General features: G+C 72.5%; 50 protein-coding genes and 6 pseudogenes (1 of these 56 cut by a window edge). 23 read left to right on the top strand and 33 right to left on the bottom strand.

Annotation, left to right across the window (positions count from 1 at the left end):
- A protein-coding gene (locus ABZX30_RS10665) for an LCP family protein (protein ID WP_355931435.1) crosses the window boundary here: on the top strand, positions 1-1,026 show its 3' portion. 498 nt of this gene lie to the left of the window's left edge; 1,026 of the gene's 1,524 nt are visible here — the last part of the coding sequence; its start codon lies beyond the left edge, outside the window; the stop codon is at positions 1,024-1,026.
- Between the two features lie 32 nt (positions 1,027-1,058).
- Here ABZX30_RS10665 and ABZX30_RS10660 read toward each other — a convergent pair whose 3' ends face one another.
- The gene (locus tag ABZX30_RS10660; protein WP_355931432.1) at positions 1,059-1,766 is read right to left on the bottom strand and encodes a histidine phosphatase family protein; all 708 of its coding nucleotides are present in this window, start codon (positions 1,764-1,766) and stop codon (positions 1,059-1,061) included.
- 222 nt (positions 1,767-1,988) lie between these two features.
- Here ABZX30_RS10660 and ABZX30_RS10655 point away from each other — a divergent pair, with 222 nt between their 5' ends.
- The 4 genes from ABZX30_RS10655 to ABZX30_RS10640 all read left to right on the top strand — a co-directional run bounded on the left by ABZX30_RS10655 (position 1,989) and on the right by ABZX30_RS10640 (position 4,916).
- Entirely contained in the window at positions 1,989-2,654 is a 666-nt protein-coding gene (locus ABZX30_RS10655; protein WP_355931429.1) for a response regulator transcription factor, read from the top strand.
- Positions 2,651-3,757 (top strand): histidine kinase, encoded by a 1,107-nt coding sequence (locus ABZX30_RS10650; protein WP_355931426.1) that lies wholly within the window; start codon positions 2,651-2,653, stop codon positions 3,755-3,757. Before ABZX30_RS10655 ends, ABZX30_RS10650 begins: the two co-directional genes overlap by 4 nt.
- A 113-nt stretch (positions 3,758-3,870) precedes the next feature.
- The gene (locus ABZX30_RS10645) at positions 3,871-4,236 is read left to right on the top strand and encodes a transglycosylase family protein (RefSeq protein ID WP_355931424.1); all 366 of its coding nucleotides are present in this window, start codon (positions 3,871-3,873) and stop codon (positions 4,234-4,236) included.
- Between the two features lie 185 nt (positions 4,237-4,421).
- Entirely contained in the window at positions 4,422-4,916 is a 495-nt protein-coding gene (locus ABZX30_RS10640; protein WP_355931421.1) for a lamin tail domain-containing protein, read from the top strand.
- A 139-nt stretch (positions 4,917-5,055) separates the two neighbouring features.
- Here ABZX30_RS10640 and ABZX30_RS10635 read toward each other — a convergent pair whose 3' ends face one another.
- Complete coding sequence (locus ABZX30_RS10635; RefSeq protein WP_355931418.1) at positions 5,056-7,578, bottom strand: SpoIIE family protein phosphatase; 2,523 nt, start codon at positions 7,576-7,578, stop codon at positions 5,056-5,058.
- A gap of 131 nt (positions 7,579-7,709) precedes the next feature.
- Positions 7,710-9,026, bottom strand: a complete 1,317-nt coding sequence (locus tag ABZX30_RS10630; protein ID WP_355931416.1) for a phosphoribosyltransferase family protein — start codon at positions 9,024-9,026, stop codon at positions 7,710-7,712.
- A gap of 125 nt (positions 9,027-9,151) precedes the next feature.
- Here ABZX30_RS10630 and ABZX30_RS10625 point away from each other — a divergent pair, with 125 nt between their 5' ends.
- On the top strand, positions 9,152-10,288 hold the full coding sequence (locus tag ABZX30_RS10625; protein ID WP_355931414.1) for a CapA family protein: 1,137 nt from the start codon (positions 9,152-9,154) through the stop codon (positions 10,286-10,288).
- Here ABZX30_RS10625 and ABZX30_RS10620 read toward each other — a convergent pair.
- Entirely contained in the window at positions 10,254-10,412 is a 159-nt protein-coding gene (locus ABZX30_RS10620; protein ID WP_355931411.1) for a BBE domain-containing protein, read from the bottom strand. The two genes, ABZX30_RS10625 and ABZX30_RS10620, sit on opposite strands and share 35 nt — an antisense overlap.
- Positions 10,413-10,524: 112 nt before the next feature.
- On the opposite strand from ABZX30_RS10620, the gene ABZX30_RS10615 reads away from it, so the two are divergent.
- Positions 10,525-11,763, top strand: a complete 1,239-nt coding sequence (locus ABZX30_RS10615; RefSeq protein WP_355931408.1) for an FAD-dependent oxidoreductase — start codon at positions 10,525-10,527, stop codon at positions 11,761-11,763.
- A gap of 34 nt (positions 11,764-11,797) precedes the next feature.
- On the opposite strand, the gene ABZX30_RS10610 is transcribed toward ABZX30_RS10615, so the two are convergent.
- The gene (locus ABZX30_RS10610) at positions 11,798-12,301 is read right to left on the bottom strand and encodes a hypothetical protein (protein WP_355931405.1); all 504 of its coding nucleotides are present in this window, start codon (positions 12,299-12,301) and stop codon (positions 11,798-11,800) included.
- Positions 12,302-12,452: 151 nt separating this feature from the next.
- On the opposite strand from ABZX30_RS10610, the gene ABZX30_RS10605 reads away from it, so the two are divergent.
- Positions 12,453-12,944, top strand: a complete 492-nt coding sequence (locus tag ABZX30_RS10605; RefSeq protein ID WP_355931402.1) for a peptidylprolyl isomerase — start codon at positions 12,453-12,455, stop codon at positions 12,942-12,944.
- Between the two features lie 97 nt (positions 12,945-13,041).
- Here the strand turns inward: ABZX30_RS10605 and ABZX30_RS10600 are convergent, their stop codons facing one another.
- A complete protein-coding gene (locus ABZX30_RS10600; protein ID WP_355931399.1) occupies positions 13,042-13,215 on the bottom strand; it encodes a hypothetical protein in 174 nt (57 codons plus the stop codon).
- Between the two features lie 190 nt (positions 13,216-13,405).
- Positions 13,406-13,789 (bottom strand): annotated as a pseudogene (locus tag ABZX30_RS10595) (AAA family ATPase); the annotation flags it as partial.
- Positions 13,790-13,891: 102 nt separating this feature from the next.
- Between ABZX30_RS10595 and ABZX30_RS10590 the strand changes: the two are divergent.
- A complete protein-coding gene (locus ABZX30_RS10590; RefSeq protein WP_355931596.1) occupies positions 13,892-14,017 on the top strand; it encodes a hypothetical protein in 126 nt (41 codons plus the stop codon).
- 29 nt (positions 14,018-14,046) lie between these two features.
- Here the strand turns inward: ABZX30_RS10590 and ABZX30_RS10585 are convergent, their stop codons facing one another.
- The 3 genes from ABZX30_RS10585 to ABZX30_RS10575 all read right to left on the bottom strand — a co-directional run bounded on the left by ABZX30_RS10585 (position 14,047) and on the right by ABZX30_RS10575 (position 15,890).
- The gene (locus ABZX30_RS10585; RefSeq protein ID WP_355931397.1) at positions 14,047-14,826 is read right to left on the bottom strand and encodes an SDR family oxidoreductase; all 780 of its coding nucleotides are present in this window, start codon (positions 14,824-14,826) and stop codon (positions 14,047-14,049) included.
- 253 nt (positions 14,827-15,079) lie between these two features.
- Positions 15,080-15,562 carry a DUF4396 domain-containing protein gene (locus ABZX30_RS10580; protein ID WP_355931396.1) on the bottom strand — a complete coding sequence of 161 codons (483 nt, stop codon included), beginning with the start codon at positions 15,560-15,562 and terminating at the stop codon, positions 15,080-15,082.
- A gap of 130 nt (positions 15,563-15,692) precedes the next feature.
- Positions 15,693-15,890 carry a hypothetical protein gene (locus ABZX30_RS10575; RefSeq protein ID WP_355931394.1) on the bottom strand — a complete coding sequence of 66 codons (198 nt, stop codon included), beginning with the start codon at positions 15,888-15,890 and terminating at the stop codon, positions 15,693-15,695.
- Between the two features lie 568 nt (positions 15,891-16,458).
- On the opposite strand from ABZX30_RS10575, the gene ABZX30_RS10570 reads away from it, so the two are divergent.
- Together ABZX30_RS10570 and ABZX30_RS10565 are read left to right on the top strand one after the other, a co-directional pair.
- Complete coding sequence (locus tag ABZX30_RS10570; protein ID WP_355931392.1) at positions 16,459-17,520, top strand: hypothetical protein; 1,062 nt, start codon at positions 16,459-16,461, stop codon at positions 17,518-17,520.
- Positions 17,521-17,759: 239 nt separating this feature from the next.
- Positions 17,760-18,785 (top strand): annotated as a pseudogene (locus tag ABZX30_RS10565) (M23 family metallopeptidase); the annotation flags it as partial.
- Positions 18,786-18,858: 73 nt separating this feature from the next.
- On the opposite strand, the gene ABZX30_RS10560 reads toward ABZX30_RS10565, so the two are convergent.
- Both ABZX30_RS10560 and ABZX30_RS10555 read right to left on the bottom strand, forming a co-directional pair.
- The gene (locus ABZX30_RS10560; RefSeq protein ID WP_355931389.1) at positions 18,859-19,884 is read right to left on the bottom strand and encodes a LacI family DNA-binding transcriptional regulator; all 1,026 of its coding nucleotides are present in this window, start codon (positions 19,882-19,884) and stop codon (positions 18,859-18,861) included.
- A 28-nt stretch (positions 19,885-19,912) separates the two neighbouring features.
- On the bottom strand, positions 19,913-22,852 hold the full coding sequence (locus tag ABZX30_RS10555) for an aminotransferase (RefSeq protein WP_355931386.1): 2,940 nt from the start codon (positions 22,850-22,852) through the stop codon (positions 19,913-19,915).
- A gap of 546 nt (positions 22,853-23,398) precedes the next feature.
- Between ABZX30_RS10555 and ABZX30_RS10550 the strand changes: the two genes are divergently transcribed.
- Positions 23,399-23,686 (top strand): metal-sensitive transcriptional regulator, encoded by a 288-nt coding sequence (locus ABZX30_RS10550; protein ID WP_355931383.1) that lies wholly within the window; start codon positions 23,399-23,401, stop codon positions 23,684-23,686.
- A 75-nt stretch (positions 23,687-23,761) separates the two neighbouring features.
- On the opposite strand, the gene ABZX30_RS10545 is transcribed toward ABZX30_RS10550, so the two are convergent.
- Complete coding sequence (locus ABZX30_RS10545) at positions 23,762-24,907, bottom strand: glutathione-independent formaldehyde dehydrogenase (RefSeq protein ID WP_355931380.1); 1,146 nt, start codon at positions 24,905-24,907, stop codon at positions 23,762-23,764.
- A 207-nt stretch (positions 24,908-25,114) separates the two neighbouring features.
- On the opposite strand from ABZX30_RS10545, the gene ABZX30_RS10540 reads away from it, so the two are divergent.
- Complete coding sequence (locus tag ABZX30_RS10540; protein ID WP_355931378.1) at positions 25,115-25,303, top strand: hypothetical protein; 189 nt, start codon at positions 25,115-25,117, stop codon at positions 25,301-25,303.
- Positions 25,304-25,322: 19 nt separating this feature from the next.
- On the opposite strand, the gene lexA is transcribed toward ABZX30_RS10540, so the two are convergent.
- From lexA to ABZX30_RS10515, 5 genes are all read right to left on the bottom strand, one after another.
- Positions 25,323-25,994, bottom strand: a complete 672-nt coding sequence (gene lexA, locus ABZX30_RS10535; protein WP_355931376.1) for a transcriptional repressor LexA — start codon at positions 25,992-25,994, stop codon at positions 25,323-25,325.
- Between the two features lie 106 nt (positions 25,995-26,100).
- Entirely contained in the window at positions 26,101-27,252 is a 1,152-nt protein-coding gene (locus tag ABZX30_RS10530; protein ID WP_355931373.1) for an XdhC/CoxI family protein, read from the bottom strand.
- Positions 27,245-29,380 carry a xanthine dehydrogenase family protein molybdopterin-binding subunit gene (locus ABZX30_RS10525; RefSeq protein ID WP_355931371.1) on the bottom strand — a complete coding sequence of 712 codons (2,136 nt, stop codon included), beginning with the start codon at positions 29,378-29,380 and terminating at the stop codon, positions 27,245-27,247. Before ABZX30_RS10525 ends, ABZX30_RS10530 begins: the two co-directional genes overlap by 8 nt.
- Positions 29,377-30,369, bottom strand: coding sequence for a xanthine dehydrogenase family protein subunit M (locus tag ABZX30_RS10520; protein ID WP_355931369.1), 993 nt, complete (start codon positions 30,367-30,369; stop codon positions 29,377-29,379). Before ABZX30_RS10520 ends, ABZX30_RS10525 begins: the two co-directional genes overlap by 4 nt.
- Entirely contained in the window at positions 30,366-30,923 is a 558-nt protein-coding gene (locus tag ABZX30_RS10515; protein ID WP_355931367.1) for a 2Fe-2S iron-sulfur cluster-binding protein, read from the bottom strand. Before ABZX30_RS10515 ends, ABZX30_RS10520 begins: the two co-directional genes overlap by 4 nt.
- Positions 30,924-31,147: 224 nt before the next feature.
- Between ABZX30_RS10515 and ABZX30_RS10510 the strand changes: the two genes are divergently transcribed.
- On the top strand, positions 31,148-31,783 hold the full coding sequence (locus ABZX30_RS10510) for a TetR/AcrR family transcriptional regulator (RefSeq protein ID WP_355931366.1): 636 nt from the start codon (positions 31,148-31,150) through the stop codon (positions 31,781-31,783).
- Positions 31,784-31,850: 67 nt separating this feature from the next.
- On the opposite strand, the gene ABZX30_RS10505 is transcribed toward ABZX30_RS10510, so the two are convergent.
- Genes ABZX30_RS10505 through ABZX30_RS10495 form a run of 3 tightly spaced genes read right to left on the bottom strand, consistent with a single transcriptional unit; the run spans position 31,851 to position 33,116 of the window.
- Positions 31,851-32,603 (bottom strand): DUF2071 domain-containing protein, encoded by a 753-nt coding sequence (locus tag ABZX30_RS10505; RefSeq protein WP_355931365.1) that lies wholly within the window; start codon positions 32,601-32,603, stop codon positions 31,851-31,853.
- A gap of 35 nt (positions 32,604-32,638) precedes the next feature.
- Positions 32,639-32,866: a hypothetical protein gene (locus ABZX30_RS10500; RefSeq protein WP_355931363.1), complete on the bottom strand. Its 228-nt coding sequence runs from the start codon at positions 32,864-32,866 to the stop codon at positions 32,639-32,641.
- Positions 32,853-33,116, bottom strand: coding sequence for a DUF6400 family protein (locus ABZX30_RS10495; protein WP_355931361.1), 264 nt, complete (start codon positions 33,114-33,116; stop codon positions 32,853-32,855). The genes ABZX30_RS10500 and ABZX30_RS10495 overlap by 14 nt, the downstream gene beginning before the upstream one ends.
- A 361-nt stretch (positions 33,117-33,477) precedes the next feature.
- On the opposite strand from ABZX30_RS10495, the gene ABZX30_RS10490 reads away from it, so the two are divergent.
- From ABZX30_RS10490 to ABZX30_RS10480, 3 genes are all read left to right on the top strand, one after another.
- Positions 33,478-34,647, top strand: a complete 1,170-nt coding sequence (locus ABZX30_RS10490; protein WP_355931359.1) for a PP2C family protein-serine/threonine phosphatase — start codon at positions 33,478-33,480, stop codon at positions 34,645-34,647.
- A 56-nt stretch (positions 34,648-34,703) separates the two neighbouring features.
- Positions 34,704-35,555: a PaaX family transcriptional regulator C-terminal domain-containing protein gene (locus ABZX30_RS10485; RefSeq protein WP_355931358.1), complete on the top strand. Its 852-nt coding sequence runs from the start codon at positions 34,704-34,706 to the stop codon at positions 35,553-35,555.
- 190 nt (positions 35,556-35,745) lie between these two features.
- The gene (locus tag ABZX30_RS10480) at positions 35,746-37,350 is read left to right on the top strand and encodes an MFS transporter (RefSeq protein WP_355931355.1); all 1,605 of its coding nucleotides are present in this window, start codon (positions 35,746-35,748) and stop codon (positions 37,348-37,350) included.
- A gap of 102 nt (positions 37,351-37,452) precedes the next feature.
- Here the strand turns inward: ABZX30_RS10480 and ABZX30_RS10475 are convergent, their stop codons facing one another.
- The gene (locus ABZX30_RS10475) at positions 37,453-38,250 is read right to left on the bottom strand and encodes an SAM-dependent methyltransferase (protein ID WP_355931352.1); all 798 of its coding nucleotides are present in this window, start codon (positions 38,248-38,250) and stop codon (positions 37,453-37,455) included.
- Positions 38,251-38,483: 233 nt separating this feature from the next.
- On the opposite strand from ABZX30_RS10475, the gene ABZX30_RS10470 reads away from it, so the two are divergent.
- Positions 38,484-39,254, top strand: a complete 771-nt coding sequence (locus tag ABZX30_RS10470; protein WP_355931349.1) for a polysaccharide deacetylase family protein — start codon at positions 38,484-38,486, stop codon at positions 39,252-39,254.
- 10 nt (positions 39,255-39,264) lie between these two features.
- Here the strand turns inward: ABZX30_RS10470 and ABZX30_RS10465 are convergent, their stop codons facing one another.
- The 3 genes from ABZX30_RS10465 to ABZX30_RS10455 form a co-directional block, all read right to left on the bottom strand.
- Positions 39,265-39,435, bottom strand: coding sequence for a hypothetical protein (locus ABZX30_RS10465; protein WP_011113206.1), 171 nt, complete (start codon positions 39,433-39,435; stop codon positions 39,265-39,267).
- Positions 39,436-39,586: 151 nt separating this feature from the next.
- Complete coding sequence (locus ABZX30_RS10460) at positions 39,587-40,432, bottom strand: SGNH/GDSL hydrolase family protein (RefSeq protein WP_355931346.1); 846 nt, start codon at positions 40,430-40,432, stop codon at positions 39,587-39,589.
- Between the two features lie 326 nt (positions 40,433-40,758).
- The gene (locus ABZX30_RS10455) at positions 40,759-41,607 is read right to left on the bottom strand and encodes an RNA polymerase sigma factor SigF (RefSeq protein ID WP_355931344.1); all 849 of its coding nucleotides are present in this window, start codon (positions 41,605-41,607) and stop codon (positions 40,759-40,761) included.
- Positions 41,608-41,835: 228 nt separating this feature from the next.
- Between ABZX30_RS10455 and ABZX30_RS10450 the strand changes: the two genes are divergently transcribed.
- Entirely contained in the window at positions 41,836-42,606 is a 771-nt protein-coding gene (locus ABZX30_RS10450; RefSeq protein WP_355931341.1) for a hypothetical protein, read from the top strand.
- A 241-nt stretch (positions 42,607-42,847) separates the two neighbouring features.
- On the opposite strand, the gene ABZX30_RS10445 is transcribed toward ABZX30_RS10450, so the two are convergent.
- The gene (locus ABZX30_RS10445; protein ID WP_355931338.1) at positions 42,848-43,774 is read right to left on the bottom strand and encodes a hypothetical protein; all 927 of its coding nucleotides are present in this window, start codon (positions 43,772-43,774) and stop codon (positions 42,848-42,850) included.
- A 198-nt stretch (positions 43,775-43,972) separates the two neighbouring features.
- On the opposite strand from ABZX30_RS10445, the gene ABZX30_RS10440 reads away from it, so the two are divergent.
- The 3 genes and pseudogenes from ABZX30_RS10440 to ABZX30_RS10430 all read left to right on the top strand — a co-directional run.
- Complete coding sequence (locus ABZX30_RS10440) at positions 43,973-45,265, top strand: right-handed parallel beta-helix repeat-containing protein (RefSeq protein WP_355931582.1); 1,293 nt, start codon at positions 43,973-43,975, stop codon at positions 45,263-45,265.
- A gap of 115 nt (positions 45,266-45,380) precedes the next feature.
- Positions 45,381-45,578 (top strand): hypothetical protein, encoded by a 198-nt coding sequence (locus tag ABZX30_RS10435; RefSeq protein ID WP_355931593.1) that lies wholly within the window; start codon positions 45,381-45,383, stop codon positions 45,576-45,578.
- Positions 45,575-45,721 (top strand): annotated as a pseudogene (locus tag ABZX30_RS10430) (cyclase family protein); the annotation flags it as partial. The gene ABZX30_RS10435 and the pseudogene ABZX30_RS10430, both read left to right, overlap by 4 nt.
- Before the next feature lie 28 nt (positions 45,722-45,749).
- Here ABZX30_RS10430 and ABZX30_RS10425 read toward each other — a convergent pair.
- From ABZX30_RS10425 to ABZX30_RS10410, 4 genes and pseudogenes are all read right to left on the bottom strand, one after another.
- Positions 45,750-46,469: a hypothetical protein gene (locus ABZX30_RS10425; RefSeq protein WP_355931336.1), complete on the bottom strand. Its 720-nt coding sequence runs from the start codon at positions 46,467-46,469 to the stop codon at positions 45,750-45,752.
- A 106-nt stretch (positions 46,470-46,575) separates the two neighbouring features.
- Positions 46,576-46,707, bottom strand: a pseudogene (locus ABZX30_RS10420) (SDR family oxidoreductase); the annotation flags it as partial.
- 99 nt (positions 46,708-46,806) lie between these two features.
- The gene (locus ABZX30_RS10415; protein ID WP_355931333.1) at positions 46,807-48,195 is read right to left on the bottom strand and encodes a protein kinase; all 1,389 of its coding nucleotides are present in this window, start codon (positions 48,193-48,195) and stop codon (positions 46,807-46,809) included.
- A 170-nt stretch (positions 48,196-48,365) separates the two neighbouring features.
- Positions 48,366-48,806 (bottom strand): annotated as a pseudogene (locus ABZX30_RS10410) (cytochrome c oxidase assembly protein); the annotation flags it as partial.
- 246 nt (positions 48,807-49,052) lie between these two features.
- On the opposite strand from ABZX30_RS10410, the gene ABZX30_RS10405 reads away from it, so the two are divergent.
- A complete protein-coding gene (locus ABZX30_RS10405; RefSeq protein ID WP_355931330.1) occupies positions 49,053-50,171 on the top strand; it encodes an AI-2E family transporter in 1,119 nt (372 codons plus the stop codon).
- Between the two features lie 233 nt (positions 50,172-50,404).
- On the opposite strand, the gene ABZX30_RS10400 is transcribed toward ABZX30_RS10405, so the two are convergent.
- From ABZX30_RS10400 to ABZX30_RS10390, 3 genes and pseudogenes are all read right to left on the bottom strand, one after another.
- Positions 50,405-52,471, bottom strand: a complete 2,067-nt coding sequence (locus ABZX30_RS10400; protein ID WP_355931328.1) for a SpoIIE family protein phosphatase — start codon at positions 52,469-52,471, stop codon at positions 50,405-50,407.
- A 38-nt stretch (positions 52,472-52,509) separates the two neighbouring features.
- Positions 52,510-54,954, bottom strand: coding sequence for a SpoIIE family protein phosphatase (locus ABZX30_RS10395; RefSeq protein WP_355931325.1), 2,445 nt, complete (start codon positions 54,952-54,954; stop codon positions 52,510-52,512).
- A gap of 127 nt (positions 54,955-55,081) precedes the next feature.
- Positions 55,082-55,630 (bottom strand): annotated as a pseudogene (locus ABZX30_RS10390) (carbamate kinase); the annotation flags it as partial.

The raw sequence follows: 55,630 nt of genomic DNA, 5'->3' as shown, positions 1-55,630 counted from the left end.
GTGGTGAAGATGTCCGACGCGGTCGGCGGGGTCTCCGTGTGCGTCGACGCCGACGTCTACGACACCTACTCGCACCTGAAGCTCTCCCATGGCACCCACACGCTCAAGGGGGTCGCGGCGCTGGAGTTCGTCCGTTCCCGGCACGGCTTCGGCGACGGCAGCGACCTGGGGCGCACCGTCTCCCAGCACATCTTCCTGAGCGCGATGATCCGCAAGTTCAAGAGCGCGGGCACCCTCACCGACCCGGCCGCCGTCTACGGCCTCGCCGACGCCGCGACCAAGGCACTGACCGTCGACGACGGCCTGGGCACCGTCCGGAAACTGGTCTCGCTGGCCGCCGACGTGAACAAGGTCCCCACCCAGCGGATGACCTTCACCACCATGCAGACCGCCCCCGACCCGGCCGACAACGACCGCGTGGTGACCGGCCCCGGCGCCGGCGCCCTCTTCGCCGCCATCGCCGACGACCAGTCCCTGACCACCGGCTCGGGCGGGAAATCCGCCGCGGCCGCCGCGACCGCGAAGGCCACCGCGCCGGCCGTGTCCGCCTCCCGGATCTCCGTGACCGTCGAGAACGGCACCACCCTCACCGGCCGCGCGTCGGCCGTCGCCACCGCACTCACCGGCCAGGGCTTCAGCCCCGGCACCACCACCGCCAACGCCCCGAGCCCCTCCGCCACCACCACCCTCACCTACGGCACCGGCCAGAAAGCCCAGGCCAAGACCGTGGCCAAGGCACTCGGGCTGCCCTCCTCGCACCTGAAGCAGGGCACCGGCACCGGCCTGACCCTCGTCATCGGCAACGACTGGCCCAGCGGCACCCGGTTCCCCGGCGGCTCCGCCGCCTCCTCCCCCACTCCCGCCGACACCAGGACCGCCGTCTCCAACGCCCACGCCCAGACCGCCGACCAGGCCAAGACCTGCGCCAAGGTCAGCACCTACAAGACCGTCTCCCTGGGCGGTGTCCCCATGACCCCGACCCAGGCCTACGCCGCGGCGGCCGGCAAGCCCGACTCCGACGACTGAGGGCGACCGGCCTCGCCCCCGGCCGGCACGGGTCAACGCCTGGCGGGCGGCACACTGACCAGCCACCGTTGGGCAGCGTCACGCCCGGTCCGCGCACGCCGCGGACCCTGACGGCCGACCGTGTGCCGGGGCCGGTCGGCCTGGTGACAGGCCATGGCGTGCCGGACGGCCTCACCCGGGAAGGAGCCGTCGAGCGGCCGCACGCTCCAGACGTCGGCGCTCCGGACGAGGGAGACGATGTACAGGGGCGGTACCTCGATCCACCAGAAGGCTCGTGCCGGTACGGACAGGGCGTGGACCAGCAGGGCCTTGACGACGGCCGGCTCGGCGACGGCCACGGCGCCGCCCGTCTGGTGGGGCAGGCTGTCGAGCCAGTGCGCGGCCCGGTGGCAGAGCTGGGTCACGGATTCGCCGCCGTGCGGCGCGGCATCCGGGTCCGTGAGCCAGGCGCTGAGCCCGTGCGGGTCCGCGGCGGCGACTTCGGCCCTCGTGCGGCCACGCCACGTCCCGTGGTCGATGTCGCGCAGCGCCGGATCCGCCGTGGTCCGAAGTCCGAGGGCCGCCGCGGTCAGCGCGCAGCAGCTGGAGGGCGACCGCACGGCCGGCGGGCGGAACGGCGTCACCGCGGGGACGGCACCCGCGTCATGCAGGTGGCGGTCACGGAGGGCACCGTGTCCGAACATCGTGTCCGTGCTCACGTCACGGGTGTGCCCGCATACGAGCGTCAGGCGGATCGTCATGCGACTGCCCTCCTCCATGCCCCACCGTCTGTTCCGTGGGTTCTCCTGTGCTCCAGGGTTCGCCGCTTGCGTGCCCACCACCATCCGGCAGAGGGCCGGAACCGCCCCCGCCGACCGGCGGGCGGCACCCCCGCCACCTGGGCCGTCCGTGCGCGGCAGACTGCGGCGCCGTAGCCGGCGTGGTACGAATCGGAGAGTGATCCGATGATGAGTGGAGCACGTGTGATCCGGGTTCTGGTGGTCGACGACGAGGCCCTGCTTCGCACGGGCTTCCAGCACATCCTGGACGCCTCGGACGACATCGAGGTCGTGGCGGCGGTCTCCGGTGGCGAGGCGGTCCGCACGGCGCGGGCGACGGCTCCCGACGTCGTGCTGCTCGACATCCGCATGCCGGACGTCGACGGGCTCACCGTCCTGGCCGGTCTGCTCCGGCTGCCGCAGCCCCCGGTGGTGGCCATGCTCACGACCTTCGACATGGACGAGTACGTCGTCACGGCGCTGCGGTCGGGCGCGGCGGGCTTCCTGCTCAAGGACACCGATCCCGAGGAGCTGCCGTTCCTCGTGCGCGCGCTGGCCGACGGTGGCTGCGTACTGTCGTCCAAGGTCACGCGGACGGTCGTGGACCGGTACCTCCAGGCCGGCTGCCCGGAACAGACCGCCCGCCGCCTGGACCGGCTGACCGACCGCGAGCGTGCCGTGCTCGTCCTCATCGCCGAGGGGCTGTCCAACACCGACATCGCCGGCCGTATGCACCTGAGCACGGGCACGGTCAAGGACCACGTGAGTGCCGTGCTCGGCAAGCTGGAGGTCAACAGCCGCGTCCAGGCCGCTCTGCTCGCCGAACGCGCCGGGCTCCTCACACCGCCTCAGGACCTGGAACCGGGATGATGTCCCGTCGGCACACCGACGCGCTGTGTGACGCCGCCCTGATCGGGGCGGCACTGCTCGACGTGTGGGCCAACGTCGACCGCGGCGATTCGCTGCGCATGGCCGTCGGCCTGCTCGCCGCCTGCATGCTCGTGCTGCGCCGACGCCTGCCGCGGCTCACCTTCCTGCTCACCCTGCCCGCCGTCCTGCTCTCGGACGCGGTCTTCGCCACCCTCGCGGCCCTGTACACACTCGCCACGCTCACTCGGAGCCGGTCCTGGCTGGCCGTGTGTGCCCTGGCGCTGACGCTCGGCGACATGACGTCGACCTCGCCTTCCCTGCGGCTCGATCTGTGGAACGCCTCGGCCCTGATCACCCTGGGCTACACCGCGGCCACGGCGGTGGCTCCCGTCTTCCTCGGCCAGCTCGTGCAGGCCCGGCGTGATCTGTCGCTGCGGCTCGCCGAGATCTCCCGGGCGCGTGACCACGAGCGGCGGCTGACCGAGCAGGCCGTCATGGCCAAGGAACGCGCGCAGTTGGCGCGGGAGATGCACGACGTCGTCTCCCACCAGGTCAGTCTGATCGCGGTGCGGGCCGGAGCGCTCCAGGTCGGCACGCGGGACGCCGACACCAAGGAGGCCGCGGCCACCATCCGGCGGCTGAGCGTGCAGACACTGGACGAGCTGCGGCACATGGTCAACGTCCTGCGCGACTCGCACGGCCGCCCCGCCGAACTGACCCCGCAACCGTCGCTGAGCGACCTGCGGCGGCTGGTCGACGCCAGTGGCATCGACACCGACCTGAAAGCGGAACTGCCCGACGGCCTCCCTCCGGCGATCCAGCGCGCTGTCTACCGCACCGTCCAGGAGGCGCTGACCAACGTCCGCAAACACGCGCCCGGCGCCGACGCGACCGTACACGCCTCCTACGACGGTGACACCGTCACCGTCACCGTCAGCAACACCGCACCGGTCCGGCCCCCCGTCCCCCTGCCCAGCGCGCACTATGGTCTGGTGGGCCTGCGACAGCGCGCCGCCCTGCTCGGCGGCACCGTCACCAGCGGCCCCACCTGCGACGGCGGTTACCAGCTCCGCCTGGAACTGCCTGCCGGACAGACGCCGTGACACCGCTAGCGTCCCGGCCGGGATCGCGCAGGCCGGCCGCCCCGCCCGCCGACATCGCCTGAAAGGGCGCCAATTCCAGCAAATCCACGATCTTGCTACTACTGTCATTTGACATGATTTCAGGCTATGAGATTGACCGGGTCGAACACAGTCGGCCGAAGAAGGGGCACCGCCTGACGCTCGGGCTGTTCCCGCTGGTCGCGGCCCTGCTGACGACGGTGACACCGTCGCACGCCGCGTCGGCAACACCCCGGGGCGCCGACTGGGATGCCATCGCGCGATGCGAATCGAGCGGGCGATGGCATGCGAACACCGGCAACGGCCACTACGGCGGCCTCCAGTTCAAGCAGTCGAGCTGGGTCGCCGCCGGCGGACTCAGGTACGCCCCCCGAGCAGACCTGGCGACGAAGAAGCAGCAGATCGCGGTGGCGCGGCGGCTCGCCGCCCTGCAGGGCATGAACGCCTGGGCGTGCGCGTGAAGCCGCGCCGGGCGGGGGCGGGGGCGGGGGCACGACCGATACCCGGTCCCCTGCGCGGCCGAGTCATCGCCTGACGCCCCGGAAGACGACCGGCCTTCACTGCACCTTCACCAACTCGTCACGTATGACTCCCCCGTTGTGTAAGCTCCAGGCGCTCCATTCGTAGCACCGAGGGGGGATTCCTCATGCGTACCCGTTACACCGTGGCCACCGTGGCCACCGCCGCCATGACCGCCGTACTCGCCGCCGCGCCCGCGCAGGCCACCGAGTACACCTCCGCGCTGAAGATCAAGGGCGTGCAGTACGACGCCCCCGGCCCGGACTCCAACCGGTGTTCCGGCGGCAACACCAAGGACGAGTACCTGACGATCAAGAACTACTCGCACAGCACGACGGTCAACCTCAAGGGCTACGTCGTCAAGGACGCCACCGGCAACCGCTTCACCTTCCCCGCCAACCACTACTTGCAGCCCGGTGACTACGTGAAGCTGCGCGGCGGCCACGGCACCGACTCCGACGCCCACAACGTGGTCTACCGCCAGAACTGCAACTTCATATGGAACAACGACAAGGACACCATCTACCTCTTCAAGCCCTCCGGAGCCCACGCCGACACCCACGCGTACACCCGGGCGGGCTCCGACCCGGACGGCAACGGCTACATCACCTACCACGGCTGACCGCGGACCGGCGTCGGGCATCCGGGTGGGCACCCCGAAGATCCAGGTTGTCGAGAGCGCCAGGCTCAGCCTGGCGCTCGTCCGCGCGTCCCGTGCCGTGCCGTGCACACCGTGTCCGGGCACCGTGCCGGACGTCCCCTCACCGTGACCGGTCAGGCGCAGCGACATGCGCCGGGCCGACCGTGTTCCGGTGCGGCCGGGGCAGAGCGAGCAGGAGGAGCGTCACGTCGTCGTCGTGGGCGGCGGGGTCCGGGATGAGGGTTTCGACGAGCCGCCCTGCGGCCTTGTCGAGGATCTCCGGGTCGTCGGCGGCACCCTTGAGGCAGACCTCGACGGTGTGGGTGAGGGCGTCGATCTGGGCGTCGATGTCGGTGCCGGGCCTTTCGACCAGCCCGTCGGTGTAGAGCACGAGCGCGCTGCCCGGCGGCAGCCGGTGGGTCGTCTCCTGGAACGGCACCGCGTCACCGGACGAGTCGTTGACGCCCAGCGGCACACTCACCGGTGTCCGCAGTCGTCGGGCCGGGCCGTCCGGGGGCAGGGCGATGACCGGAGGGTGTCCGGCCGAGCACAGACTGACCTCACCGGCTGCCTGGTCGACGACGAGGTAGGCGCAGGTGACGAGCTGGTCCGCCAGGTCGCCGACGAACGCGTCCAGCCCCGCCATGAGCCGGCCGGGCGATATGCCGGTGCGGGCCAGCGCGTGGGAGGCCGCGCGCAGCTGGCCCATGACGGCTGCCGCCTCCAGGCCCCGGCCCATGACGTCGCCGATGACGACACCGGTGCGGTCCTGGCCCAGCGCAATGATGTCGAACCAGTCCCCGCCGACTCCGGGGTCCTGCATGGACGCCAGATACCGGTGGGCGCTGGGCAGGTGCGGCAGGCAGGGCGGCTCGCCCATCAGACTGTGCTGCAGGGTGTAGGCGGTGCGCCGGTGCTGCTCGTAGCGTTCGGCGCGTTCGGCCTCGGCCTGTCTGCGCTCGGTGATGTCCCGTACGGTCAGGAACACCAGCGTCTCCTGTGCGGCCCGGAGGCTGCTGACGCTCACCTCCACGGGAAACTCGCTGCCGTCGCAGCGCAGCCCGTACAGGTCCCCGTCCATGATCGTCGGGCTCGGGTCCCGCAGCCGCAGGTAGGCGCGCAGCAGCGCGCTGTGCCGGCGGCGCCGCGGCCGGGGCACCAGGTCGACGATCCGGGTGCCGGTGAGTTCGCCCGGCTCCCGGCCGAACAGGCGCTTCGTCTGCGCGTTGGCCATGACGATCGTGCCGTCGCCGTCCGCGATCAGGGTGGCGTCGGGGGCGGACTCCAGCAGTGCGTGAAAGCGCCGGCCGGCCCGCTGCACCTCGCGCTGGGCCGCGACGCGTTCGGTGATGTCGTGGGCCACCCCGCACAGGGCGTAGGCGAGACCGGAGCGGTCTTTGAGAGGGAAGAGGGTGGTGAGGAACTCCCTCGGGCCGTCCGGCAGGACGAGGCGTTCCTCCCGCTGCACCGCAGTGCCCTGTGCCAGCACGGCGAGGTCCGCGGCACGCACCTGCCGGGCGAGCTCGGCCGGCATGACGTCCTGGTCCCGGTGGCCCAGCACCCGCGAGCGGGCCAGGCGCCGGCTCTCCTCGAACCTCGCGTTGACCGCCAGATAGCGTCCGTCGAGGTCCTTGATGAAGACCACCGCGGGGGTGTGGTCCATGAACGCCTGCAGCAGTTCGCTCTGCCGCACCTGCCACTGGGCACGGGCGTGCGCGATCTCGATACGGCGGCCCACGGTCAGGGCGGCGAAGATGATCGCGGTGAACACGACGGCGTGGCCGCACACCAGCAGCGCCATGCCCAGCCGTTGCCCGTACAGCCCGGCGTCCTCCCCCGCCAGCACGAGCCAGCCCAGCACCAGCGGCGCGACCAGGGCGGTGGCGAAGAGCCGGCGGCCCAGCGCACCCGTGGTGCCCGCGTTCATCAGCAGTCCCGCGGCGCCTTCCTCGGGCCGGGCCAGGAAGGCGGCCGTGCCCAGCAGCACCAGGGCCAGTGCCGTGTTCAGGGCCATGGCCGTGTAGCCGCCGAACCGTTCCAGTTCGGGCACGGCGTAGGCGGATCCGTAGAACCGCACCATGCCCAGGCTGAGGATGGCGAGGCCGGGGATCTGGCTCGTCCAGGCGGGCAGGCGCGGTGTGCTCGCACACCATGACGCCACACTCGCCAGTGCCAGCGCCCCGGCCGTGTTCGGGGCCATACGCCCGGGCGACCCGGTCGCCACCCGCGCGGTGTCGTCGTGGAAGAGGAGCTGGTCGATGCCGAGGTCCGCCCCGGTCAGGTACTCCACGACGGTGAGCGAGGCGATCAGAAGAGCCAGGAGGGCTGCCGCGCGGGCCACGGCGATCGTCCGCCGGGTCGCGGGTCTGCGGACCACCAGGAACAGGGAGAGACCCAGCGCCACGAGAGCCACGGCGGTGTTCGGCTTCATGGTGACGTTCAGTCCGGGCAGCCCGCTCTTCAGCCCGTCGATGTCGAGGAGCCAGCCGGACAGGACCAGCAGCCCGAGCACCGCGGTGAGCAGGGACGCGCCCTGAGCAGTGGCGCGAGCGGCGGTCAGGGCGGGCTGGTGGAACGGCAGGCGCTCGACCTGCGCCGCTCCCACCACGCAGGGCAGCTCGGACGTCGGCTGCTCTTTCGTCACCAAGTTCTCATCCTCGTGGACGAACTACTTTCTCGGCACTATTCAGCCTATATACGGCATATGGATGCGCAGGCCATCAGGACGGCATCGACGGGACGTCCGTGCCGTCGCGCTCTCGCGGGATGGTGCGGCTACACCGGACTGGCGTGGGCGGCCGGGGCCAGATGGTCGGTGAACCAGTCGCGGGCCAGGTCGGTGACCGCTTCCAGTGTGCCGGGCTCCTCGAAGAGATGGGTGGCACCGGGGACCACCGCGAGCCGGTTCTCGCAGCGCAACCGGGCCTGCGCCTCGCGGTTGAGGCCGAGCACCGTGTGGTCGTGACCGCCGACGATCAGCAGGGTCGGCGCCGTCACCTCGGGCAGACGCGTCCCGGCCAGATCGGGCCGGCCGCCGCGGGAGACGACCGCCGCGACCCGGGTGCCCAGTTCCGCGGCGGCGCACAGGGCGGCGGCCGCGCCGGTACTGGCGCCGAAGTATCCGATCGCGAGCCCCTCGCTCTCGGGCTGTTCGCGCAGCCAGGCGGTGGCGTCCACCAGGCGCCCGGCCAGCAGACCGGTGTCGAACACGTTGGCCCGGTCGCTCTCCTCGTCCCGGGTGAGCAGGTCGAAGAGCAGGGTGCCGAGGCCGGCCCGGTTGAGCCCGGCGGCGACGAACCGGTTGCGCGGGCTGTGGCGGCTGCTGCCGCTGCCGTGCGCGAACACCACGAGCCCGGTCGCGCCGTCGGGCACGGCCAGCTGTCCGCGCAGCGTGAGGGCACCGGCAGCCACGCCGACCTCCCGGTCCGGTGGCACGGTGCCCGCGGTGGTTCCGTGCGCCCGGTTCGCCTGTTCCAGGAGGGTGACGACCTCGTCGTCGCCGAGCTGGGAGAAGTCCTCGTAGAACTGGCCGATCGCGTAGAAGTGCCTGGGCGTCTCCAGGCAGATCAGTTCGTCCGCCTCCCCGCCCAGCCGCTCGGTCCAGTCGCGCGGTGCCACGGGCACGGCCAGCACGATCCGGGCCGCTCCCCGTGCGCGGCAGATCCGGCAGGCCGCCCGTGCGGTCGACCCGGTGGCGACGCCGTCGTCGACCACCACCGCCGTCCGCCCCGCCAGCCCGACCGGTCCCCGCTCGCCCCGGTAGCGCAGGGCGCGCCGTTCCAGCACCTCGCGCTCGCGGTCCTCGACCTCTGCCAGTTCCTCGCGCGTGACCCGCGCGCCCCGCAGCACCTCGTCGTTGATGACGCGGACACCGTCCTCACCGATCGCCCCCATGCCCAGCTCCGGCTGGTACGGCACCCCCAGTTTCCGTACCAGGCACACATCCAGCGGGGCGTTCAGTTCCCGGGCGACCTGTGCCGCCACCGGAACCCCTCCTCGGGGAAGCCCCAGCACCACCACGTTCCTGTCCTTGAGGTACGCCAGCCGGGAGGCCAGCCGTTGCCCTGCGTCGAGTCGATCCGTGAAGAACATGACCGGCCTCCTCGTCCGAGGCTCCGGGCCGGGCGGTCACGGCCCTGTCTCCATCTTCCCGCCATGGGGAGACCGCGACATCTTCCCGCCGCGAGGAAGCCGCGACGACCGCTTAGCCTGGAGGCATGCGCGGGGGTCCGGTCACCCTCTTCCTCTGCGGTGACGTGATGCTGGGCCGGGGTGTCGATCAGATCCTTCCGCACCCCGGGGACCCGGTGCTGCGGGAGACGTACATCCGTGACGCCCGTTGCTATGTCGAGCTCGCCGAGGCGGTGAACGGGGCGATTCCCCGGCCGGCCGGTTTCTCCTGGCCCTGGGGCGACGCGCTGCGGATCCTGGACGAAGCCGCGCCCGACGCCCGGATCGTCAACCTGGAGACCAGCGTCACGCGGGCCGGCCGGTTCGCGCCCGGCAAGGCGGTCCACTACCGGATGAACCCCGCCAACCTGCCCTGCCTGAGCGCCGCCCGCCCCGACGTCTGCGTCCTGGCCAACAACCATGTGCTGGACTTCGGGACCGGCGGGCTCGACGAGACCCTCGGCGCCCTGGCCGGCGCGAGACTGAGGACGGCGGGCGCGGGCCGGGACGCGGCCGAGGCGAACCGGCCGGCGGTCGTCCCGGTCGACGGCGGGGGCCGGGTGCTGGTCTTCGCGTGCGGGACGGCGTCCAGCGGCATCCCGCACGGGTGGGCCGCCACCGGCGTGCGTGGCGGCGTCGCCTTCCTGGCCATGGCGTCCCACGACACCGCCGCCGGGATCACCAGCCGTGTGCGGCAGGTGAAGCGACCCGGCGACATCGCGGTCGTCTCGGTCCACTGGGGGGCGAACTGGGGCTACGGCGTCTCCCGTGACGAGATCGGCTTCGCCCATGCCCTCATCGACGGCGGGGCCGACCTCGTGCACGGACACTCCTCGCACCATCCGCGCCCCATGGAGATGTACCGGGGCAAGCTGATCCTGTACGGCTGCGGCGACTTCGTCGACGACTACGAGGGCATCGGCGGGTACGAGCAGTACCGGGACGATCTGCGGCTGCTGTACCTCGTCACGGTGGATCCGGACACCGGCGCGTCGACCGCCGTGCGGATGGTGCCGCTCCAGGCGCGGCGGATGCGGCTGGAGCACGCCCGTCGCGCCGACGCGGAGTGGCTGCGCACCGAACTGGACCGGGTTGGGGGCGCGTTCGGGTCGCACCTCGCCCTCGAGCCGGACGGCACCCTCTTCCTCGTCATGCCGCCGCCGAGGGCCGGATGTTCTGGTTGAGCCGGAACAGGTTCGTGGGGTCGTAGGTCGCCAGGCCCCGGCGGCGACCGGGCGGTCCGCGACCGCGACGGCGAAACCGCCGAGAAGCCGGATGCGCACTTCGTCGGCCATGGGCTGCCCTCACGAGCAGGCTACCGCCCGACCGGGTGCGGGGCGTGGCCGCCCGGCGCGGGCGGTATCATATTCATCGGGCGATGAATTGAGTGATCGAGTCTCTCCCGAAGGGCAGGGCTGCCATGGAACGGACCACGTGCTGCGTAGTGGGGGGCGGTCCCGCGGGCATGGTGCTCGCACTGCTGCTGGCCCGGGCCGGCATCGACGTGACGGTGCTGGAGAAGCACGGCGACTTCCTGCGTGACTTCCGTGGCGACACCGTGCACCCCTCCACACTGGCGCTGCTGGACGACCTGGGTCTGGCCGAGCGTTTCGGCCGCCTGCCGCAACGCCGGGTACGCACCGTCCAGCTGCCCGTCGGGGCCGGCCGGTCGAACGTCACGGTCGCGGACCTCTCGGTGCTGCGCGGCCCGTACGACTACGTGGCCATGGTGCCGCAATGGGATCTGCTGGACCTCCTCGCGGACGAGGCCGGGCGCGAGCCGTCCTTCCGGCTGCGGATGAGCACGGAGGCGACCTCGTTCCTGCTCGACGGCGGGCGGGTGACCGGGGTGCGCTACCGCACCTGCGACGGCAGTACCGGTGAGCTGCGGGCCCTGCTCACCGTCGCCTGCGACGGTCGCGGATCGCTGGCGCGTTCGCTGCCGGAACTGGGACAGCGCCGCTTCGGCTGTCCGATGGACGCCTGGTGGTTCCGGCTGCCGCGACACGAACAGGACCCGCGGGGGCTCGTCGGCGGGGCCGGTGACCGCTTCCTGACCGCGATGATCGACCGCGGGGACTACTGGCAGTGCGCCGCGCTCATCCCCAAGGGCACCGACGGCCGGCGCCGCGCCGCCGGCCTCGACCGCTTCCGCGCCGACTACGCCGCCGCCGTTCCCTGGATCGCGGACCGGACGGACCACCTGCGCTCGTGGGACGAGGTCAGGCTCCTCGACGTGCGCCTGGACCGGTTGCGCCGCTGGCACCGCCCCGGACTGCTGTGCATCGGCGACGCCGCGCACGCGATGTCCCCGGTCTTCGGCATCGGCATCAATCTCGCCGTGGAGGACGCCGTGGCCGCCGCCCGTTACCTGGTCGAGCCGCTGCGGCGCACAAGGGTGGGACTGCGCGACGTACGACGTGTGCAACGCCGCCGCCGTCCCACCACGGTCATCACGCAGGCGTTGCAGCGGGTGGCGCACGCCCGTGTCATCGCTCCCGTCCTGCGGGGACAGCCGCCCCTGGGCGGTGCCGACCGGGCGCGGCACATGGCTCGCCTGCTCGCCGGGTCGCGGCCGGTACGCCGCCTTCCCGCGTACTTCATCGGCTACGGCGCGCTCCGGGAGCGTCCACCGGCCGCGGCGGTCCGCAGGCGGTAGGCCGGGCCCGTCCAGGCGTGGCCGGCCCGAGCGCCTATCCCGCCGAGTCTCCCGTTCCGGGGTGGACGGCGGAGAGGAGCCTGCCGATGGCCTCCCGGGAGCGGCGCGGGTCCCCTTCGTCCAGTGCCGCCAGGGCGGCGGCAGCGGCCACGCGTACGGGGGTGGACAGTGCGGCCTCGGCCGCGAGCCGGTATGCGGCGCTGCGGCGAGCCAGCCGCTCCTTAGCGGTCACTCCCCCGACGCTCATGGGGAAGACGGCGGCTTCGTACTGGGCGACCACGACGAGGAGGCCGTGGGACAGCCCCTCGGCGTAGCCGCGGGCCATCGCCTCCTGCTCGGCCACGGCGAAGCCGGCCATGACGCGCCGCCGCACGAGAACGGAGCCGCCCGTGCAGACGACGCCGGACGACAGGCCGGCGACGACCGACGCCGTCCAGCCGCCGAGGAGCGCACCCAGCACACCGCCCGCCACGACGACCAGGCAGGTGATACCGCTCCAGAGCAGTACGAGGGCGCGTGCGGGTGTCAGGGCCGTCATGCCGTGCAGTGTGCCAGGACCTTCAGGGCCGCGGTGAGACGGGTCAGCCCGGGCCGGGGCCGCCCCCGCCGGACCGACCGCGACGGCACGGAAGCCCTTTGGGCATGCCCTCCGGGAACGCCGGGCACTGCTTGACGATAGGTTGATCGCCATGAGCGAGAACGTCTACTTCGACATCACCATCAACGACGAGCCGGCCGGCCGGATCGTCTTCAGGCTCTTCGACGACGTCGTACCCAAGACCGCCAGGAACTTCCGCGAGCTGGCCACCGGCCAGCACGGCTTCGGCTACGCCGGTTCCTCGTTCCACCGGATCATCCCGCAGTTCATGCTGCAGGGCGGCGACTTCACCCGGGGCAACGGCACCGGCGGCCGCAGCATCTACGGCGAGAAGTTCCAGGACGAGAACTTCACCCTCAAGCACGACCGCCCCTACCTGCTGAGCATGGCGAACGCCGGCCCGCACACCAACGGGTCGCAGTTCTTCATCACGACCATCGTCACCGACTGGCTCGACGGCAAGCACGTCGTGTTCGGTGAGGTCGTCGAGGGCCAGGACCTCGTCAAGAAGATCGAGGCCCTCGGCAGCGGCAGCGGCTCGCCGAAGGGCAAGGTCACGATCGCCGCGAGCGGGACGGTGTAGCCGAGGCCACCGAGGTGGCGGGCCGGTTCCCGCCCGGTCCTCCGGGTCCGGCGGACCGGCCCGGCGCGGATCGCCGGCGCGGCGCTCCGCCCGACCGTCACCGGGTCCTGATGTCGTCCCGTTCGCCCTCCGCCTGGGACGGTTCGGTCCTGGGGACGTCCGGGTGCTGCTCCACGGCCGCGCGTTCGGCCGGTTCGTCCCGCTCGCCCTCGGCCTGGGAAGGTGTGCGCGAGTACAGCCAGGAGTCGTAGTCCGAAGCCTCGGTCTTCATGGCGGGCCTCCCTCTTCCGCTCCCTCCCATGCTCCTCCTCGGCCGCGGCAGGGGCGAGAGCAACGGCGAGCGCACCACCGCGGGCGGCGGCGGGCACGTCCTGGACCACCCGGCCGCCGCCGTCGCCGGCCGCCGCGCTCGCCGGCACCGGCCCGTCGTACTGTCCGGGACCGTGGCCACGCCGACCGGGTCAGGAACGCGTGAGGACCACGAGTCGCCGGGTCGCCCGGGTCATCGCGACATAGCGGTCGACCGCTCCTACTACGCCGTCGCCGAACTGCTCCGGGTCGACGAGGACGACCAGGTCGAACTCGAGGCCCTTCGACAGTTCCGGGGTCAGCGACCGGACGCGGGACGTCGCCCGGAACGTGGGGTCGCCGATGACGCAGGCGATCCCCTCGGCGTGTTCGGCGAGCCAGGTGCCGAGGACGCAGTCCAGGGCGGATACGGACCCGTGCACGACCTGCCACGATTCGGTGAACCCGTGCCTGACCCGGGCGCGGTCCCCGACGATCGTGAAGCTCCGGGACGGGCAGCGCAGGAGCAGCATCTGCCACTCCGCGTCGGTCAGTTCCGCACCGCCCACCTCCTGTACGCCGACCCGCGCCTCGGGCAGCGCCGGGGCGGCGTCCTGTTCGCCGGCCCGCACCGGCCCTACCTGAACTACGTCTGCGACGTGCTGCCCAGCCTCGGCGAGGAGGGCGTGCAGACCTGCGTCCCGCGGGACCTCGTCGCCGAGGGAGCCGGAACGTCCGGCCGCCCCTCGACGCGGAGCATCACGTACTTGGAGAACTCCGTGTGAGTACGGTGAAGAGGACCTTCACCGCAGGCTCAGTGAACGGAGAACCCGCCGTCGACGAAGATCGCCTGGCCGGTGACGTAGGCGGAGGCGCGGCTCGACAGGAACACCGCCGCCCCCGCGAAGTCCTCGGCCAGGCCGTTGCGTCCGACCAGGGTGCGGGCGGCGAGCGCCGCCACCTTCTCGGGATCGGCGGACAGACGTGCGTTGAGCGGCGTCATCACGAAGCCCGGCACGAGCGTGTTGCAGGTGACCCCGTACGGCGACCACGCCTCGGCCTGCGAGCGGGCCAGCGACTCCAGCGCGCCCTTGGAGACGCCGTAGGCGCCGCTCCGGACGAACGCCCGGTGCGCCTGCTGGGAGGTGATGTGGATGATCCGGCCGTAGCCGCGTTCGGCCATACCGGGCCCGAACCGCTGTCCCAGCAGGTAAGGCGCCTCCAGGTTCACCGCCATGGTGGTGTCCCACACGTCCTCGCTCAACTCGCCCATGGGGGGCCGCAGGTTGATACCGGCGGAGTTGACGAGGATGTCCGGCTCCCCGAATGCCCCGGCGGCCTCGTCGGCGGCCGAGCGCACGCCGTCGCGCGTGCTCAGGTCGGCGCCCACCCAGGCGGCCCGGCAGCCTTCTGCCGTCAACTCGTCGACGACGGTGGTCAGTTCCGCCTCCTTGCGGGCCACGACGACGACGCTCGCTCCGGCACGCGCCAGGGCGTTGGCGATGGCTCGGCCGATGCCGGAGCTGCCGCCGGTCACCACGGCGACCCGGCCGTCGAGGGAGAACAGCCCGGAGAGGTACGTCATCGAGGTCATACCCGCACCCTAATCGCCGGCCCGCGGATCACTCGGCCGCAGGGCGTCAGGTGCCGCAGGTGCGGGAAGAGGCTCTCCCCCGGCTCTCGGGGACGCTCATCGCTTGGCGCGGAGGCAGGCCGCTCCCCCGCCACCGGCGCAGGTCCGGGCCCGCGGACTCCGCCCGTCGCGCGACCGGGCCGGCGCTCGGCATCGCGCCGCGCCGGAACGGCGGAGCGAGGGCCCCGGTCCGGTGACCCCCGCTCCCCCGGTGTCAGTGGTAGGCATGCACGACGGCGTGGCCCCTGCCGCGGCCGATCATCCACCGGTTGACCGGTGTGGTCAGCACGAACGCAAGCACCAGCGAGAGGACGAGCGAGACCCAGAAGAGGACATCGGTGAACCCGGCGTCCATGGCTCCGGGCACACCGACCATGACGGTGTTGTCGATGAGTTCCATCACGGCGATGGACACCGTGTCCGCGGCGAGCGCGACCTTCAGCGCCCGCCGCACGGGCAGCCCGGCACGCAGCACACCGCGCATGGTCAGCGCGTAACCGAAGACGAAGGCCAGGGCGACGGAGATGACGACGGTGGCCGCGTTGTGCAGTCCGGCGGCGGTTCCGACGACCATGCCGAGGACTTCGCCGACGGCACACCCGGTGAGGCAGTGCACCGTGGCCTGCGCGGCCGTCCGCCAGGAGCTGCGTGAGAGGTGGTCACGGTGGTGCTCGTGGTCGTGTGCGCTGTGGTCCATCGGGTACTCCTCACGTCGGCTGTGCTCTCCATCCGTGCAACGCGATACCCCCATGGGGTATTCCCGAGCGCACAACACCACGGGTCCCGGATCGAATGATCCGGGACCCGTGGACGCGTGGCCGCCGCCGTCAGAGCGTGGCGGCGCTGACGCCCGCTCCCGCCGTCAGACCCTCGGGCGAGGCGACGGCGACGAGGTCGGCGCAGAGGTCCGCGATCGGCGTCTCGATGTGGAGACCCCCGGAACCGCCGACCGCGAGGCCGCCGGAGACGCGGTCCAGGTCGTCGTCGGACATCTGGGCCGTCTCCACCCGGGAGGCAAGGTTCATGACGCACTGTTCCCTTCGCATAGGCACTTTTCCATGGCGGAGTTCACCCGACCGGCCTCCGAGAGCGGAAGGCGTCCGGCGGGAGCCGATATCGGCGACCCGCGCCACGCGAAGGATCAAAGCACGCCGGCCCTGGGGTAGCCAGCCGCCCGTGACGGGAACGGACCCCGTCGCGAAAGCAACCTTCACCGGAGTGACGACCCGGTGACCGAGGACGCCGACTCCTTCACAGAGCCTGCCGCGCCGGAGCACGCGCGGCCGTTGCCCTCGGACCGCCGCGAGTACTCGGGCGCGCGGATTCCCGGCCCGCGGACACCGCCGGGCACCCCGCTCGGGGCCGTGCGGTACCCGCCGTCGAACGGTGTGCAGATTCGACGGATTTCCCGCACCCAAGCGCTTCCGCCTCACTCGGACGGACCAGTGCGGCACCCTCCGGCCCCGGCCCGGCAGGCGATCATGGCCCGGCTGCCGCAGGATGGTGCCGGTTGCCCGCCCATGGGGCCGACGGGTGGCAGCCCTCTTTCCCCTGTGCGGCGGACCGTCGCCTCGTTCCCTGAGGGAGCTTCGTATGGCAGTGATGACGGAGGAGCTCGTCCCGGCGCTGGAGGATGCGCACCAGGCGCATGCCGCGGTCCTCGACCGGCTCCGGGCGGACGCGACGGTCACGCCGGCCGGCCCGCACCGGCAGATGCTCGAACGCCAGGCCGCCGAGGTCCAGATCGGTGTGCACCGCATTCGGCGTCAGGTGCGCGATCTGCAACCGCGGGGGCTGGTGGGCACCGCGGTGAGCGTGACGCGGTACGTCTCGCACGGCGTGGTGCGCACGGCGATGCTGCCGCTGAACCTCGGGGCTTCGGCGGTCAAGGGCATGCTGCCCGGCAGGCACCCGGCCGACGCGCGACAGTTGCTGAGGAACACGGAGAACGCGTACTCCACTGCCGCGCGGGCGCTGGCGACGTGCCGGGCCGGAGAGGTGCTCGCCGAGCAGGTGGCCGACGAGAGAACCGCCGGTCTGCTCGCCTCGCTGCGCCGGCAGGACGAGGATCTGCTGCTGGAACTGGAGCAGAGCCTCGCCGAACACGCCCGCGCCGTGGCGGAATCCGCCGTGCTCGGGCCGGACGGGAGCCGCGACGGCGGTCTGGCCGACGCGGCGGTCCGGACGGTGCGGGCCGCCGTCGTCCAGGCCGGCGACGTGATCCAAAGCGGCGTCCGGAAGGCCAAGGAGGCTGCCGAGGGTGCCGTGCGGCAGGGATCCCGGCCCGCCCCCAGTCCCAGTCCGGAGGAGGTCCTGGGCGCGGTGCGGAGCGAGGAGGACCTGCCCATCCACGGGTTCAGCCAGCTCAGCACGGACCAGATCCATCAGCGGCTCGGCACGCTGTCCCAGTCGGACCTGACGGTGATCGAGGCCTACGAGCGTACGCACGCCCGCCGGAAGGGAGTCCTGGACGCCGTCGAGCAACTGCGCGGCGAGCAGCCGTGGGCCGGCTATGACTCCATGGAACCGGACGAGATCACCGTGCGGCTGAGGGACGTCCCGGTCGACCACGTACGTCAGGTACAGGAGTACGAACAGCGCCACCGTCGGCGCCGGGAGGTCGTGTCCGCCGCCGAGGACCGCCTGCGCGGCTGACGCCGGCGTCGCGCGGGCGTGGCGGGCCGGTGCCGCCCGACCTGGTGGAAGGGGGACGCGGCCGCCCTTGAGGTGGCGGGCAGCCCTCGCGGGGCACCTCACCGGTCGCGTCCGGTCTGCCCCTTCGGGCACACCGCTCTGCCTCGATGCCCGGTGACGCCCGTACCTGAGCCGGATAGCGTGCGTCGGTGCGCAACAGGCCCCGCCCGCAGGTCCCTCCGGAGGGCACACCACGACCCCGCCGCCGGGGTCCCGGTCCGTTCACGCTGATGGTGTTACCGGTGCTGGTCGCGGTCCCGGGGGTCGCCGGCTTCCTCATTCTGACCGGCGGTCTCGCCCCCGACCCCGCCGCGGCCTCCGGGCCGGCCGGCGCGAGCGGTGTGAACGCGTCGTACGGGCCCTGGCTGCGCAAGGCCGCCGGCGCCTGTACGGTCCTCACTCCGTCGGTCCTCGCCGCTCAGATCGACCAGCTCTCCGGCTGGCGCAACCACCCCGACGAGCAGGGCAAGGCGGGTGTCGCCGATTTCACGGAAACCGGCTGGCGGCGGTGGGGCAAGGACGAGGACGGCAACGGGCGTTCCTCGCCCCTGGACGAGGCGGACGCCATCATGGCCCTGGGCAGGCAGGACTGTTCCCTCGCCGCGAAGGTGACCGAGCTGCGGACGGAGGGGACCGTCTCGGGGGACCTCGTCGACCTGACCCTGGCCGCGTACGCGGTGGGAGAGGAGGCGGTGGCGACGGCGGGGCGCGTGCCCGCGGCGGCACGCACCTACCTCGGCGAGGTGAAGACCCGCTTCGCCCGTTACGAGGGTTTCGACCACGAGGACACGGGTGACGGCGCCGGGCGGCCGGCGAGCGCCGTTCTCAGCGCGCCCGTGAGCACGCTCACGGTCACCTCACCCTTCGGTTCCCGCAAGCACCCGCTGACCGGGGTGACCAAACTCCACACCGGCGTCGACTTCGGTGCGCCGCAGGGAGCCCAGGTGTCGGCCGCACGACAGGGGCGGGTCGTCTTCGCCGCACTCACCAAGGCGTACGGCAACCGGATCGTCATCGACCACGGCACCGTCGGCGGCAAGCGCCTGCAGACCACGTACAGTCACCTCTCGGCCCTCCAGGTCACCGCGGGCCAGACCGTGCGGACCGGCACTCCGATCGGACGGGTGGGATCCACGGGTCTGTCCACCGGCCCGCACCTGCACTTCGAGGTCGTCTACGGCGGCTACTACGCCGATCCGGAGCCGTGGCTCGCCCCGGGCCACTGAGGCGCGGGCACCAGGCGGCGCCGGGGGGCCGCCTGACCGCGGGCCCGCGGGGTCCTCGGGACGGCGGCGGTGCTCAGGGGGTGGCCGGTGGGCCGGTCCGCCGGGTCGACGCGCGGACGTTCAGTACGACGGGCAGGGCGCGCACCGTTCCCCGGGGGGCTCCGCCCGACAGGAGTTCGCACAGCAGACGGGCGCTCTCGGTCCCCATCTCCCGTGGCCGGAGGTCGATCGCCGTGATCGGCGGTTCCGCCGTGCGCATCGCCGAGCCGTCCACGCACGACGCGAGCAGCAGGTCCGCGCCGACCGTGCGGCCTGCCGCCCGGAGTTCGGGCAGGCAGGCCTCGGCGGCGCCGTCGGGGGCGCAGACGAGGGCGTCGATCCCGGGTTCCCCGGCGAGCAGGTCCCGTACGACGTGCCGGATCTGGTCCCGGCCGGCTTCGTAGGGCGCTCTGCGCACGATCGCCGGCAGACCGCCGGCGGCGCACCAGCGGGCGTGGGCCCGCTGGAGGGTGAGGGACCAGTCGGAGGTGGCGCCGGGAGCGATGAGTGCCGGACGGCGGGCCCCGCTGTCGTAGAGGTGGTCCAGCAGTTCCGTCATCGACGCCTCGTGGTCGGTCCAGACGACTCCGGCCGGCTCCTCGTCCCCGACGTACCGCTCGGCGGTGACGACCGGCAGCCCGGAGTCCATCAGCCGCCGTACGACCGGGTCCTCGGGCGCCGGGTCGCACAGCACCAGCCCGTCGACCTGGGGCACCGCGCCGCCCGTCGGCAGGTTCCCGGCGGACAGCAGGGTGACGTTCAGACCGGCTCGGGCGGCCTGCTCCACCACGCCGAAGACGAACGACATGTAGTACTCGGCGCTGGTCAGGAACTCGGGGAAGTACAGCGCGAGGGCGTCCGTGACCGAGGTGCGCAAGGTGCGGGCGCTGCGGTTGGGCGCGTAGCCCAGTTGCCGGGCCGCCTCCCGGACCGCCGCCCGGGTGGGTTCCGCCACCCGGCCGTGGCCGCGCAGCGCGTCCGAGGCCGTCGTCTTGGAGACGGCGGCCGCGCGCGCCACGTCCGCGATGGTGGGCGGCGGGGTACCGGGGCGGTAGGGCATGCGCATGATGCTAGGGCCTGGTCGCGGATCACCAGCCGTGGGTCAGCACGTCGTCCAGCGCCTCGACGAACACGTCCGCGCTGCGCCGGGTCAGGCACATCGGCGGCTTGATCTTCAGTACGCACTGGCGGTCCGAGGTGGGCTGGACGATCACGCCCAGTTCCCGCAGCCGGTCGCAGATCGCGGCCGTCTCCTCGGTGGCGGGTTCCAGGCTCTCCCGGTCCCGTACGAACTCGACGCCCAGGTAGAGCCCGGAGCCGTGCACCGCGCCGATCAGCGGATGCCGCTCGGCCAGTGCCTCGAGCCGGGCCTTCAGGTACCCGCCGACCTCGCGGGCATTGGCCTGGAGATCCTCGTCGCGCAGCACGTCGAGCACGGTCAGGCCGACCACCGAACTGACCGGGCTGCCTCCCGCGGAGGAGAAGAAGTAGCCCTGCGTGCGGTAGGCGTCGGCGATCTCACGGCGGGTGATCACCGCGCCGAGCGGATGCCCGTTGCCCATCGCCTTGGCCACGGTGACGACGTCGGGCACCACGCCCTGCTGCTCGAACCCCCAGAAGTGCGAGCCGAGCCTGCCGTAGCCGACCTGCACCTCGTCGGCGATGCACAGTCCGCCGGCGGCGCGTACGGCCTCGTACACCGTGCGCAGGTAGTCGTCCGGCAGGGGCAGGCCGCCCGCGTTCCCGTAGTAGGGCTCGCAGATGAAGGCGGCCGGCGGGTGTCCCTCGTCGGCCAGTTCGCGGATCCGCGCGGCCGCTTCGGGTCCGTACCGCCGGGCCTGCTCCGCGCGGTGGCGGCCCCGGTAGGAGTTGGGGGCGGCGACCGTGTGCACCCACGGCGGGCGCGAGGTGAGGGCGCCCGGGTTGTCGGCGATCGAGGTGGAGACGGCGTCGGAGGCGTACGTCCAGCCGTGGTAGGCCTCTTCGACCGCGACCACGTCCTGCCGTTCGGTCGTCGCCCAGGCCAGCCGGAGGGCGAGGTCCACGGCCTCGGAGCCGCTGTTGACGAGGAACACGGTGTCGAGCTCGTCGGGGAGCAGGGCGGTGAGCCGTTCGGACAGCTCCACCACCGAGGCGTAGTGGAAGCGGGAGTTGGTGTTCAGCCGCTGCCACTGCCGGTGCACGGCGTCGCTCAGGGCGGGGTGTCCGTGGCCGAGGACGGTGACGTTGTTGAGCATGTCGAGGTAGGCGCGGCCGTGCAGGTCCACGAGGTGGTGCCGCCAGCCGCGTTCGATCCGGGGCGGGGTCTCGTAGTAGTGCTCCTGGACGGTGGCGAAGGAGCGGTCGCGTCGCCGGAGCAGCCCGGCCTCCCCCTCGTCGTCCGGCCCGGGGGCGGCCGGGGCCGGCACGCCCAGCAGCGGGGCCGGGTCGGGGCACACCGCCAGCCATCCGGCGGCGAGGCCGGGCGTCGCGAACCGGGGCGGCCGGACCCCGGCGTCGGGGGCCAGCCGCGACAACTGGACGGTGAGCACGTGACGGCCGTCGTGAGCGGCCACCGTGCCGAGCGGGTGTCCGGCGGGGACCGGGCCCGGGCCGGCGTCGGCGCGGACGCCGTCGAGCAGCAGGTCGAGCCCGTCCGCGCGCAGGGTCACCCCGGCCTCGCCGTGCCGGACGATCGTGCCCGCCCAGGGCGCCCGGATCTCCAGGGGGCCGGTGAGGTGGAGGTCGACGGCGAGGGCGCAGGTCGCGGCGGCCCGAGTGGTGTCGGGTGTGCTCCGCGTCAGCCGGAACTCGCCGTGCCGGGTGCGGACGGCGTCCCGGCCGGCGGCGAGCGCGGTCTCGGCGCCGGGGTCCAGCCAGCGTCCGGTGTGCAGTTCGTCGCTGAGCACACCGAGGTCGAGTACGGGCACCTCCTCGGGGAGCGCGGGCAGCAGCCGGTGCCGCGCGGCGGGTAGGGGCATCGTCGCCGGGCGGCCGAGCGCGTCCCGTATCCGCGCCGTCATCACCTCGACGGGTACCGACACCGCCGCCTCGAACATCGCCCACTCGCGGTCCAGCGCGTCCGAGACGTAGCCGTTGCCGGGGTCCTGCAGGTGGTCGTACCGTCCGCTCACCACCAGGACGGAGGCCCGCAGGACGATCAGCGGCCACAGGGCGTCGGCCTCGTCGTCGGTGAGGGGCCGCACGGCGTGGAAGGCACGGACGGCGGGCAGGACCGAGGCCGGCCCCGACCCGTGGTGGTGCAGGACGGAGGTGCAGGCGACCGCCAGTTCGGCCACCGTCCAGCCGGGCCCGAGATCCCCGAAGTCGATCACTCCGGCCGGCCTGCGACGGCCTTCGGGCGTGGTCTCGCAGACGACGTTGTTGTCGGTGACGTCACCGTGGATCGTCTGCACCCGCAGGCGGTCCGCGTACGGCTCGACCCGGGCGGCGGCGGCCCGGGCGGTACGCAGGACCCGCTGGGCACGGTCCTGGTCGGGCAGGCGCGGAGCCAGCGTCTCGAGCACGGTCGCCGCGTCGCGCAGATCCCATGGCCGGGGCCGCTCCCGCTCCACGCCCCGGAAGCCGTCCAGTCCCGCCGCGATGCGTCCGGCGAGCTCACCCAGCCGGGCGACGACGGACGGCGCCAGGTAGCGGCTGTCCATGATCGGCTCGCCCGGCACGTAGTCCAGCAGGCGGCAGGCGAGTTCCGTTCCTCCCACGGCGACGGTCTGCACGATGTCGCCGTCGAGCCCCGGATGGACCCGGGGCAGCGGCAGTTCCGGAGCGGTGGCCGCCAGGTGACGCAGCGCGTCGCACTGGGCGCGCAGTGCCTCCCGGTCCTCGGCGGGGTTCGCGATCTTCAGGACGTAGTCCCCGGTCCTCGTACGCACCCGGTAGTTGCGGTCCTGCTGGCTGCCGAGGTCGCTCAGGGTCCCCGTCACCGCGTACCGCTCGGCGAGGACGGCCGACAGCTCCTCCTCGTCGAGGTGGGGCATGGCCGGTACCAGCCAGTCGGCAGACCGCCGGTCGGCGGACCGGTTCCCCATGAGGTGCTCCACTTCTGGCGTGCCGGAACGTTCCGGCAACCGTAGGTTCGGCGGTTGACGGATGTCAACGCCCACCGTGGCGCCGCCCGGGCCCACAGGGATCACACACCATGGGCGGCGCGATGGACGCGAACATGGCCACCCCCTACTTTCTGATCGCTCCGCCGAACCACGTTCGGCATACCGACCAATGGAGTACGCCATGCCCCGCTCCCTCCCCAGCCGTCGGCTCGTCCTGCGCACGGCCGCCGCCGCTCCCCTGGCCATGACCGGCGCACCGGCCCTGGGCGCCGGCACCGCACGCGCCGCCGACTCGGCGTACGTTGGCCGACGCGGTCCACGATGTATGGTCCTCGGGCCGCGGGGCCGGCACCACGGCCGAACCGGCCGAATCGGCGGCGCGTGCGCTCACCGGCCGTGGCGCCTCCGGCACCGCTCGCCGGGGGCACGGCGGGAGTGATCCTCCGGTGCACTGGTCCCGGATGGTCGACGCCGGCGCGAAACGGGACGTACAGTACCCCCAGGGGTATACTTCGAGGAGTGGTCGTGGAGCTGGATCTCGCCGGAGCCGAACTCAAGTCCGTGCTGAACCGGCTGCGCCGTGCGCAGGGTCAGATCGCGGGCGTGATCCGGATGATCGAGGAGGGCCGCGACTGCGAGGACGTGATCACACAACTGGCGGCCGCGTCCCGCGCCCTCGACCGGGCCGGCTTCGCGATCATCGCGACCGGCCTGCAGCAGTGCATGGCCGACATCGAGTCCGGCCGCAAGAACGGCGAGGACGCCGAGCAGATGCGCGCCCGCATGGAGAAGCTGTTCCTGTCGCTGGCCTGAAACCCGCCGGCCTGAGACCCGCGGTACCCCGGGGCACCTGCCACGCCGGCACCGGTACCCCAGGGACGGTGGTTTCTACGCCTGCGGGTGCAGGACGACCTTGGTGTACCCCTCGACCCGCTTGTCGAACTTGTCGTACGCCGTCGGGGCCTGGTCGAGCGGCAGCTCGTGCGACACGACGAAGCTCGGACGCGCGCGGTCCTCGATGATCATGTCGCGCAGCTGGCGGTTGTAGCGCTTGACGTTGCACTGTCCGGTGCCCATGCGCAGCCCCTTCTCGAAGAAGCGCCCGATGGACACCATCAGCATGCCCTGCTTGGCCTGCTCGTCGGGTCCGCCGGGGTCACGCGGGACGTACAGGCCGGGCACGCCGAGCGCACCCGTCGGCCGGACCGTCTCGACGAGCGAGTTCAGTACGGTCGCGGGTTCCTCGTGGTCCGCGCCCTGCTCCGTGGCCTGGGCCTGGTAGCCGACGGCGTCGATGCCCTTGTCCGTGCCCTGGCCCTGCATCTGCTCCTTGATCTGCTGTGCCGGATTGCCCTCGGTGAAGTTGATCGGTACGGCGCCGATCTCCTCGGCCTTCTGCAGCCGCTCCGCCACCCGGTCGACCACGAACACCTTGCTCGCGCCGCGCAGCATCGCGGAGTAGGCGGCCATGAGTCCGACCGGGCCACCGCCGTACACCGCGACGCTGTCGCCCGGGCGGACGTCGGCCAGCTCGTTGCCGTGGTAGCCGGTGGGGAAGATATCGGCGAGAAGAACGAAGTCGGTCTCCTTCTCACTGCCCTCGGGGAGCTTCAGGCAGTTGAAATCGGCGTACGGCACCCGTACGAACTCGGCCTGGCCTCCGACGTAGGGGCCCATGGCGACGTAGCCGTAGGCACCGCCGGCGAAACCCGGGTTCACCGTCAGGCAGAACCCCGTGAACCCGGCCGTGCAGTTCTTGCAGAAACCGCAGGCCACGTTGAAGGGCATGACCACCCGGTCGCCGCGGTTGAGCGCGGTGACCCCCTCGCCGGTCTCCTCGACGACCCCGAGGTTCTCATGACCGAAGACGATCCCCGGCTCCGCGGCGGTGCGGCCCTCATACATGTGCAGGTCCGAACCGCAGATCGCGGTCGACGTGACCCGTACGATCGCGTCGTTCGGGTGCTGGATCCGGGGATCCTCGACTTGCTCGACCGCCACCTCGAACGGTCCCTTGTACACGACAGCCCTCATCCTCAAGCACCTCCACTGGACGTAAGGCGGTGCGGTCACAGTGAGGAAGACGATGCCGGGAGCCCACTGCCCCTTCAGCAACAGGCCCGCGAAATCAATCGGTCTTCTGTGCTGTGGCTCATATCCCAGCCTGGTGCATGATGAGACGATTTGCACCCAGAGGACGGAGAGTCCGGTCTCTGCGCCGGTCCGGAAGGATGGATCACTTTGTCGCGACGTCTCGGAAAACTGCTCGTAGCCGTCGCCGGCCTGTCCGGCACCACCTACCCGGTGGGAACCCGAGTGGCCATACGGGGCACCGGAGGCTCGGTCGACGGTTTCGTCGACGGGGACTGGCTGCCGCTCGCCTGGTGGGAGTTCGCCGACATCCAGCCGGACGACGGGCCCGGCCGGTGAGCCGGCCGCCACACCCCGCTCACAGCGCGCGCATCACGCTCACGACCTTGCCGAGGATCTGCGCCTGGTCACCGGCGATCGGCTGGTAGGCGGGGTTGCGGGGCATGAGCCAGACCCGCCCCTCCTGGCGGCGCAGCACCTTGACCGTGGCCTCGTCCTCGAGGAGCGCGGCGACGATGTCGCCGTGGTCGGCGCTGTCCTGGCGGCGCACGGTGACGATGTCCCCGTCACAGATCGCCGCGTCGATCATGCTGTCACCGGACACCCTCAGCGCGAAGAACTCGCCTTCGCCGACCAGCTGGCGCGGCAGCGTGTAGACGTCCTCGACCATCTCCTCGGCGAGCAGCGGCGCGCCGGCGGCGATCCTGCCGACCAGCGGCACCTCCACGGGCGGCTCGGCCGGAGCGTTCACCTCCGGGGCCGAGGGGGCCTGGACCCGGTAGGCACGCGGGCGGTGCGGGTCGCGGTACAGCACCCCCTTGCGCTCCAGCGTCATCAGCTGGTGCGCGACGGAGGACGTGCTGGCGAGACGGACGGCCTCGCCGATCTCGCGCATCGACGGCGGATACCCCTGCCGCTGGACGGTGTCGGCGATGAAACGGACGATGTCCTGCTGACGGCGGGTGAGCTCGCCCTCGGCGGACCGGGTGCCCGGCGGCCGCCCCCGGCGCGCGGGCTGGCTGTTCTCCATACCGGACACCTCCGTACAAGATCTCTCAGAGCGCGACCTTAACCCGCCGTCCGCCATGAATGGAACACCGTTTCGACGGCACGCCGGGTCGGCGCACTCTTCGTGCTCAGGCGTGCGCGAACGGTGTGTACGGCGCCCCGCTTTCCCGGTCACGGTGGATCGGCGCCCCGGATCCGGTCAGCGGGACCCCCGTTCCTCCCCGCCGGGCCGCGACGATCTCCGCCACGATGGACAGGGCGGTCTCCTCCGGTGTGCGGGCGCCGAGGTCCAGGCCGATCGGGGACCGCAGCCGGGCCAGCTGCCGCTCGCTCACGCCGACCTCGCGCAGGCGGCGGTTGCGTTCCTCGTGGGTGCGGCGCGAGCCCATCGCGCCGACGAACGCGACCGGCATCCCCAGCGCCGCCTTCAGCAGGGGCACGTCGAACTTCGCGTCGTGGGTGAGCACGCACAGCACCGTACGGCCGTCGGTCGTGGTCCGCCCCAGGTAGCGGTGCGGCCAGTCGGTGACGATCTCGTCGGCCTCGGGGAAGCGGGCCCGCGTGGCGAAGACGGGCCGGGCGTCGCAGACGGTCACGTGGTAGCCGAGGAACTTCCCCGCGCGCACCAGAGCCGCGGCGAAGTCGATGGCCCCGAAGACGATCATCCGGGGCGGCGGCACCTTCGATTCGACGAGCAGCGTGAGCCCGCCGGGACAGTACGAACCGTCCGCCGCGAGCTCGACCGTGCCGGTGCGCCCGGTCTCCAGCATGGCCTGCGCCGCCGCCCGCGCCGTCCGGTCCAGGTTGTCGTGGCCGCCGAGACCGCCCTCGTGCGTGCCGTCGGGCCGTACCAGCAGGGCCCTGCCCAGAAGCTCGCGCGGGCCGCGGGCGACCCGCGCGAGGGCGGTCGGCTCGCCGCGTACGGCGGCTGCCAGCGCCGGCCCGAGCGCCGCCGGGGCGGGCGAGCCCGCCCCGACCGGCGTGACCAGGACGTCGATGGTCCCGCCGCAGGTCAGCCCCACGGCGAAGGCGTCCTCGTCGCTGTAGCCGAACCGTTCGGTGACGCTCTCCCCGGTGCGCAGGGACTCGAGGCACAGGTCGTACACCGCGCCTTCCACGCAGCCGCCGGACACGGAGCCGACGACGGTGCCCGCGCCGTCCACGGCGAGCGCGGCGCCGGGGCCGCGAGGCGCGCTGCCGCCGACGGCCACCACGGTGGCGACGGCGAACTCGCGGCCCTCGGCGGCCCACCGGTTCAGCTCCTCGGCGATGTCAAGCATCCACCGCTCCCCCGGCGGCCGTCAGCACACGGCTGGGACGGATGGGCAGACTGCGGTGCCGCACCCCGGTCGCGTGCCAGACCGCGTTGGCGACGGCCGCGGCGGCGCCCACGATGCCGATCTCCCCGATGCCCTTGATGCCGACCGGGTCGTCCGGGTCGGGGTCCGGCACCCAGTCCGCCTCGATGAGCGGTACGTCGGCGTTCGTGGCCACGTGATAGCCGGCCAGGTCGGGTCCCACATGGCCGCCCGAGGCCCGGTCGCGGACCGCCTCCTCGTGCAGGGCCATGGAGATGCCCCAGACCATGCCGCCGAGGAACTGGCCGCGCGCGGTGAGCGGGTTGACGATCCGGCCCGCCGCGAAGATGCCGAGCATGCGCCGGACGCGCACCTCGCCGGTGGCGGTGTCGACGGCCACCTCGGCGAACTGCGCTCCGAAGGAGTGGCGTTCCTTCTGTGCGAGGGCCGCGACGGCGGCGGTGGTGTCGGACCGCACCGTGATGCCCTCCGGCGGGATGTCGCCGGCCAGGGCGAGCCGCTCGCGCAGTTCGCCGGCCGCCGCCGTGACGGCCCAGGCCCAGGAACGGGTGCCCATGGAACCTCCGGCGATCATCGCGGGCCCGAAGGCGCTGTCCCCGATGCGCACCCGGACCCGGTCCGTCGGCACCCCCAGTGCGTCGGCGGCGACCAGGGTGAGCGCGGTACGGGCGCCGGTGCCGATGTCGGCCGCGGCGATCCGCACGGTGAAGGTGCCGTCGGCCAGGGCGGTCACGGTCGCCGTGGAGGGTGCCGCCCCGGCCGGGAAGGACGCCGCGGCCGTGCCGGTGCCAAGGAGCCAGCGGCCGTCGCGGCGCAGACCGGGACGGGGGTCCCGGTCCGCCCAGCCGAACCTGCGGGCGCCCTCGAGGAGGCAGGCGCGCAGATTGCGGCCGGCGAAAGGGAGGCCGGAGACCGGTCCCCTCTCGGGTTCGTTGCGCAGGCGCAGCTCGATCGGGTCGATGCCGCACTTCTCGGCGAGTTCGTCGAGCGCCGCCTCCAGGGCGAACGACCCCGGCGCCTCGCCGGGCGCGCGCATCCAGGTCGGCGTGGGCATGTCGAGCGGTACGACGCGGTTGGCCGTGTGATGGGCGTCGGCGTCGTACATCACCCGGGCCACCCCGGCGCTCGGCTCGACGAAGTCGTGCACGGTGGAGGTGAGGCTCTGGGACCGGTGCTCCAGTGCGCGCAGCCGTCCGTCGGCGTCGGCGCCGAGCCGGATCCGCTGGACGGTGGGGCTGCGGTAACCCGCGAGTGAGAACATCTGCCGGCGGGTCAGGACGACCCGCACCGGCCGCCGCAGCACCTTGGCGGCCATCACGGCGGCCACCTGGGGGACGCGGACGCCCTTGCTGCCGAAGCCGCCGCCGACGTGCTCGGAGCGTACCCGGACCGAGGCGGGGTCCAGCGAGAACAGGTTGGCCAGCTCGCCCACGACCCAGGTGGCGCCCTGGTTGGAGTCGACCACCTCGAGGCGGTCGCCGTCCCAGCGGGCGGTCGCCGCGTGCGGTTCCATCGGGTTGTGGTGCTCTTCGGGGGTGGTGTACTCGACGTCCACGACGACGGCGGACGCGGCGAGCCGGGCCTCGAGGTCCCCCTTGGCCGTCACCGCCGGCATGTGTCCGTCCACGGCGCGGGCGTCCGGGTGTTCGGCTGTGAAGTCGACGTCGTGGGGCTGCTGTTCGTAGTGCACGACGAGCGCTTCGGCCGCCTCCCTGGCCTGCTCGGGCGTTTCGGCGACGACGAGCGCCACCGGCCAGCCCAGGTACGGCACCCGGTCGTGCTGGAAGACGGCGCAGGTCGGATCCGGCTTGCCCAGCAGGCCGACGTAGTCGGTCGTGAGCCGTGGGGCGTTGCGGTGGTCCAGGACGGCGACCACGCCCGGCATGGCGAGCACGGGAGCGGTGTCGATGGCTCGGATGCGCCCTCGGGCGATGGTGGACAGCACCAGCCAGCCGTGGGCGAGGCCGTCGAAGGGGAGGTCAGCGGCGTAGCGTGCCACCCCGGTGACCTTGTCGCGGCCCTCCACCCGGGTGTGCGGGGTACCGGCGGCGGAACCGGCGGTCCTGCTCCTGGTCGTGGCGGTGGTCATCGGACGGCCTCCTCGGCGAGTTCGGTGAGCGTGGCCACCACGAGGTGGTGCATCAGGGGCACCTTGTGCCCGTTGTGCGGCAGGGGCCGTGCGGCCGCCAGTTCGGCGGCCGCCGCCGCCGCGAAGGTCTCGGCGTCGGCCGGCGCGCCGGCCAGTACCGTCTCCGCGGCGCGGGCACGCCAGGGCCGGGAGGCGACCGCGCCGAGGGCGAGGCGCACGTCCTGGACGACGCCGTCGCGCACGTCGAGAGCGGCGGCGACCGCGCCGATGGCGAACGCGTACGAGGCGCGTTCGCGCACCTTGCGGTAGCGCGAGCGGGCGGCGACCGGGGCGGGCGGCAGGGTGACGGCGGTGATCAGCGCGCCCGGCGGCAGGGCGGTCTCCCGGTGCGGGGTGTCGCCCACCGGAAGGTAGAAGGCGCCGATCGGGGACTCGCCCGGGCCGTCGGCGGTCTCATAGTGGACGACCGCGTCGAAGGCGGTCAGGGCGACGGCCATGTCCGAGGGGTGCAGGGCCACGCAGTGGTCGGTGGCGCCCAGGATCGCGTGGTTGTGGTGCTCACCCTCGACGGCGGGGCAACCGCTGCCGGGCACACGCTTGTTGCACGGCCTGGTCACGTCGGTGAAGTAGCCGCAGCGGGTGCGCTGCAGCAGGTTCCCGCCGACCGTGGCCATGTTGCGCAGCTGCCCGGACGCACCGGCCAGCACCGCCTGCGCCAACGCCGGGTAGCGGCCGCGCACTTCGGGGTGGGAGGCCAGGTCGCTGTTGGTGACGGTCGCACCGATGCGCAGGCCGCCGTCCCACGTCGGCTCGATGCGGTCCAGCGGGAGGTTCCGCACGTCGACGAGGCGGGCGGGACGTTCGACGCCGGCCTTCATCAGGTCGACGAGGTTGGTGCCCCCGGCCAGGAAGCGCGCGTCGGGATCGGTCCCGAGCACGGCGACCGCGCCGGCCACGTCCGAGGCCCTGTGGTAGCCGAACTCCTTCACGCCACGGCCTCCGTCTTCCCCGCGGCCTTCTGCGCCGCCGCCCGGGCGACCGCCTCGACGATCGACACGTACGCGCCGCAGCGGCACAGGTTGCCGCTCATCCGCTCCCGGATCTCCTCGGCGGACAGCGGTGGCGGCCCGGACTCGGGCCGCAGGTCGCCGGTGGCGGCGCTCGGCCAGCCGGCCGCGTGCTCCTCGAGCACCGCGATCGCGGAGCAGATCTGCCCGGGCGTGCAGTACCCGCACTGGAAGCCGTCCAGGTCGAGGAAGGCCTGCTGCACCGGGTGCAGCCGGTCGCCCTCGGCGACGCCCTCGATGGTGGTGATCTCGCGTCCCTCGGCCGCCACGGCCAGCTGCAGGCAGGCCACGGACCGGCGGCCGTCCAGCAGGACGGTGCAGGCGCCGCACTGCCCCTGGTCGCAGCCCTTCTTGGTGCCGGTCAGGTCGAGCCGCTCGCGGAGTGCGTCGAGCAGGGTGGTGCGGTGGTCGACGGATAACGTGTATTTCTCGCCGTTGACGTTCAGGGTGATGGCACTGGACGTCGATGAGGCCATGAGCAGCTTCTTTCGCTTTTCCGGAACAGGAAGGACGAATCCGGCAGCCGGACCGGCCGGGTGTCGGAGGGGCGGCGTCGCACCAGGCGACGACGCTTCGGCAAAGGGCACGTCCACGGCTATGGTGGACCGGACCGGACAGGTGTCCGTTACTGCAGGAAACCTAACGGACAGCTGTCCGGTTAGCAAGGACCGGGTTCGGCCGCGAACCTCGAGGAGGACGGGTGCAGCAGAAGAGGGACGCACCTCTGCGCTCGGACGCGCAACGCAACCGCGAGCGCATCCTGGAAGTCGCGCTGGCCGAGCTGACACGGAACGCGCACGCCCCGCTGAGTGCGATCGCCAGGAAGGCGGGCGTCGGGCAGGGCACGTTCTACCGCAACTTCCCCAACCGCGAGGCCCTCGTCCTCGAGATCTACCGCCACGAGATGCGGCAGGTCGCCGACAGCGCGGCCGGGTTGCTCCGGGACCGGACACCCGACCGGGCCCTGCGCGCGTGGATGGACCGGCTCGCCGAGTTCGCCATGACCAAGGCCGGCCTGGCCGACGCGATACGCCAGGCGACCAGCGCGCCGGGAAGTCCCGGCAAGCCGGCCCCGACCCCGGTGACCTCCGCGGCCGAACTCCTGCTGCGCGCCTGCGAGCAGGCCGGCACCATCCGCCCGGGAGTGACCGGGGACGACTTTCTCCTCGCCATCGCGGGCCTGTGGCAGATCGACTCCCAGGACGGCTGGCGGTCACGTGCCACCCGGCTGCTGGACCTCGTCATGGACGGCCTGCGCGCGGGAGCGCCGGGAACCACCGTGACGCCCCCGGACGCGCCCCGGGGACAGCGGCAGGACCCGCCGCCGCCCGACTGACGCTCGACGACGTCCTGGCGGGCGGCGTGGCCGCCGGCGTCACGGCCCGTCACCCAGGTCGGACCGTTCAGGGGGTGGGGATGCCCGCCGGGCGGAGCGGGCCCCCGAGGCGGACCGGTACGCCCGGCGAGTACAGCACGCTGACCGGCGCGCCGGCAGGTGCCGGCAGTCCGGCGGCCGCGAGCAGATTCTCCTCGCAGACGAGCAGCTCGGCGCGGTGCAGGGGCCAGCGCGGATGGTGATTGGGCAGATAGGAGGCATTGCCGAAGAACGAGTTGTGCATGCCCCAGCGGGCGGTGAGGAAGTGCTCCAGCTCCGTCGGACGCTCGATGCGTTCGCCCCTGCGTACGGTGATACGGCTGTACGCTCCCCGCGGACCGGGCCAGCGCCGGGAGCTGGTGTAGGTGACGGTGTCCTCGGTGGCTCGGACCCTCATCCGCGACCAGAGGTAGGGCAGCCGGAAGCCGATCCGTCCCGTCACCACGGGGATCAGCCGGGCGGCGTCCATGGACCGGAAGACGACACCGCGCCGGCCGTGCGCGTCGACGGAGTACAGGCGGACGTTCGTTTCGGGGAACGACCCCAGGTACGGCACGCCGGGCAGCCGCAGCCACCCCACCCGGTGCATGCGGAAGGCGACGAGCCCGACGTAGGTGACCCCGTCGTACGTGTCGGGAACGGTCCCCCCGGGCAGGAGCTCCGCCACCGCGTCCGGTGCTACGGCCCAGTGGACGAAGCACAGGTCCAGCCACTGCTGGGTGAGGAGCGGGGCGGGTATGGCGCTCGGGGCGTCGGGGGTGACGGGCGTCGGCTGCTGCACGGTGCCAGGATGGCAGAGCCGGATCCGGCGGCGGGCTACCCCTGGGAGCGGGTGGCGCCGAAGTGGGTCTCGTGCGACCAGATGTGCGTGCACGAGGGGCACTGCAGGTGCAGGAGGCTGCCGGTGTGGGACAGCAGGTAGCGCCAGTGCTCGGAGCACGTACGCCCCTGCTCGCAGGTGGCGCACCCGCGGTGGTCAGCGCAGTTCGGGCAGTCCACCCAGGCCCGGCGGCCGATGTCGGCCTGCGGGTCAAGCGGCAGCATCGCCGCCCCCTCGCCTGGGGAGCACACCGGCCGCGACCAGTTCGTCGTACAGGCGCTGCTGCTCCTCGCTGAGGCCGGAGTACAGCAGCTCGTTCGCCTCCTCCTCGCCGCGCAGCGCCGCGGCCGGGTCCCAGCCGGGGCCGAGAGCGGACATGACATGGGTTCGCCGGAGCATTTCGTGCGAGCTCAGGTCGACGGCGAATTCGACCGGTGCGGACAGTGCGGAGCTGTCGGGGCCTGGAGAGGACATATCACCGAACCTAGGAAGGCCCCCAGGGCCGGGGCAAGAGCAGGTGGGAGAAGTCACAGCAGGTCAGCGACGCGTCGGCAGCCGCCTGCCCCGGCACCGGGCGGGCTTCGGATGCCGGTGACGGACGCCGCCGAGGAGCAGCGGGCGGCACCGGTGGGCCTGCTCGGCAGACGCAGGGGGCGGGCCGCCGAACATGCCGCTGAGTGGAGCAATCACCGGTGTGCCGGGACGCGGGACGGCAGGCTGGACCTCTTGTGGAGACCGTGTGCCAGGAGTCCCGTGTGCGCAGGCCGCATGAGCCGAGCCGTCAGGCATGTCGTCCGCCCGCCGCCCGGAGGGCGGACGCGTCCGGGAGCGCCGGGTGAGGCACGGGCACGCTTCGCGCGCGGAGCGGCGCGACTCCCCGGCGGGCAGCACCGCCCGGACCCGGCTGCCCGCTCCCCCGGCATGGCTGCGCCGGCTTCCGGTGCTGTACGTGGCGGGCCTGCTGGTCCTCGAACCCGTGACGCCCGTGGACTGGCCGGTGAGCTTCCTGCTCATCGCGCTGCCTCTGGTGGCCGCCTTCGCCCACGGGCCCGTCGTCGTCGGCTGCACCACGGTGTTCGCCGTCCTCTTCGAAGGCGTGCTGGCCGGCACCCCCTGCTGTGCGGGCCGCTCCGTGGGCTACCTGTGGGACCGCCATTACGTGGCCGCCTACCTGTGCACCGCCCTGGTGGGCGCCCTCGGCACCGTCCTGGCCGCTCATCGCATCCACCGCGAGCGCACGCTCGCCGACGTGCGCTTCGTCGCCGACATCGCCCAGCGTGTCCTGCTCAGACCCGTTCCGCACCGGATCGGCGGCCTCCGGCTGGAGGGCTTCTACCTGTCTGCCGCCGCGGAGGCACGGATCGGCGGGGACCTCTACGAGGCCGTGCCCACCGCGTACGGTGTCCGGCTGCTCATCGGGGACGTCCGCGGCAAGGGCCTGCTCGCGGTCGAGACCGCGGCCGCGCTGCTGGGCGCGTTCCGCGAGGCGGCCCACGACGAGCCCGATCTGCCCGCCCTGGCCGCCCGCCTGGAGACGAGCATGTCCCGCAGGGCGACGCAGGTCAACGGGAGCGAGGCGAGCGAACGGTTCGTCACCGCCGTCTTCGCCGAGCTCCCCGCCGACGGCCGCCACGTCCGCGTCGTCAACTGCGGCCATCCGCCCCCCGTGCTCATCCGCGCCGACGAGGTGCTCGAACTCGACCGTGGCCGGTCGGCTCCGCCGCTGAACCTCGGCATGCTCGTGGGCGCGCCTTACCACGTCGACACCTACCCCGTCCGCCCCGGCGACCAGCTCCTGCTCTACACGGACGGCATCACGGAGACCCGCGACCCGGCCGGCGCCTTCTACCCCCTCCTGAAGCGCCTGCGCTCCTGGGGACCCATGCCGCCCCGGGAGCTCCTGGACCGCCTCCACCACGACCTGCTCGCCTACAGCCACAACCGCCTCGACGACGACATCGCGGCCCTCACCGCCTGGCTCCCGCCCGGCACCCCGGACCCCTGACCCCGCCCGCCGGGCCCCCCGCCGCCGCCCCGGCGCGTCGCCTCTAGGCTTGGCCCGTGACCAGCTTCGATCAGGCAGGCAGCGTTCCCAGGCCGCAGTCACTGATGCTGAGTTTCTTCGGCATCCACGTCCTCGGCCGGGACACCGCCCTGTCGTCCAGCAGCCTGATCGACGTGTTCGCACAGGCCGGGATCACCGAAGAGGCCGTACGGTCCACGCTCACCCGGATGGTCAAGCGCGGTCTGCTGGAGCGGCACCGGCGGGGCCGCAAGACGTACTTCGGCCTGACGCCACGCGCCGTGGACGTTCTGCAGGAGGGGCACGACCGGATCTGGCACACCGGGGCGGTCAACCGGACCTGGGACGGCACCTGGACCCTGGTGGGCTTCTCGCTGCCGGAGGCCTGGCGCAGCGAGCGGCACGACCTGCGGTCCAGGCTGGTGTGGAACGGGTTCGGCCCGCTGCAGAACGGCCTCTGGGTGGCGCCCGGCACGGTGGACGTGCCCGAGGTGGTGGCGGGGCTCGGCCTCGATCCGTATCTGCGGGTGTTCCGGGGGGCAGTGGCCGGGGCGCCGACCGAGGCACGGACCGTGCTCAGGAGCGCGTTCGACGTCGAGGCCATCGCCAAGGGCTACGAGGAGTTCCTCGCCCGCTGGGGCGCGGACGCCGAGGCCCCGGACGATGGCGGCGAACCAGACGCGCTGGTACGGCAGTTGCTGTTGCACACCGACTGGCTGGGGCAGGTGCGCCAGGACCCGCATCTGCCCGCCGAGCATCTGCCCGAGGACTGGCCCGCCGGACGGGCCGAGCACGTGTTCCGGACGTTGGCGCGGCGCTACGAGGAGCCGGCCCGGCGGCAGGCGGCCGACACCCTGGACATGATCACCCCGGGCGCGGCGCAGGAGTAGGTCCCCGCACACGACAGCCGGGCCCGCAGCCGAGTTCAGGCACGGGCCCGCGTCGGCGTGCCCGTGTGCCCGCGCACCGCTCGCGCGTCGATCGACATTGGGCATTCTATTGACCGTGGTCGAAAAACTGCCCTACATTCACCCGCACATCCGCCGCTCACCCCGCACCGCCGCCCAAAGGGGAGCCCACGTGCCCACTGCAACGACCACGAACTCCGACGCCACCGTCCGCGGACCCTCCGGGGGGCTGCCCGTCGGCACCCTCGTCGCCGGCTGTTTCGCCGTCTGCCTGGCCCAGATCGCCCTCGCGATGCCGGCCACCCTCAACGGCCTCTTCCAGGAGGACCTGCACCCCGTCGGCTCACAACTGACGTGGATCTCGGACGCGTTCCTGTTGCCCGTCACCGTCCTGGAGCTGACCTTCGGCGTCCTCGGTGACCTCTTCGGACGCAAGCGGCTGCTGGTCGGCGGTGGCGCCCTGCTCGTCGTGGGTGAGGTCGTGGCCGCCGCGAGCAACGGCATCCACCTGCTCTGGGTCGGACAGATCATCGCGGGCCTGGGGGCCGCGGCCCTGTTCCCGACCTCGCTCGCCGTGATCGCCGCGGGAACGCACACGACCCGTGACCGGGCCAGGGCGATCACCATGTGGGCCGCCGCCCTGTCCAGCGGCGGATTCGTCGCACCCGTACTCGGTGGCATCACCGGCACCTACGGTTCCTGGCGCTGGGCCTTCGTCGTCGTCGCCGGACTGGCGCTGGTCAGCACACTGCTCAGCCAGCTGACGGCGCAGAACTCCAGCGCCCCCGAGGGGCGTTCCCTCGACCTCGCCGGGCAGATCACCATCGGCGTCGGCCTGTTCGCCCTGCTGTACGCGGTGATCCAGGGCCCGGCGGACGGCTGGACCGCGACACCGGTGGTGATCGCGTACGTCGTGGCCGCCGTCTTCATCGGGCTGTTCCTCGTCGCCGAACGACGCGCCGTCTCCCCGCTGCTGCGCCTGGACCTGTTCACCAACCGGGCCTTCGCGGTGGCGTCGTTCGTGGCCGTGGTCGGCATGTTCGCCTTCCTGGGCACCGCCTACGCCACCAGCATCCGGCTCGGTCCCATCCAGCACCAGAGCCCGTTGCGCGGCTCCTTCGCCTTCGTCCTGCTCAACTCCGCGGCCCTGCTGCTGATGCCGCTGGTCTCACGGCTGCTGGAGCGGGTGAGCGCACGCTGGGTGCTCGGCTCCGGCCTGGCGCTGATGGCCGCGGGAGACTTCGTCGCCGCCACCCTGTCCGTCGACGACCGTGCCCTGACCTCCCTCATCCTCCCCCTCGGCCTGGTCGGCATCGGTTTCGCGCTCACCGTCTCCTCCATCACCGCCACCGCCGTCAACACGGTGGAGGTGCACTACGCGGGGATGGCCAGCGCGTCCACGAGCCTGCTGCGCGACTTCGGCTTCACGCTCGGCCCCGCCGTCATCGGGGCGGTCGCGCTCAGCCACGCCGCCGACGAGTTCAACCGGAAGCTGGCCGCCTCCGGTCTCGGCGCCCAGGTCAAGGCGGCGGCCGGCCAGGTCGCGGCCGAAGGCGGCCCACTCGCCGTCAACTCGGTCCCGCCGGCCTCCCCTCCCGGAGGTGCCGCCCCCCTCGCCCTGGAAGCCCTGGGCAACGGATACACCATCGGCTACGTCGTCTGCGGCATCGCCGCCCTCGCCTGCTGCCTCCTCAGCCTGGTCGCCCTGCGCGGCAGGAGCGGGGAGGAACAGGCCATGGCCGGCATCGCCGGGGAGGAGGAGCACGCGGCGGCCTGAGCATCACTCACCGCACCCGCGACAGCGACGCGGCCCGTCACCGGAGGCGGCCCGTTCCGAGGAGACCGGTTCTTCGGAGCGCGCCGCCGGTGCGCCCGGTGTTCAGCCGGCCTTGCGCGCCACGCCCCCGTAGAAGCCGATCTCGGCGGACCGGGCCGGTGGCGGGGTGTCCGGGCGCCAGAACGGGACCTGGGTCACGCCGGGCTCGACCAGTTCGAAGCCGTCGAAGAAGCGCTCGACCTCGGCGCGGGACCGCAGGTTCATGGTGGCGGTGGCGTTCTTGTAGACGGCCTGGGCATCGCTGCGGTCGGCGAAGTCGCCCGTGGCGTGCGACAGCACCAGGAAGCTGCCGGCCGGCAGCGCGTCGCGCAGGGTGGCCACGATCCGCCCGGGATCCTCGGCATCGGTGACGAAGTGCAGGACGGCGACGAGGAGCAGGGCGACGGGCTCGTCGAAGTCGATGACCTGGCGGACCTCGGGGTGGTCCAGGACGGCCTGCGGGTCACGCAGGTCGCCGAGCACGATGCTGGTCGTGCCGGAGCGGCTGAGCAGCGCGTTGCCGTGTGCGCTCACGATGGGGTCGTTGTCGACGTACGCCACGCGCACGTCCGGCACCGCCTCCTGGGCGATCTCGTGCACGTTCGGCGAGGTGGGCAGCCCGGTGCCGATGTCGAGGATCTGACGGACGCCGCCGGCCACCACGTACCGGACGGCGCGGCGCAGGAAGGCGCGGTTGGCCTGCACACCGATGCGCACCTCGGGCGCCAGGGCGGCGAGCGTGTCGCCGGCCTCACGGTCCACGTCGTAGTTGTCCTTGCCCCCCAGCAGGTAGTCGTAGATCCGCGCAGGGTGCGGCCTGCTCGTGTCGATCTCCTGCGTGGGGAAGCCGTCCTGCGTCACGCTGCGCTCCTCTCGGGGGACCGCGCACCACGGCCCCGTTGCCCGCGACCGGGTCACGACAGTTTCCCACATCAACTACCGCACTCATGCCGGGAGTTCCCGGGCGCCTCCGGGAACTCCCGTGACTGTTCGTCCCGGAATTGTCCGTGGTTCGTAACAGGCGGATCCTTCGGCGGCCGTCCTCCGTCCTGACGAATGCACGAGGTCGGCGGACAGGTGAGGGCGGGACGGGCATGGGACGACGTGGTGGCGGACGGGGATGGCACGGCAGGGTGTTCGCGGCGGCGGTCGGCGTGACGGCGCTGGCCGCCGTGACCTCCGCGTGGACCGCGCAGGCCGGTTCGGTCGGGACGCAGGCCGCGCGCAAGGGTGCCTCGCACCACGGCCCGGCGGAAAAGCCGGTGGCGGTGGACATCGCCCACGCCTCCGACCGCGGCGCCCGGGGGGTGAACATCACCATCGACGACGGACCCGACCCGGCGTGGACGCCCCAGGTGCTGCGGGTGCTGAAGGACAACGGTGTGAAGGCCACGTTCTGCATGGTGGGCACGCAGGCCCAGGCTCACCCCGACCTGGTCAAGGCGGTGGTGGCGGCCGGGCACCGGCTGTGCGACCACACGGTGTCCCACGACACCACCATGGACCGCAAGTCCGAGGCGTACCAGTCACAGCAGATCCTGGACGCCGCGGGGATGATCACCAAGGCCTCCGGTGGTGTCCGGCCGCTGTACTACCGGGCTCCGGGCGGCGCCTTCACCCCCTACAGCCGCAAGCTCGCCGCCTCGCGGGGCATGCGGCCGCTGGGCTGGAACGTCGACTCCAAGGACTTCGAACGTCCCGGGGCGGCCGCGATCACCGCCACCGTGAAGAACGAGATCTCCAACGGCCCGACCCTTCTGTTCCACGACGCGGGCGGCGACCGTTCCCAGACGGTCGCCGCCCTGCGCGAGATCCTGCCCTGGCTGAAGCAGCAGGGCTATTCCTTCGGTTTTCCCGTGCGCTGAGCCCGGAGGGTCACCAGCGGTACCAGCGGCCCTTGCGGCCGCCGGAGTCCGCGGTGCGGACCACGAAGCCCAGCAGCCAGACGACCAGCACGATCACGGCGATCCACCACAGCGCCTTGAGCGCGAATCCCGCGCCGAAGAGGATCAGGGCCAGTAACAGAACGAGAAGCAGGGGAACCATAGTTATCAACCTCCGTGGCTCCTCGTGCCCGGCAATCGGGGGAACACACAGCCGATTCACCTGGTTTCTTCACCACTTCCGCGGGCACCGGCCGGAGCTCCTCCACCGGGTGAGGGATGACGCCACGCGACGCGGCAGCCGTACGCCGCGGTCAGCCCAGTCCCAGGGCGCTCAGGGTCTGCCGGGCCATGTGCGACTCACCGAGGGCGTTGGGGTGGACGGGGACGATGTTCGTGCCGAAGAGGAGCGGTTCGATCCAGCGGGTCCCGGCGGGAGCGCAGGCATCGTGCCCCTCGGACACCTGGGAGAAGTCCACGAAGGTGGCCCCGCTCTCCTCGGCGGCACGCTCGACCACGGCGTTGAGGTGCGCCTGTATGCCGCGCAGGTAGGGCACGTCGCCCGCGGCGACCGGCAGCTTCGCGTAGCAGGACGGGTCGGCGGTGGCGGGCACGATCCACGGGTAACCGAGCACCGCCACGTCGGCGTCGGGCGCCGCGGCGCGGACGCTGCGCAGGGCCGCCTTCAGCGCGGGGTAGGTCTTGGCGTCGATCTGGTCGTCGAACGAGCTGCCGTTGTGGTCCTTGCAGGGGCTGCCCCGGCCGCCGCTGAGGACGCCGGCCGTGCCGCAGGCCAGCACGGCGTTGATGAAGGTGCCGTTGTCGTTGCCGCCGATCGTGAGTGTCACCAGGCCGGTGTCCGGGCCGAGGGCGTCGGTCTGCGGCGGTACTCCGGGGTACTGGGACTCGGTGAAGTCCTTGGTCTGCGCGGCACCGCAGCTGACGTCCGTCAGGACGGCGCCGGTCCCGGCGGCGACGAGATGGGGGTAGTTCGCGGTGGAGCGCAGGCACAGCGGGTCGGTGACGTCGACGGGCAGCACTCCGGAGGCGGCGCTGTAGCTGTCGCCCAGGGCGGCGTACCGCAGGGGTGCGGTGGCGTGCGCGGCGGGGGCCGTGAGGCTCAGGGTGACGGCGCCCAGCGCCGCTATTGACGAGGCCATGACATGGCGGAGGACAGGCATCGGCGTGTGCTCTCTTCTCGGGAAACCGGTCTCGGGAGGGTGGACGCGGCGACTGCGGGCGTGGCGGTGCCCGCAGGCTTGCCGATGGCGGCAGTTCGGCGGCTCGAGCAGGGAAATGCCGAGGGTCGCGGGGGCGGACCGCACGGACCTACTGATAGGTAATGTGCGCCCACTCGGACACCGCGTCAATGTCGCCGACCGTACTTCTTTCCCTCCCGGACACACGGCGTGGCGCATCGACGAAAGGGCCGGTCTCCGGGGTGTGCCCCCGCAGACCGGCCCGTGGCCCGTTCGGACCGGCTGGGTCAGCCGGTCACGAGCAGCCCCTCGCGCAGCCTGGCCAGGGTGCGCGAGAGCAGACGGGAGACGTGCATCTGGGAGCAGCCGAGGCGCTCACCGATCTGAGCCTGGGTCAGCTCCTCGACGAAGCGCCAGTGCAGGATCCGCCGATCACGTTCGTCGAGGGAGGCGATCAGCGGGGCCAGGGCGTGGAAGTCCTCCACGAGCCCGAGCGCCGCGTCCTCGGAACCGATGAAGTCGGCCAGTACGCTCTCGCCGTCCTCGCTGCTGTTGATCGTGGCGTCGAGCGAGGAGGCGCTGTAACCGTTGGAGGCCAGCCGGGCCTCGACGACCTCTTCCTCGCTCAGGCTCATCAGCTCCGCCAGCTCCTTGGCGGTGGGCGTCCGGCCCATGCGGCTGCGCAGTTCCTCGGTGGCGCGCGCCAGCTGGACGCGGGCCTCCTGCAACCGGCGGGGCACGTGCACCGCCCAGGAGGTGTCCCGGAAGAACCGCTTGATCTCCCCCACGATGTACGGCACCGCGAACGAGGTGAACTCCACCTCCCGCGACAACTCGAACCGGTCGATCGCCTTGATCAGCCCGATCATCCCGACCTGGACGATGTCCTCCATCTCCTCCGGGCCACGGCTGCGGAAGCGGCCGGCCGCGAAGCGGACGAGGGACATGTTCATCTCGATCAGTGTGTTGCGCGCGTACTGGTACTCGGGGGTGCCCTCCTCGAGGACCGCCAGCCGGTCGAAGAAGAGCCGGGAGAGCACACGTGCGTCCTTCGGCCGCACGGCGGTCGGCTCGGCGATCTCCGGCAGTCCTGCCGCTGCCTGCCGGCCGGCGTTCCTGACCGTGGCGACCGTCATCATGCCTCTTCCCCCGTCGGTGTGTCCGACGTGTGTTCGTAGTGCGGATGAGCGGCGGCTACCCGAGCCCGCTCCGGATATGCAGCGCGCTGACCCGTTCGGTGATTACCGGGCACGACTCACAGCCAAACGGGTGTACTCGCCCGTATCATCTGTCGCCCGAAGAGACTTGGTGTGTCGCCCGAAGAGACGCGCTCACCGGTCACGACCCGAGGAGAGTGCCGCAACATGCCCGAGAACACGGCTCCGGCCACCGAACTGACGTCGCAGTATCTCACCAAAGTAGCCACCGACCTCGAGCAGAACGTCAAGGAGCAGGAGCGCGTCAGCGCGGAAATCACCGCGCTGCAGGAGCAGTTGGTCGTACTGCAGCACGACCACACGGTGCTCGTGAACATGCGGCAGGCCCTCGGCACGACCGCGGTGCCCCCGCAAAGGGCCGCCGGATCCGACACGGCGGCCCAGGCCGAGGCGCGTACGGCGGAGCCGGCCGCCGCGGAGCCGGCCGCCAAGGACCCGGCCAAGGGGACACGCGGCAAGGACGCCACCACCGGCCGGGGGCGGCGCAAGACCGCGGCGAAGCCGGTCACCAAGAAGCCGGCCACGGCCTCCCCGGCCGCCAAGAAGTCGCCGGCCACGTCCCCCGCCGCCAAGAACACCAAGAAGTCGGCTGCCGCCCCGGCGGCCGCCAAGAAGCCGTCGGCCACTGCCCCGGACGCCCAGTCGTCACAGCCCAAGCTGATCGAGCTCGTCCGCGCCCAGCTCGCCGAGCAGAAGGAACCCCGTTCCGCGGCGGAGGTCGCAACCGCCCTCGGTGAAGCCCATCCCGGACGGGACGTCAAGGTGACGGTCGTACGCTCCACCCTCGAGAACCTCGTCGCCAGGAACCAGGCCCAGCGCACCAAGCAGGGCACGTCCGTCTACTACACCCCCACCGAAACGGCGCCGGAGACGAAGGCCACCGACAGCGACGACCAGCCCGCACCGGCCGGCGCCTGACCTGCCCGGAGGGTCGGGTTCTGCACGTGGGATCTCGGCAGTCGCCTGGTACGACCACCATGAGTCCAGGCGGCGCCCGAGACCGCACGGCACCTGACCCGGCACCGCGGCCACCGCCCGGCACATCGCGGCGTGGGCCGTGGACACCTTCGCGCCGCTCGTCGACCGCGCGCGGTTCGGGACGGGAGGCACGGACACGGCCGGCACACGCGGGAGCAACGGCTGCCGACGGGACACAGAGTCACTGACGTCTGGCGCGGGGGTGCGGGAGCTGCTTGCGCGTGCTGCGCCAGCTCGACCGCGCCAGCTCGACCACGTTGCCCCACTCACGGCGCACCTCGTGCTCCGACGGCCTCTCGCCCCGCTGGATGCGAACGAACTCGTCGCGCACTTCCCGTCCCACCGCCGCGGACAGCACGACCCCGAGCATGACCGCGAAGAGGGCCGAGATCATCGCGAAGACGGCGCCCACGGTCCCGTAGCGTGCGGCGTACGTGTTGAACAGCCGGGGCAGGGAGACGGACGCCCACATCGAGTAGGCACCGGTCAGCACGGCCGCCACGACCGCGAAGGGCAGCAGGTCCCTCCTGCCGATCCGCTTGGCGGACAGGAGCCGGCCGCTCCAGACGAGGAAGACCGTGGTCACCGGAACCCCGCACACCGCCTCCGGCAGCCCCAGCCACCCCGAGGGCAGGATCGCGTAGATCCAGCCGAGGACCGTCGTGTAGACGATGACGGACAGCAGCCACTCGAGACCGTTCCGCGTGTTGCGCACGCCGAGCGCCTTGAGGTCCCAGGTCTGCTCGAACAGCCGCTGTGCCGCGCGCGCGAAGCTGAGGGAGGAGATCACCAGGAACACGGCCCCGACGGCACCGATGCTCTCGGAATCGCCACCTGGGGAGGAGAAGAGGTCCTTGACCGCTGCGGCACCGTCACCGGTGAGACCCAGCCGGTCGACGATCTCGTCAGCGAGGTCGGTTCCCACCGTGCCACCGAGCACGGCGCCGACCAGGATCGCGAGCGGGATCAGGGCGGTCAGGGCACTGGAGGCCAGGGACATCGAACGGTCGAATCCCGCGATCCGCTGGAACCGGTAGAGCACACGCAGGGCGAACGCCGGGCGCAGCCAGAACGTCAGTGCCCGGTAGACGCGTTCGCGGTGGATCACGCCGCGAGCCTAACGGGCGGTCGGCCGGCGGCCACCGAGGACGCGGGGCGGCTCACCCTGATGCTCGGAAGACGGGTGAGCGGGTCGGCGGAAGGGCAGGTCGACCGCCATGGGCGCTGTTCATGATGATGAACGTCAATCATGTGCACGTCTATTGACGCGCACATGGCGTAAGTCTAGCTTCTGAGAAAGCGCTTTCTGTGCTGTTGTCCACGCCTTGGGCGCAGCCAGCGTTCACGTACTCGAACCGACCCACGTTGCCACACAGCCTGGAGACGAACGATGCACCTCAAACCAGTCATCGCGTCCGTCGGCCTGCTGGCCGGCACCCTCGTCGCACTGTCCGGCACCACCGTGCAGGCGCTCGAGGTGCAGACCAGCAGCAGCACGACCCCACTGGCGAGCGGCGCGCTCTACGTGGCGCCGAACGGCACCGACGGCGCGGCCGGAACGCAGTCGGCGCCGACCACGCTCACCTCGGCGATCAGCCGGGTCGCCTCCGGCGGGACGATCTACCTGCGCGGCGGGACGTACAACCTCGCGTCGACGGTCACCGTCCCGGTCGGCGCCGACGGCACCTCCAGTGCCCGCACCACCCTGTCCGCCTACCCGGGCGAGACCCCGGTGCTGGACTTCTCGGCCCAGAGCGAGAGTTCGTCCAACCGCGGGCTCCAGCTGAACGCCTCGTACTGGCACGTCTACGGCGTCACCGTGGAGCACGCCGGTGACAACGGGATCTACGTCGGCGGCAGCAACAACGTCATCGAGCGCACCGTGACGGCGTACAACCGCGACACGGGACTGCAGCTCGGCCGGATCTCCTCCAGCACGCCGAGCAGCCAGTGGCCGTCCAACAACCTGATCGTGAGCGCCGAGTCGCACGACAACGCCGACTCCGACGGCGAGGACGCCGACGGCTTCGCGGCCAAGCTCACCACCGGCACCGGGAACGTCTTCCGCTACGACGTCTCCCACAACAACATCGACGACGGCTGGGACCTTTACACCAAGACCGACACGGGTGCCATCGGCCCGGTGACCATCGAGTACTCGCTCTCCTACAACAACGGCACCCTCTCCGACGGCACCGTGAACGCCAACGGCGACCGCAACGGCTACAAGCTCGGCGGCGACGACATCGCGGTCAACCACGTCGTCCAGCACAGCATCGCCTACCACAACGGGCATCACGGGTTCACCTACAACAGCAACCCCGGCTCGATGACCATCTCGAACAACGTCGGCATCGACAACGCCCAGCGCAACTTCTCGTTCGACGCCGGGACCTCGGTGTTCCGCAACGACACCTCGTGCCGGTTCGCCGTGAAGGGCTCGAACGACAAGACCGTCGGCAACGTGGACAGCTCCGACCAGTTCTGGACCGGCTCCAACGGCTCCCGGTGCTCCGCCTACAGCGGCGCCCTGGGCTGGTCCTACGCCTCCGACGGCCACCTCGTCGTGACCTTCGGCGGGACTCCGGTGACGCCGTAACCCGCTGCTCCGGGCCCGCTCCTCCGGCGCATCCACCCCGTGGATGCGCCGGATACGGGATGCGGATGACCCGGAGGGTGGGCGGAGGGCCCCGGAAGCCGCATAGTCGTCGCACGTGAACGCCGCTGTCCCCGCACAGCCCGCGTCAGGCTTCCGCAGCATGCCGCGCGGCGGCTCCCCGGCGGGCAACGGCATCCACTGGGGGCGGCTGCTGCGTGACGGCCACGTCATGGAGGGGACCATCACCGGGCTCGGTGCCCAGCGCACCCGCTGCGTGGCGGAGAAGGCGGACGCGACGGAGGGGACGTCGTGACCCTGGACCGCACCGATCCCGAGGGCGCCATCGCCGAGGCCGCCAAGCCGTACTCCGACTGGGGACGTTGGGGTGAGGACGAGCGGCTCGGCACCCTCGACTTCCTCACCGAGGACAAGCGGCGCGAGGGCGCCGCGCCTGTGCCTGGGCGGTGACCGCCACCGGGCGCGGTCAGCGCTCCGGCAGCCGGTCGTAGGTCTTGAACGTGTAGGTGGCGTCGTAGGTCATGAGGTTTCCGCTCGTCGCCGGCAGGCCGAGCCTTCGGTTGACGGATGCGGTCAGGGGTCCGCAGTGTGCGGCGGCAGGGGCGGAGAAGGTGTCGTCGTAGGCGGAGAACTTGATCAGCGGCGGGTCCTGGGAGAGCCACTCGGAGGGGCCCGACCGCTTCATGTGGAAGTCGACGGGCGCGTCCGCCCCGATGGTGCAGCTGTGCCGCAGGAGAGGACTCAGGAGGTGGAAGCGCAGACTGAACTGCCCGGTGTAGAAGTCGGATCGGCCGCCGTATTCCGGTTGTATCGCCCAGCCTCCGGGCATGGCGGTCGGCGTGGTGCGCATCGCCCCCCACACCTGCCCGGGGGTGCCGTCCGGCAGCGGGCCCTCCGCGTGCGTCATGGTGATCGGGGCGAGGGCCACGGTGAACCCGCCCATCGTCAGCTCCGGTGCGGCGTGGTGCACTTCGCACCGCCAGCGGCTGGGATCCACGCCGGAGGGAAGGGGCGGGCAGTCATCGAAGCCGGCGGCCGGACGGGCAGTGGCGGTCTGCGCGGCGTGGGCGGTACCCGGTGTGCAGAGGGCCGCGACGCCCAGGAGCGCGGCGGCGCCGGCGGCGCAGGCGGCGGTGCGGCGGGTCGTCGAGCGGGCGGGGCGGAGGTCGGCAGTGGAGTTCGGCATGACGATCATCCTGCCGTTCACCGCTGTGCGGCCACCATCGGTGACACCCCCGGCCGGACCCTGAGAGGACCCTGACGTGATGTCAGGGCCCTCTGCCCGGTACGACTCACGGCAGCGGTGTGCCGCCCGTGGCGTTGAGGACCTCCGCGGTGATGAAGCCGGCCTGCTGGGAGGCGAGATAGACGTACGCCGGTGCGATCTCCACGGGCTGTGCCGGGCGGCCCATCGGGCTCGTCCTGTCTCTCGGGCGGTCGGGACAGCCGTCCGGGTTCCCTGATCCGCTCCGCCGAAAGCACCCTCCTGCCCGGTGCTCCGCCGGTGCTCCGCCGTCACTCGCTCAGTGCTTCCTTCCGTGCTCGGCGGCGCCCGACTTCCCGGGCTTCGCGGGCTCCTTGGGCTGCTTGGGCTGCTCGGGCTTCTTGCCGCCCGGCGGCGCCTTGTGCTCCTTGGGCCGGGACTGCGGCCCGGCTGCCCGCGCCGTCCTTCCCCCGTGGGTCCCGGCCGCCGACCGGTGCGCGGCGGACGGGTACGAGGGGATGCCGGGTTCCGTCGCGGACCGTACGGCGGGTGTCGTCGGGGCGGGGCGTGCCGTCCCGTGCGCCGGTGTCGCGGGCGTGCCGGAGGGCTCGGCCGCCCGGGCCGTCGGTCCATGGCCGTCGGCGCCCGAGGCGGTGCTGACGCCGGACCCTGGCAGGCCCCCGACCGACCCCGTCAGGGCGACGCCGAGCAGCGTGGTCAGCGCGGCCCCGGCCGTGGCCAGGTGCCGCCCGCCGCGCCGCCGCCGGGCGGCCGGGACCCGGCGCGGGGCCGTCACCCTCGTCGGCGGTCCGGGATCGGCGGCGAACACCGGGGCGTGCGCCCGGCCGGCGCCGTACGCCCCGCCCGAGAGGGTGACCCGGGCTCCGCTCAGCGCGGTCAGCGCCTCGGCGCACACGTCCGCAGCGGGGCGTTCACCGGCCTCCTGCGCGGTCATGGCCCGCAACAGGCGGGACAGCTCGCCGCCGAGGGAGGCGGGAATCACCGGGGCGCGGTACAGGCGGGCGATCGCCGCTTCCAGCGGGGCGCCGTCGTACTCCAGTCGTCCCTTGAAACACTCCAGCAGGGTCAGGCCGAGGGCGTAGACGTCCGCGGCGGGCCCCACCTCGCCGCCCGTGACCTGCTCGGGAGCCAGGTACGCCGCGGTGCCCACCAGCGCACCGGTGGTGGTGTGCGCGGTGGCGTCGACCAGCTGGGAGATGCCGAAGTCGGTCAGGTGGGGAGCGCCGGCCTCGTCCATGAGGATGTTGGACGGTTTGACGTCGCGGTGCACCACCCCGGCGCTGTGCACGTGCGCGAGGGCCTCGGCCAGGGCCGCGCCGAGGGCGCAGACATGCGCGCGGGCCAGGATGCCCGAGGCGATGCGGGTGCGCAGCGTCGCGCCCCTGAGGAGCTGCATGACCAGGAAGGGGCGGCCCCTGTCCCGTCCGTAGTCGTGGACGGTGACGAGTCCGGGATGCTGGAGCCGGGCCAGCAGCCGGGCCTCCTCGGCGAAACGTTCCTCCGTCTGTGTCCCGGTGTCCGCACGGAACACCTTGACCGCGACCCGCCGTCTGAGCAGGAGATCGAATGCCTCGTGGACGTCGGCGGCGCCGCCCCGCCCGAGCAGGGCGTCCAGACTGTAGCGGCCGGCCAGCACCGCGCCCCGTAGGGGCGATTCCGGCCCCGCGGACCGTGGGCGTACCGGCATGTGCTCTCCCAAGACGGACGTGCTGGGTCCGGCCGGCGTATCCGGACGGAGACATCCGCGTTCCCCGAACCGGTCGCGTTATCCATGGCCGGCGTCGCCCGGTCCGAACGGAGTGTCCGTCTGCCTCCGGGAGACTCACCCGCGAGGCGGCCGGGCGGGGCCGGGACGCCGGTACGGCGCTCGGGCCGCCAGGTGGCCACCAGCACTGCGGCCAGCAGGAGTTCGGCGATGTCGCCACCGTAGTACATGATCTCGGCGCCCTGCCGGACCTGGTCGACCGGCGCATGGACGTGGACGTGGAACCCGCCGTACATCGCCTGCGCGATCAGGGCGTGCGCGGCCACGGCGACGCCCAGGCACACCAGCCGGGTCCGCACCCCGGGGCGGGCGGGCGAGGGGTCGGGGCCGGCGACGGCGTGGGCGAACAGGCAGCCCGACACGAAGAAGTGCCCGGCCATCAGCCAGTGCCCGGCGGGTCGGCCCATCGCGGTGTCGTACAGCGGGGTGAAGTACAGCGGCGCCAGAGTGCCGGTGCTCAGCGCCAGGGCCACGGCGGGATGACCCGCCACCCGTGCCGGACGGCTGTGCAGCACCGCCGTCAGGCGGCGGGCCGCCCGGCGTCCGGCCGGTTCACGCGGCTCGCCGCAGGGGCCGGAAGCAGTCTGTGGAAAGCCCGCCTCACCGCCGCGGGGCGTGGCGGGCGCCGTCCTCGCGCGTTGCTTCGCGTCCTCCGCCCGGCTTGCCCTTACGGTGCTGTAGAAGTGACGGAAGGTCAGAAGCGAGGGGAGGCACGGGAGGCCGTGGCCGATACGGGCGGTTCAGCGACCGGGCGGGGCCGCGGGCGCCGGGCGGGCCGCGTGGTGCTGGGCAGCCGGCCGGCGCACTCCATGCGGCTCCCGCCGCGTCCGCGCCCCGGCCCCACGGCGCTCGGGGCGGCCGGGCGGACGGCGCCGTCCCTGCGTGTCGCAGCGGCGTACGCCTGGCGCCTCATCGTGGTCGGCATCGTCGTCTACGGTGTCTTCACCGTCCTCGGGCGCTTCCAGCTCGTCGCCGTGGCCCTGTTCCTCGCGCTCGTCGTCACCTCGCTCCTGCGCCCCCTCGCCGACCTGCTCGACCGGGTGCTCCCCCGGCCCCTGAGCGTCGCCCTCGCCCTCGTCGGCAGTCTGCTGTTCCTGTTCGGTCTGCTGGCCCTGGTCGGCAGCGCGGTGGCGGGCGAGTCGACGAAGCTCGCGGGTGAGTTCCGCGGCGGCGTCCACCGGATCGAGCTGTGGCTCACGCGTCCGCCGTTCCGGATCAGCCCCGGCACCCTCTCCAGCCTGCAGGGCCAGCTGGTGGACTACCTCAACACACACCGTTCGAGACTGCTCAGCAGCGCCGTCAGCGGTCTCGGCCGCGTCGTCGAACTGGTCACCGGTGGAGTGCTCGCCCTGTTCTCCTCCCTCTTCTTCATCCACTCCGGCGAGAACCTGTGGGCGTGGGCGCGCGACCAGTTGCTGCCCAGCAGCGCCCGTCCGGGGTGGGACCGGGCGGGGCACGCGGCCTGGCGGACCTTCGCCGGGTACACCCGCGGCATCATCATCGTGGCCGCCACCAACGCCGTGCTCGTCGGCGTGGTCCTGCTCGTCCTGCGGGTGCCACTCGCGCTTCCGCTGACCCTGCTGGAGTTCTTCGCCACGTTCGTGCCGCTGGTGGGCTCACCCGTCGCGCTCGGCGTGGCCACGGTGGTCGCCCTCGCCGGGCGCGGCCCGCTCACGGCTCTCGCCGTCCTCACGCTCATCGTCGTCATCGGCCAGCTCGAGGGACACGTGCTGCACCCCCTGGTGCTGAGCTGGGCGGTCCGTCTGCACCCCCTCGTCGTCGCCGTGTCGGTCATCTCGGGCACCATCGTCGGGGGTGTGATCGGAGCCGTCGTGGCCGTCCCGCTCGTCTCCGTGGTCTGGTCCGTGCTGCGCGCCCTGCGGACGGCACCGGCGTAGACACCTCTCAGCCTTCGGCCGCCCCTTACCGGCGTCCGGCCGGGGGTGCGGGCCGGCCAGGTCACGGTGCCGAGTGATGCGCTCGCCCGGCTGCCGGACGTCGACGGTGGCGGCACCGAGCGGGAAGCACTCCGGCGGCCACGGAAGCTCGACATCGGGGTCATCACACCACGACGGCCATTCCGGGCACGACTCCGGCGGGGGCCACTACGACCGCGACTACTGAGAAGGAGCTAGCGGGTACGGGCCACGAGGAGGGCGACGTCGTCGTGGTCGTCGGGGTGGCGCAGGCCGTACAGGAGGAGGTCACAGGTTTCCTCCAGGGGGCGGTGGGGCTCCTTGAGGAGGCTGAGCAGCATGTCCAGGCGGTCGTCGATGGGGTGGTGGCGGGTCTCGACGAGACCGTCGGTGTAGAGGACCAGCAGATCGCCGGGGTCGAGGTGCGTCATGGTGGTCTCGAAGCGGATCCCGCCGACGCCGAGGGGCGCGCCGGCCGGCAAGTCGAGCAGTCCGGGAGCCTGTCCGGGCCGGGCCAGAGCGGGCGGCATGTGTCCGGCGTTCGCGAGGTGCACGTTCCGCGTCCGGGGGTCGTACACGGCGTAGAGGCACGTGACGATGTAGTGCTCCAGATCGCAGGTGATCTTGTCCAGGTGCTGGAGCACCGCCTCCGGGGCCAGGTCGAGGTCGGCGTAGGCGCAGGTGGCCGTGCGCAGCCGGCCCATCGTGGCGGCCGCGTCGATGCCGTTGCCCATCACGTCGCCCACGACCAGCGCGGTCTTGTCGTCGGCCAGCGGGATGACGTCGTACCAGTCGCCGCCCACCTCGCTGGTCGCCTGGGCGGGCTGGTAGCGGGAGGCGAGCTCCAGCCCGGTGTGGTGCGGCGGGTGGTCGGGCAGCAGGCTGCGCTGGAGGGTGAGGGCGGTGTTGCGCACACTCTGGAACCAACGGGCGTTGTCGATGGCGACGGCGGCGCGGCCGGCGAGCTCACCGGCCAGGACGACGTCGTCGTCGTCGAACGGGAGCGGGTTGCGGGTGCGTTTGAGGTCTAGGGCGCCGAGCACCTCACCGTGGGCGATCAGTGGCACGGCGAGATAGGAGTGGACGCCGGCCCGGGCCAGGAGCGTGACGGCCTCGGGATCGCGGGCGATCCGCGGCAGGTCCTGAGGGCCCACGTGCCGCACCAGGACCGGTCGGCCCGTGTGGACGCACAGGGTGACCAGGCGGTCCCCGTCGTACGCGGCGAGGTCGCCGGGAGGGTCGGCGGCGCGCAGCGCCACGGTGGGGTGGGACGCCCGGAGGGCGAGCGCGCGGAAGAGCTCCGGGCCGCCGGCGGGCCTGCTGGCGCGACGGCAGGCCAGCGCCTCGTCCAGGATGTCCACGGCGACCACGTCGGCCAGGTCGGGGACGGCTATGTCCGCCAGTTCGTGGGCGGTCTCCTCGACCTCCAGGGTGGTGCCGACGCGGGTGGAGGCGTCGGCGATGAGCGCCAGACGGCGGCGGGCCCGGTCGGCCTCGAGCGCCGCGCGGTGCCGCTCGGTGACGTCGACGACGGAGGCGGCCGCGCCCAGGGTCCGCCCGCCGGGGTCCTCCAGGCGGTAGAAGGACAGGGACCAGGCGTGGTCCTCGTCTGGGTCGGTCGGGGGACGGCCCACGTGGTACTGGTCGAGCAGCGGGGTGCCGGTGGTGAGGACCTGGCGCAGCGCGGACTCGATCGTCCCCACGTCGGAGAAGGGCAGGGTCTCGCGCAGCCGGCGCCCGACGTGGTCCTCGGCGGGTATGCCGTCGATGCGCGCGAGCGCGGGATTGACCAGGACGTAGCGCAGCTCGGGGTCGAGCAGGGCGAGGCCGATCGGGGACTGTCTGACCAGCCGGTCGCACAGCGCCAGATCGGTCTCGACGCGCTGCAGCAGGGTGTGGTCGGCCGCGATGCCGAGGGCGAACACCTCCCCCACGTCGTCGAGCAGCCGCATGGTGCGGAACTCCATCGGGCGGCTGCTGCCGTCCTTGTGCCGGACGGGGAAGGCGCCCGCCCAGCTCCGGCCGGTCTCCAGCACGTCGGTGAACAGGCTCAGGACGGACTTCAGGTGCTCCGGGGGGACCAGCAGCTGCGCGGCGGAGGTGCCCAGTGCCTCGTCCGCGGAGTAGCCGAACAGCTCCTCCGCCTGCGGGGTCCAGAACACGATGCGTCCGGTGGTGTCCAGGACCACCGCGGCGACGCTCAGCATGTCCAGCAGCCCGGTCGGCCGGGGCGCCTCGGAGACGGAGACGTCACGGCCGGTCCGGGGGGATTCGGTTGTCATCCCAGGCCCTCCCTTCCGCCGGGCGGCGTCCGGCGGGGTCACGTACCGTCGGGCAGTTGTTGTTCCGTCCAGATCGTCTTGCCCTCGGAGGTGTGGCGGGTGCCCCAGCGCTGGGCGACCTGCGCGACCAGGAAGAGGCCCCGGCCCCCCTCGTCGGTGGTGCGCGCGCCGCGCAGGTGCGGGGAGGTGTGGCTGGCGTCGGAGACCTCGCAGATCAGGGCACGTTCGTGGATCAGCCGCAGCCTGATCGGCCCGTACGCGTGCTTGATGGCGTTGGTCACCAGTTCGCTCACGATCAGTTCCGTGGTGAACGCGATGTCGTCAAGACCCCAACGGGCGAGCTGGCGGACGGCGTTGTTGCGGGCCACGTGCACCGCGGAAGGGTCCGCCGGGACGTCCCAGGAGACGACGCGGTCGGGACTGAGCGCATGGGTCCGGGCGATGAGGAAGGCGACGTCGTCGCGGGGGCGCTCCGGCAGCAGGGTGCGGACCATGATGTCGCACAGTTCCTCGAGCGGCCGGTCGGGGTGGGCCAGGGTGAAGCACAGGCGCTCCATCCCCACGTCGACGTCCCGGTCCGAGGCCTCGATCAGCCCGTCGGTGTAGAGCGCGATGACGCTGCCCTCCTCCAGCGCGATCTCGGCCGACTCGAACGGGAGGCCGCCCAGTCCGAGGGGCGGTCCGGCGGGGATGTCGGGGAACTCGACCGGCTCCCTCAGGTGGGCGATCGCCGGGCTGGGGTGCCCGGCGCGGGCCACCACCATGGTGCGGGCGACCGGGTCGTAGACGGCGTACACACAGGTCGCGCCGACGACGACCGGGCCCTGCGCGGCGGCTTCGGCCTCGTCCGCCAGACGCATCACCAGGTCGTCGACGTGGGTCAGCAGTTCGTCCGGGGGCAGGTCGAGATCGGCCAGGGTCTGGACGGCGGCCCGCAGCCGCCCCATGCTGGCCGCGGCGTGCAGCCCGTGACCGACCACGTCTCCCACGACGAGCGCGACCCTGGCGCCGGAGAGCGGGATGACGTCGAACCAGTCGCCGCCCACTCCGGCCTCGGGATCGGCGGGCAGGTAGCGGTGGGCGACCTCGACCGCGTTGTGCCGGGGCAGGCCGGGCGGCAGCAGGCTGGTCTGCAGGGTGAGTGCGGCCTGGTGCTGCCTGGCGAAGCGCCGGGCGTTGTCGACGCACACGGCGGCCCGCGCCACCAGTTCCTCGACGAGGAGCAGATCGTCCTCGTCGAACGGTTCGGGGTTCTTCCAGCGCAGCAGGGTCACCACGCCCATGGTGATGCCGCGGGCCCGCAACGGGACGACCAGGTGGGTGTGGACGCCGAGCCGGAGGAGCTTCGTCCAGCGCTGGGGGTCGTCGACGAGCCAGGGTGTCGCGGCGTGGACGATCTCACGGATGGGCTTGCCGGTGGCCAGGCAGCGCCGCTGCGGGGACCGGGTCGGGTAGTGGGTGACGGCGCCGACCTCCACGACCACCTCGGGATGGTCCTCCTGGAGCGACAGGTGGGTGGCCCGGTGCAGCGTCGCGTCGCCGCGCCCGGATGCGCCGGACCGCTCCGCCCCCGTCCGTCCGTCGCCCAGGCGGACTTCGTCCAGCAGGTCGATCGCCACGAAGTCGGCGATGCGCGGCACCACGACCTCCGCCAGCTCCTGCACCGTCCGGTCGAGGTCCAGGGTGGTCCCGATGTGCTCGCTGGCCTCGTTCAGCAGGGTCAGCCGGTCGCGTGCCGTGTCCTGGCCGGTGGCGTGGAGGGCGACGAGGCAGATGCCCAGCGTCTCGCCCTGGGCGTCCCGCACGGGGAAGAAGGACCGCAGCCTGAAGCTGCGTTCCCTGGTCCGGCGTGCCATGTCGTGACGGGGCGGTGCGTGGTCCAGGGTCACCTGCGGCTGCCCGGTGACGAGCGCGCGCCTGGCGTGACGGTTGCCGAGGAACGTCGGCTCACCGGCGTCGCCGGCGCTTGCGGGCGCGTCGGCGTCGGCCGGCCGGTCGCCCTCCATCTCGGTCAGCGCCCGGTTCGCCCATTTCCAGTGCAGGTCGGTGTCGAGTACGGCGATCCCGAGAGGTGACCGCACGAGCAGGCCGCGCGCGACCGCGTCGAAGAACTCGTACTCCAGCCGGTCCTGGAGGTCGCAGGCGACGACGAGCCAGCCGTGGTGGCCGTCGCCGCCGAAGAGGGGGCACACGCGGATCGAGAGGTCGACGGTGTGGCCGGCGCGGTGCCGCGCGGTGAGCACACCGGTCCAGCCGCGGTCCGTGCGCCGCAGCCCGGAGACGGCGGCGGCGAGGTTCCCGCCCGCCACGACGGATGCCACGGGGTGCCCGACCACCTCACGGGCCGGGTAGCCGGTCAGGCGCTCGGCTCCCGGGCTCCAGGAGACGATCAGCCGGTCGGCATCGGTGATCACCACGGCCGCGGACTCGATGTCGAACGGATCGGCCGGATCTGCACTGCCGAGAGCGCCTTTGACGCCCATATGCACGTCCCATCCCAGGGCCGGTTCCCCACGAGCCCATTGTCGCACCGGGGGTCGGGCCGCGCCGCGCCGGTGGCCCCCGCGGCCGGGGGACCGGCCGGGTGGCCGCCCTCGGGCACCCGGGTGCCTACAGGTCGGGGCGGACGAGCGTGCCCGACCTGCCGTGGACGATCTCGTACGCGGCGTCCAGGCAGCCGATGGCGGCCAGCCCTCCGGTGCGCTCCACGAAGCGGGCGGCCGCCTCCGCCTTGGGGCCCATCGAGCCCTCCGCGTAGTGCCCCTCGCGCAGTTCGGCGGGGGTGGCGTCGAGGACGGGCCGCTGGTCGCGGGTGCCGAAGTGGGCGTAGACGTTGGGGACGTCGGTGAGGATGAGGAGGAAGTCGGCCTTGAGCTCCTCGGCGAGCAGGGCTGCGGCGAGGTCCTTGTCGACCAGCGCCTCGGCGCCGTGCAGGAGGCCGTGTTCCGCGGTGACGGGGATGCCGCCGCCGCCCGAGCAGACGACCAGGGTGCCGGTCGCGAGCAGTTCGCGGATGCTCTCCGTCTCCAGGATCCGCTGCGGAGCGGGCGACGGGACGAGACGCCCGCCGGTACCCGCGTCCTCGGCGCCCCGCCGGCCGCGGCCGGCCGACCGGCCCGGCCTGCCGGGCCGGGGCAGATCGGAAGAGCGTCCTGTAGC

It is taken from the genome of Streptomyces sp. NPDC004542 (assembly GCF_040610035.1).
GTDB lineage: Bacteria > Actinomycetota > Actinomycetes > Streptomycetales > Streptomycetaceae > Streptomyces.
This window is presented reverse-complemented; position numbering and strand designations above follow the sequence as displayed.

What these genes read in the sequence shown, in the direction of transcription:
- ABZX30_RS10660 (WP_355931432.1), bottom strand. Translation starts at nt 1,766, where the DNA reads ATGACGATCCGCCTGACGCTCGTATGCGGGCACACCCGTGACGTGAGC.
- ABZX30_RS10650 (WP_355931426.1), top strand. Translation starts at nt 2,651, where the DNA reads ATGATGTCCCGTCGGCACACCGACGCGCTGTGTGACGCCGCCCTGATC.
- ABZX30_RS10645 (WP_355931424.1), top strand. Translation starts at nt 3,871, where the DNA reads ATGATTTCAGGCTATGAGATTGACCGGGTCGAACACAGTCGGCCGAAG.
- ABZX30_RS10640 (WP_355931421.1), top strand. Translation starts at nt 4,422, where the DNA reads ATGCGTACCCGTTACACCGTGGCCACCGTGGCCACCGCCGCCATGACC.
- ABZX30_RS10630 (WP_355931416.1), bottom strand. Translation starts at nt 9,026, where the DNA reads ATGTTCTTCACGGATCGACTCGACGCAGGGCAACGGCTGGCCTCCCGG.
- ABZX30_RS10625 (WP_355931414.1), top strand. Translation starts at nt 9,152, where the DNA reads ATGCGCGGGGGTCCGGTCACCCTCTTCCTCTGCGGTGACGTGATGCTG.
- ABZX30_RS10615 (WP_355931408.1), top strand. Translation starts at nt 10,525, where the DNA reads ATGGAACGGACCACGTGCTGCGTAGTGGGGGGCGGTCCCGCGGGCATG.
- ABZX30_RS10610 (WP_355931405.1), bottom strand. Translation starts at nt 12,301, where the DNA reads ATGACGGCCCTGACACCCGCACGCGCCCTCGTACTGCTCTGGAGCGGT.
- ABZX30_RS10605 (WP_355931402.1), top strand. Translation starts at nt 12,453, where the DNA reads ATGAGCGAGAACGTCTACTTCGACATCACCATCAACGACGAGCCGGCC.
- ABZX30_RS10600 (WP_355931399.1), bottom strand. Translation starts at nt 13,215, where the DNA reads ATGAAGACCGAGGCTTCGGACTACGACTCCTGGCTGTACTCGCGCACA.
- ABZX30_RS10585 (WP_355931397.1), bottom strand. Translation starts at nt 14,826, where the DNA reads ATGACCTCGATGACGTACCTCTCCGGGCTGTTCTCCCTCGACGGCCGG.
- ABZX30_RS10580 (WP_355931396.1), bottom strand. Translation starts at nt 15,562, where the DNA reads ATGGACCACAGCGCACACGACCACGAGCACCACCGTGACCACCTCTCA.
- ABZX30_RS10575 (WP_355931394.1), bottom strand. Translation starts at nt 15,890, where the DNA reads ATGAACCTTGCCTCCCGGGTGGAGACGGCCCAGATGTCCGACGACGAC.
- ABZX30_RS10570 (WP_355931392.1), top strand. Translation starts at nt 16,459, where the DNA reads ATGGCAGTGATGACGGAGGAGCTCGTCCCGGCGCTGGAGGATGCGCAC.
- ABZX30_RS10560 (WP_355931389.1), bottom strand. Translation starts at nt 19,884, where the DNA reads ATGCCCTACCGCCCCGGTACCCCGCCGCCCACCATCGCGGACGTGGCG.
- ABZX30_RS10555 (WP_355931386.1), bottom strand. Translation starts at nt 22,852, where the DNA reads ATGGGGAACCGGTCCGCCGACCGGCGGTCTGCCGACTGGCTGGTACCG.
- ABZX30_RS10545 (WP_355931380.1), bottom strand. Translation starts at nt 24,907, where the DNA reads ATGAGGGCTGTCGTGTACAAGGGACCGTTCGAGGTGGCGGTCGAGCAA.
- lexA (WP_355931376.1), bottom strand. Translation starts at nt 25,994, where the DNA reads ATGGAGAACAGCCAGCCCGCGCGCCGGGGGCGGCCGCCGGGCACCCGG.
- ABZX30_RS10530 (WP_355931373.1), bottom strand. Translation starts at nt 27,252, where the DNA reads ATGCTTGACATCGCCGAGGAGCTGAACCGGTGGGCCGCCGAGGGCCGC.
- ABZX30_RS10525 (WP_355931371.1), bottom strand. Translation starts at nt 29,380, where the DNA reads ATGACCACCGCCACGACCAGGAGCAGGACCGCCGGTTCCGCCGCCGGT.
- ABZX30_RS10515 (WP_355931367.1), bottom strand. Translation starts at nt 30,923, where the DNA reads ATGGCCTCATCGACGTCCAGTGCCATCACCCTGAACGTCAACGGCGAG.
- ABZX30_RS10500 (WP_355931363.1), bottom strand. Translation starts at nt 32,866, where the DNA reads ATGCTGCCGCTTGACCCGCAGGCCGACATCGGCCGCCGGGCCTGGGTG.
- ABZX30_RS10495 (WP_355931361.1), bottom strand. Translation starts at nt 33,116, where the DNA reads ATGTCCTCTCCAGGCCCCGACAGCTCCGCACTGTCCGCACCGGTCGAA.
- ABZX30_RS10470 (WP_355931349.1), top strand. Translation starts at nt 38,484, where the DNA reads ATGGGACGACGTGGTGGCGGACGGGGATGGCACGGCAGGGTGTTCGCG.
- ABZX30_RS10465 (WP_011113206.1), bottom strand. Translation starts at nt 39,435, where the DNA reads ATGGTTCCCCTGCTTCTCGTTCTGTTACTGGCCCTGATCCTCTTCGGC.
- ABZX30_RS10460 (WP_355931346.1), bottom strand. Translation starts at nt 40,432, where the DNA reads ATGGCCTCGTCAATAGCGGCGCTGGGCGCCGTCACCCTGAGCCTCACG.
- ABZX30_RS10455 (WP_355931344.1), bottom strand. Translation starts at nt 41,607, where the DNA reads ATGACGGTCGCCACGGTCAGGAACGCCGGCCGGCAGGCAGCGGCAGGA.
- ABZX30_RS10450 (WP_355931341.1), top strand. Translation starts at nt 41,836, where the DNA reads ATGCCCGAGAACACGGCTCCGGCCACCGAACTGACGTCGCAGTATCTC.
- ABZX30_RS10425 (WP_355931336.1), bottom strand. Translation starts at nt 46,469, where the DNA reads ATGCCGAACTCCACTGCCGACCTCCGCCCCGCCCGCTCGACGACCCGC.
- ABZX30_RS10415 (WP_355931333.1), bottom strand. Translation starts at nt 48,195, where the DNA reads ATGCCGGTACGCCCACGGTCCGCGGGGCCGGAATCGCCCCTACGGGGC.
- ABZX30_RS10400 (WP_355931328.1), bottom strand. Translation starts at nt 52,471, where the DNA reads ATGACAACCGAATCCCCCCGGACCGGCCGTGACGTCTCCGTCTCCGAG.
- ABZX30_RS10395 (WP_355931325.1), bottom strand. Translation starts at nt 54,954, where the DNA reads ATGGGCGTCAAAGGCGCTCTCGGCAGTGCAGATCCGGCCGATCCGTTC.